Source organism: Maridesulfovibrio ferrireducens, assembly GCF_900101105.1.
Classification (GTDB): domain Bacteria; phylum Desulfobacterota; class Desulfovibrionia; order Desulfovibrionales; family Desulfovibrionaceae; genus Maridesulfovibrio; species Maridesulfovibrio ferrireducens.
Genome location: NZ_FNGA01000002.1, coordinates 558,150 through 615,820, shown reverse-complemented (window position 1 = coordinate 615,820; position 57,671 = coordinate 558,150). Strand labels below are relative to the sequence as shown.

53 protein-coding genes and 1 tRNA gene (1 of these 54 only partly in view) are annotated in these 57,671 nt (G+C 42.9%); 29 read left to right on the top strand and 25 right to left on the bottom strand.

Going from position 1 to position 57,671, the window contains the following annotated elements:
* Window positions 1-205: 205 nt before the first annotated feature.
* Entirely contained in the window at window positions 206-994 is a 789-nt protein-coding gene (fdhD, locus tag BLT41_RS07620) for a formate dehydrogenase accessory sulfurtransferase FdhD (protein WP_092159838.1), read from the bottom strand.
* A gap of 289 nt (window positions 995-1,283) precedes the next feature.
* Between fdhD and BLT41_RS07615 the strand changes: the two genes are divergently transcribed.
* From BLT41_RS07615 to BLT41_RS07590, 6 genes are all read left to right on the top strand, one after another.
* Window positions 1,284-2,111, top strand: a complete 828-nt coding sequence (locus tag BLT41_RS07615; protein ID WP_092159836.1) for an ABC transporter substrate-binding protein — start codon at window positions 1,284-1,286, stop codon at window positions 2,109-2,111.
* Window positions 2,112-2,184: 73 nt separating this feature from the next.
* Complete coding sequence (locus tag BLT41_RS07610) at window positions 2,185-2,880, top strand: ABC transporter permease (protein WP_092159834.1); 696 nt, start codon at window positions 2,185-2,187, stop codon at window positions 2,878-2,880.
* Window positions 2,877-3,527 carry an ABC transporter ATP-binding protein gene (locus BLT41_RS07605; RefSeq protein ID WP_092159832.1) on the top strand — a complete coding sequence of 217 codons (651 nt, stop codon included), beginning with the start codon at window positions 2,877-2,879 and terminating at the stop codon, window positions 3,525-3,527. The genes BLT41_RS07610 and BLT41_RS07605 overlap by 4 nt, the downstream gene beginning before the upstream one ends.
* 257 nt (window positions 3,528-3,784) lie before the next feature.
* Window positions 3,785-6,256, top strand: coding sequence for a glycogen/starch/alpha-glucan phosphorylase (locus BLT41_RS07600; protein WP_092159830.1), 2,472 nt, complete (start codon window positions 3,785-3,787; stop codon window positions 6,254-6,256).
* Window positions 6,257-6,334: 78 nt separating this feature from the next.
* Complete coding sequence (locus tag BLT41_RS07595; RefSeq protein ID WP_092159828.1) at window positions 6,335-6,628, top strand: MTH1187 family thiamine-binding protein; 294 nt, start codon at window positions 6,335-6,337, stop codon at window positions 6,626-6,628.
* Window positions 6,629-6,690: 62 nt separating this feature from the next.
* A complete protein-coding gene (locus BLT41_RS07590; RefSeq protein WP_092159826.1) occupies window positions 6,691-7,185 on the top strand; it encodes a hypothetical protein in 495 nt (164 codons plus the stop codon).
* 10 nt (window positions 7,186-7,195) lie between these two features.
* Here BLT41_RS07590 and BLT41_RS07585 read toward each other — a convergent pair whose 3' ends face one another.
* Both BLT41_RS07585 and BLT41_RS07580 read right to left on the bottom strand, forming a co-directional pair.
* Window positions 7,196-7,966 (bottom strand): UPF0280 family protein, encoded by a 771-nt coding sequence (locus BLT41_RS07585; RefSeq protein WP_092159824.1) that lies wholly within the window; start codon window positions 7,964-7,966, stop codon window positions 7,196-7,198.
* Between the two features lie 105 nt (window positions 7,967-8,071).
* Window positions 8,072-8,722 carry a lactate utilization protein gene (locus BLT41_RS07580; RefSeq protein ID WP_170830333.1) on the bottom strand — a complete coding sequence of 217 codons (651 nt, stop codon included), beginning with the start codon at window positions 8,720-8,722 and terminating at the stop codon, window positions 8,072-8,074.
* Between the two features lie 375 nt (window positions 8,723-9,097).
* On the opposite strand from BLT41_RS07580, the gene rpmH reads away from it, so the two are divergent.
* The 7 genes from rpmH to BLT41_RS07545 all read left to right on the top strand — a co-directional run bounded on the left by rpmH (window position 9,098) and on the right by BLT41_RS07545 (window position 14,916).
* Window positions 9,098-9,232, top strand: coding sequence for a 50S ribosomal protein L34 (gene rpmH, locus BLT41_RS07575; RefSeq protein ID WP_092159822.1), 135 nt, complete (start codon window positions 9,098-9,100; stop codon window positions 9,230-9,232).
* On the top strand, window positions 9,220-9,600 hold the full coding sequence (rnpA, locus tag BLT41_RS07570) for a ribonuclease P protein component (RefSeq protein ID WP_092159820.1): 381 nt from the start codon (window positions 9,220-9,222) through the stop codon (window positions 9,598-9,600). The genes rpmH and rnpA overlap by 13 nt, the downstream gene beginning before the upstream one ends.
* Complete coding sequence (gene yidD / locus BLT41_RS07565) at window positions 9,597-9,863, top strand: membrane protein insertion efficiency factor YidD (protein WP_092159818.1); 267 nt, start codon at window positions 9,597-9,599, stop codon at window positions 9,861-9,863. The genes rnpA and yidD overlap by 4 nt, the downstream gene beginning before the upstream one ends.
* Before the next feature lie 25 nt (window positions 9,864-9,888).
* Complete coding sequence (gene yidC, locus BLT41_RS07560) at window positions 9,889-11,493, top strand: membrane protein insertase YidC (RefSeq protein ID WP_092159816.1); 1,605 nt, start codon at window positions 9,889-9,891, stop codon at window positions 11,491-11,493.
* Between the two features lie 53 nt (window positions 11,494-11,546).
* A complete protein-coding gene (jag, locus tag BLT41_RS07555) occupies window positions 11,547-13,175 on the top strand; it encodes an RNA-binding cell elongation regulator Jag/EloR (RefSeq protein ID WP_092159814.1) in 1,629 nt (542 codons plus the stop codon).
* Window positions 13,176-13,274: 99 nt separating this feature from the next.
* The gene (mnmE, locus tag BLT41_RS07550; RefSeq protein ID WP_092159812.1) at window positions 13,275-14,660 is read left to right on the top strand and encodes a tRNA uridine-5-carboxymethylaminomethyl(34) synthesis GTPase MnmE; all 1,386 of its coding nucleotides are present in this window, start codon (window positions 13,275-13,277) and stop codon (window positions 14,658-14,660) included.
* A gap of 1 nt (window position 14,661) precedes the next feature.
* Window positions 14,662-14,916 carry a hypothetical protein gene (locus tag BLT41_RS07545; RefSeq protein ID WP_092159810.1) on the top strand — a complete coding sequence of 85 codons (255 nt, stop codon included), beginning with the start codon at window positions 14,662-14,664 and terminating at the stop codon, window positions 14,914-14,916.
* Here BLT41_RS07545 and BLT41_RS07540 read toward each other — a convergent pair.
* Window positions 14,913-15,575, bottom strand: a complete 663-nt coding sequence (locus tag BLT41_RS07540; protein ID WP_092159808.1) for a TIGR04282 family arsenosugar biosynthesis glycosyltransferase — start codon at window positions 15,573-15,575, stop codon at window positions 14,913-14,915. The genes BLT41_RS07545 and BLT41_RS07540 overlap by 4 nt on opposite strands.
* Window positions 15,572-16,279: a TIGR04283 family arsenosugar biosynthesis glycosyltransferase gene (locus BLT41_RS07535; protein ID WP_092159806.1), complete on the bottom strand. Its 708-nt coding sequence runs from the start codon at window positions 16,277-16,279 to the stop codon at window positions 15,572-15,574. The genes BLT41_RS07540 and BLT41_RS07535 overlap by 4 nt, the downstream gene beginning before the upstream one ends.
* Before the next feature lie 47 nt (window positions 16,280-16,326).
* Here BLT41_RS07535 and BLT41_RS07530 point away from each other — a divergent pair, with 47 nt between their 5' ends.
* Window positions 16,327-16,797 carry a pyridoxamine 5'-phosphate oxidase family protein gene (locus BLT41_RS07530; protein ID WP_170830332.1) on the top strand — a complete coding sequence of 157 codons (471 nt, stop codon included), beginning with the start codon at window positions 16,327-16,329 and terminating at the stop codon, window positions 16,795-16,797.
* Window positions 16,798-16,821: 24 nt separating this feature from the next.
* The gene (locus tag BLT41_RS07525) at window positions 16,822-17,466 is read left to right on the top strand and encodes a class I SAM-dependent methyltransferase (protein ID WP_092159802.1); all 645 of its coding nucleotides are present in this window, start codon (window positions 16,822-16,824) and stop codon (window positions 17,464-17,466) included.
* A 38-nt stretch (window positions 17,467-17,504) separates the two neighbouring features.
* On the opposite strand, the gene malQ is transcribed toward BLT41_RS07525, so the two are convergent.
* Both malQ and BLT41_RS07515 read right to left on the bottom strand, forming a co-directional pair.
* Window positions 17,505-19,052 carry a 4-alpha-glucanotransferase gene (malQ, locus tag BLT41_RS07520; RefSeq protein WP_092159800.1) on the bottom strand — a complete coding sequence of 516 codons (1,548 nt, stop codon included), beginning with the start codon at window positions 19,050-19,052 and terminating at the stop codon, window positions 17,505-17,507.
* A 66-nt stretch (window positions 19,053-19,118) separates the two neighbouring features.
* Window positions 19,119-20,963: an alpha-amylase family glycosyl hydrolase gene (locus BLT41_RS07515; RefSeq protein WP_092159798.1), complete on the bottom strand. Its 1,845-nt coding sequence runs from the start codon at window positions 20,961-20,963 to the stop codon at window positions 19,119-19,121.
* Window positions 20,964-21,090: 127 nt separating this feature from the next.
* Between BLT41_RS07515 and BLT41_RS07510 the strand changes: the two genes are divergently transcribed.
* Entirely contained in the window at window positions 21,091-21,444 is a 354-nt protein-coding gene (locus tag BLT41_RS07510; protein ID WP_092159796.1) for a hypothetical protein, read from the top strand.
* A gap of 242 nt (window positions 21,445-21,686) precedes the next feature.
* On the opposite strand, the gene BLT41_RS07505 is transcribed toward BLT41_RS07510, so the two are convergent.
* Complete coding sequence (locus BLT41_RS07505; protein WP_092159794.1) at window positions 21,687-22,706, bottom strand: threonine aldolase family protein; 1,020 nt, start codon at window positions 22,704-22,706, stop codon at window positions 21,687-21,689.
* 228 nt (window positions 22,707-22,934) lie between these two features.
* Here BLT41_RS07505 and BLT41_RS07500 point away from each other — a divergent pair, with 228 nt between their 5' ends.
* Both BLT41_RS07500 and BLT41_RS07495 read left to right on the top strand, forming a co-directional pair.
* Window positions 22,935-23,759 carry a metal ABC transporter ATP-binding protein gene (locus tag BLT41_RS07500; protein WP_092159792.1) on the top strand — a complete coding sequence of 275 codons (825 nt, stop codon included), beginning with the start codon at window positions 22,935-22,937 and terminating at the stop codon, window positions 23,757-23,759.
* Window positions 23,752-24,567 carry a metal ABC transporter permease gene (locus BLT41_RS07495; RefSeq protein WP_092159790.1) on the top strand — a complete coding sequence of 272 codons (816 nt, stop codon included), beginning with the start codon at window positions 23,752-23,754 and terminating at the stop codon, window positions 24,565-24,567. Before BLT41_RS07500 ends, BLT41_RS07495 begins: the two co-directional genes overlap by 8 nt.
* Before the next feature lie 63 nt (window positions 24,568-24,630).
* Here BLT41_RS07495 and BLT41_RS07490 read toward each other — a convergent pair whose 3' ends face one another.
* From BLT41_RS07490 to BLT41_RS07460, 7 genes are all read right to left on the bottom strand, one after another.
* Window positions 24,631-27,120, bottom strand: a complete 2,490-nt coding sequence (locus BLT41_RS07490; protein WP_092159788.1) for a plasma-membrane proton-efflux P-type ATPase — start codon at window positions 27,118-27,120, stop codon at window positions 24,631-24,633.
* A gap of 157 nt (window positions 27,121-27,277) precedes the next feature.
* Entirely contained in the window at window positions 27,278-29,542 is a 2,265-nt protein-coding gene (locus BLT41_RS07485) for a methyl-accepting chemotaxis protein (RefSeq protein WP_092159786.1), read from the bottom strand.
* 269 nt (window positions 29,543-29,811) lie between these two features.
* A complete protein-coding gene (locus tag BLT41_RS07480) occupies window positions 29,812-32,220 on the bottom strand; it encodes a Cache 3/Cache 2 fusion domain-containing protein (RefSeq protein WP_092159784.1) in 2,409 nt (802 codons plus the stop codon).
* A gap of 133 nt (window positions 32,221-32,353) precedes the next feature.
* Window positions 32,354-32,611, bottom strand: a complete 258-nt coding sequence (locus BLT41_RS17640) for a hypothetical protein (RefSeq protein WP_244512219.1) — start codon at window positions 32,609-32,611, stop codon at window positions 32,354-32,356.
* Between the two features lie 287 nt (window positions 32,612-32,898).
* Window positions 32,899-33,525 carry a LysE family translocator gene (locus tag BLT41_RS07470; protein WP_092159780.1) on the bottom strand — a complete coding sequence of 209 codons (627 nt, stop codon included), beginning with the start codon at window positions 33,523-33,525 and terminating at the stop codon, window positions 32,899-32,901.
* A 10-nt stretch (window positions 33,526-33,535) separates the two neighbouring features.
* The gene (locus BLT41_RS07465) at window positions 33,536-33,946 is read right to left on the bottom strand and encodes a response regulator (RefSeq protein WP_092159778.1); all 411 of its coding nucleotides are present in this window, start codon (window positions 33,944-33,946) and stop codon (window positions 33,536-33,538) included.
* 32 nt (window positions 33,947-33,978) lie between these two features.
* Entirely contained in the window at window positions 33,979-34,596 is a 618-nt protein-coding gene (locus tag BLT41_RS07460) for a D-sedoheptulose 7-phosphate isomerase (RefSeq protein ID WP_092159776.1), read from the bottom strand.
* A 170-nt stretch (window positions 34,597-34,766) separates the two neighbouring features.
* Here BLT41_RS07460 and BLT41_RS07455 point away from each other — a divergent pair, with 170 nt between their 5' ends.
* A complete protein-coding gene (locus tag BLT41_RS07455; RefSeq protein ID WP_244512218.1) occupies window positions 34,767-35,894 on the top strand; it encodes a glycoside hydrolase family 3 protein in 1,128 nt (375 codons plus the stop codon).
* Here BLT41_RS07455 and BLT41_RS07450 read toward each other — a convergent pair.
* Window positions 35,891-38,431 carry a PAS domain-containing sensor histidine kinase gene (locus BLT41_RS07450; RefSeq protein ID WP_092159774.1) on the bottom strand — a complete coding sequence of 847 codons (2,541 nt, stop codon included), beginning with the start codon at window positions 38,429-38,431 and terminating at the stop codon, window positions 35,891-35,893. The genes BLT41_RS07455 and BLT41_RS07450 overlap by 4 nt on opposite strands.
* 882 nt (window positions 38,432-39,313) lie before the next feature.
* Here BLT41_RS07450 and BLT41_RS07445 point away from each other — a divergent pair.
* Together BLT41_RS07445 and icd are read left to right on the top strand one after the other, a co-directional pair.
* Window positions 39,314-40,195 carry a flagellin N-terminal helical domain-containing protein gene (locus tag BLT41_RS07445; protein ID WP_092159772.1) on the top strand — a complete coding sequence of 294 codons (882 nt, stop codon included), beginning with the start codon at window positions 39,314-39,316 and terminating at the stop codon, window positions 40,193-40,195.
* 409 nt (window positions 40,196-40,604) lie between these two features.
* Window positions 40,605-41,750, top strand: a complete 1,146-nt coding sequence (gene icd / locus BLT41_RS07440) for an NADP-dependent isocitrate dehydrogenase (RefSeq protein ID WP_092159770.1) — start codon at window positions 40,605-40,607, stop codon at window positions 41,748-41,750.
* A gap of 80 nt (window positions 41,751-41,830) precedes the next feature.
* Here icd and BLT41_RS07435 read toward each other — a convergent pair whose 3' ends face one another.
* Window positions 41,831-42,163 (bottom strand): hypothetical protein, encoded by a 333-nt coding sequence (locus BLT41_RS07435; RefSeq protein ID WP_092159768.1) that lies wholly within the window; start codon window positions 42,161-42,163, stop codon window positions 41,831-41,833.
* A 230-nt stretch (window positions 42,164-42,393) separates the two neighbouring features.
* Between BLT41_RS07435 and BLT41_RS07430 the strand changes: the two genes are divergently transcribed.
* Both BLT41_RS07430 and BLT41_RS07425 read left to right on the top strand, forming a co-directional pair.
* Window positions 42,394-43,470, top strand: a complete 1,077-nt coding sequence (locus BLT41_RS07430; protein WP_092159767.1) for an efflux RND transporter periplasmic adaptor subunit — start codon at window positions 42,394-42,396, stop codon at window positions 43,468-43,470.
* 27 nt (window positions 43,471-43,497) lie between these two features.
* On the top strand, window positions 43,498-46,614 hold the full coding sequence (locus BLT41_RS07425; protein WP_092159766.1) for an efflux RND transporter permease subunit: 3,117 nt from the start codon (window positions 43,498-43,500) through the stop codon (window positions 46,612-46,614).
* 94 nt (window positions 46,615-46,708) lie between these two features.
* Here the strand turns inward: BLT41_RS07425 and BLT41_RS07420 are convergent, their stop codons facing one another.
* Window positions 46,709-47,869 carry a pyridoxal phosphate-dependent aminotransferase gene (locus tag BLT41_RS07420; RefSeq protein WP_092159765.1) on the bottom strand — a complete coding sequence of 387 codons (1,161 nt, stop codon included), beginning with the start codon at window positions 47,867-47,869 and terminating at the stop codon, window positions 46,709-46,711.
* A gap of 181 nt (window positions 47,870-48,050) precedes the next feature.
* Between BLT41_RS07420 and BLT41_RS07415 the strand changes: the two genes are divergently transcribed.
* Genes BLT41_RS07415 through BLT41_RS07405 form a run of 3 tightly spaced genes read left to right on the top strand, consistent with a single transcriptional unit; the run spans window position 48,051 to window position 50,625 of the window.
* The gene (locus BLT41_RS07415) at window positions 48,051-48,596 is read left to right on the top strand and encodes an aminodeoxychorismate/anthranilate synthase component II (RefSeq protein ID WP_092159764.1); all 546 of its coding nucleotides are present in this window, start codon (window positions 48,051-48,053) and stop codon (window positions 48,594-48,596) included.
* Window positions 48,556-49,845 carry an anthranilate synthase component I family protein gene (locus BLT41_RS07410; protein WP_092159763.1) on the top strand — a complete coding sequence of 430 codons (1,290 nt, stop codon included), beginning with the start codon at window positions 48,556-48,558 and terminating at the stop codon, window positions 49,843-49,845. Before BLT41_RS07415 ends, BLT41_RS07410 begins: the two co-directional genes overlap by 41 nt.
* A 12-nt stretch (window positions 49,846-49,857) precedes the next feature.
* Entirely contained in the window at window positions 49,858-50,625 is a 768-nt protein-coding gene (locus BLT41_RS07405) for an aminotransferase class IV (RefSeq protein ID WP_092159762.1), read from the top strand.
* 69 nt (window positions 50,626-50,694) lie between these two features.
* On the opposite strand, the gene trpS is transcribed toward BLT41_RS07405, so the two are convergent.
* The 4 genes from trpS to BLT41_RS07385 form a co-directional block, all read right to left on the bottom strand.
* Complete coding sequence (trpS, locus tag BLT41_RS07400) at window positions 50,695-51,690, bottom strand: tryptophan--tRNA ligase (RefSeq protein ID WP_092159761.1); 996 nt, start codon at window positions 51,688-51,690, stop codon at window positions 50,695-50,697.
* Between the two features lie 23 nt (window positions 51,691-51,713).
* A complete protein-coding gene (locus BLT41_RS07395) occupies window positions 51,714-52,352 on the bottom strand; it encodes a site-2 protease family protein (RefSeq protein ID WP_092159751.1) in 639 nt (212 codons plus the stop codon).
* 35 nt (window positions 52,353-52,387) lie between these two features.
* Window positions 52,388-52,464, bottom strand: a tRNA-Trp gene (locus BLT41_RS07390).
* A gap of 145 nt (window positions 52,465-52,609) precedes the next feature.
* On the bottom strand, window positions 52,610-52,975 hold the full coding sequence (locus tag BLT41_RS07385; protein WP_092159749.1) for a response regulator: 366 nt from the start codon (window positions 52,973-52,975) through the stop codon (window positions 52,610-52,612).
* 457 nt (window positions 52,976-53,432) lie between these two features.
* Here BLT41_RS07385 and BLT41_RS07380 point away from each other — a divergent pair, with 457 nt between their 5' ends.
* From BLT41_RS07380 to BLT41_RS07370, 3 genes are read left to right on the top strand one after another with little or no spacing between them, the layout of a single operon-like run.
* Window positions 53,433-53,630, top strand: coding sequence for a hypothetical protein (locus BLT41_RS07380; protein WP_092159747.1), 198 nt, complete (start codon window positions 53,433-53,435; stop codon window positions 53,628-53,630).
* Between the two features lie 5 nt (window positions 53,631-53,635).
* Window positions 53,636-54,559, top strand: a complete 924-nt coding sequence (locus BLT41_RS07375; protein WP_092159745.1) for a PP-loop family protein — start codon at window positions 53,636-53,638, stop codon at window positions 54,557-54,559.
* Window positions 54,556-55,572 (top strand): glycosyltransferase family 2 protein, encoded by a 1,017-nt coding sequence (locus tag BLT41_RS07370; protein WP_092159743.1) that lies wholly within the window; start codon window positions 54,556-54,558, stop codon window positions 55,570-55,572. The genes BLT41_RS07375 and BLT41_RS07370 overlap by 4 nt, the downstream gene beginning before the upstream one ends.
* Window positions 55,573-55,593: 21 nt before the next feature.
* Here BLT41_RS07370 and BLT41_RS07365 read toward each other — a convergent pair whose 3' ends face one another.
* The 3 genes from BLT41_RS07365 to BLT41_RS07355 all read right to left on the bottom strand — a co-directional run.
* Entirely contained in the window at window positions 55,594-56,136 is a 543-nt protein-coding gene (locus BLT41_RS07365; protein ID WP_092159741.1) for a hypothetical protein, read from the bottom strand.
* Window positions 56,137-56,304: 168 nt separating this feature from the next.
* Complete coding sequence (locus BLT41_RS07360) at window positions 56,305-56,490, bottom strand: hypothetical protein (RefSeq protein WP_092159740.1); 186 nt, start codon at window positions 56,488-56,490, stop codon at window positions 56,305-56,307.
* A 49-nt stretch (window positions 56,491-56,539) separates the two neighbouring features.
* Window positions 56,540-57,671: the 3' portion of an SO_0444 family Cu/Zn efflux transporter gene (locus tag BLT41_RS07355; protein WP_425283312.1), read on the bottom strand. It continues 20 nt past the right edge of the window; the window shows 1,132 of its 1,152 coding nt (coding positions 21-1,152); its start codon lies off the right edge, out of view; it ends in the stop codon at window positions 56,540-56,542.

Genomic DNA, 57,671 nt, shown 5'->3' with positions numbered 1-57,671 from the left:
AAATTAACCCTTTTGGCTATGTCGTCAACATCTATTTTAAAAATAAAATGAGCAATGACACTCATAACGAAGCCCTTGCCTCTTTAGTTTGTTCTGAAAGAGGTTAGGGCTTTATTTTTTTGATTTTGTAAGTTCTATATAGAAAATTTATTATGCCAAATTGGGCATAATGGAAAAAGCAGGGTTAAGTTGTTCTATGTGGTTTTCAAAGCCCTTCAATTCTGCCTTGATCATTGTAAACCCAGAATCCGGTATCACTGATGTTTCCTATTAAAGTGATGCCGATTTTTCTTGCCAGTTCAACGGAAAAACTTGTGGCGACTGCTGTAGAAGCCAAAATTGGAACACCGATGCGGACAGCCTTAAGCAGGATCTCAGAAGCAACTCTTCCTGTAGAAACAATGATTTTACCGTTGGTAGGAACTTCTTCAAAAAAACACTGACCGACAATCATATCAATTGCATTGTGTCTGCCGATATCTTCTCTGAAATAAAGCATATCAGTCGGCGTACAAAGGGAGGAGTTATGGCATCCTCGGGTCTTTCCGTAGAGTGTAGATCTTTCATGCAGTGTGCGGGCATGATGCAGGATTTGCTCAGGTGTAACCTTCAGGTCGGAATGTATAGTCTTTTTAGAAATGGTGGAAACGTTTCGTCCGAAGTTTGTCCCTTTTCCGCAGCCGGAAGTTATTGAATATTCGAGAACGCGCCCTTCCCATGGATCATTATTTGTTGTTACGTCCGCAATTATTCTGTCATTGCGTTCTGTAATTTTAATGTCTGTAACTTGATCCCGCGTGGAAATGTATGCGTCGGACTTCAAGAATCCTATTGCTAGGTATTTTGGGTACTTAGCCGTGGTGAGCAGCGTAACTACTTCTCGACCATTAAGATTAATGGTTAACGGAATTTCAAGAATACTTTTAATTTCTTTATCTCGAAAAGAGTTATTGGAATATTCTTTAACCGTAAAATTATGACTGTCTTTGACCATGTTTTCACCTGCGTTTGTTTCGAATAGGATAAGTAAAAACTTGTGTGGTGGGCAAGTTTATCTTTTCTCCTTCAAGTTCAGCACAGAAATTGAATTTAAGGAATCGTATAATGTTAAATTTCGAATATTTGGGGTCAAACTAGTAGTATAATTATGCTTGAGTTGACATATTGTCTGGATTTTGTTTTAGCACGTACTGATAGTGCTGGGTTGATCTGAACGGCACTAGCTGTGGCGGATTTATTTTTAATTGTATACAACGATCCAATTTTTTCAATTCGGAGGGAAGATGAAAAAAATTAATGTGATGCTGTTAACGTTTGCGCTTGTTGCACTGCTTGTTTCACCTGGACTGGTTAAAGCAGAAGAAGTTTTAATGATGGCTACAACTACCAGTACTGATAATACAGGTTTGCTTGATGAGCTTGCTCCTAAATTTCAGAAAGACACCGGAATTGAATTACGCTGGACCGCTGTCGGTACAGGCAAGGCTCTCAAAATGGGCGAAAATTGTGATGTTGACGTTCTTTTGGTTCACGCTCCTGCTGCGGAACAAAAGTATGTTGATTCCGGCGCACTCAAAGATCGTAAAGAAGTTATGTATAATGACTTTGTTATCATCGGGCCGGCTTCCGATCCTGCAGGAGTTAAAGGTCTTTCAGTTGTCGATGCTATGAAGACAATTGCTTCCAAGAAAGCTGCATTCGTAAGCCGCGGTGACAACTCCGGAACCAACAAAAAAGAAATCTCTCTTTGGAAAACAGCTGGAATGGCTGTTCCTGATAAAGACGCATGGTATGTTCAGACCGGACAGGGCATGATCAAAAGTATCAACATTGCCGAAGAACGCGATGGATATATTATGACTGACCGTGGAACCTATATTAAATATGAAGCCAACAAGAACGGTAATCCTGAGCTTAAAGTCCTGGTTGAAGGTGATAAGACTCTGTTTAACCAGTACAGCGTTCTTGCTGTAAATCCTGAAAAGTGCAAAAATGCTAAGTATGCACTCGCAACTAAATTCTCCAACTGGCTTACTTCTTCTAAAGCTCAGAAGGATATTGCCGATTTCAAACTTCTCGGTAAAAAACTGTTCATTCCTAACGCAAAATAGTTTTAAGTCGTCACTATAATGTTGAAAAAAAGGGGATGCATTTGCGTCCCCTTTTTTTATATAAGGGCACTATATGGATTTTATTGTAAATGGTTTTTTTCAGGCATTTTTATTGCTTTTCGGCGGAGATCCTGAAACTTATTCTGCCATATTCACTACCCTTTCGGTTTCGACTATTTCGATTTCCGCAAGTCTGATAATCGGCGCCCCGCTGGGGTTCATGCTTGGTTATCATGATTTTTACGGAAAGAAATTCTTGCGAACTGTGGTGGATTCTCTGCTTTCTTTCCCAACCGTTGTTATTGGACTTCTGGTTTATGCGCTTCTTTCTCACAGAGGGCCGCTGGGAGATATGGAACTTCTTTTCACTATTCCCGGTATTGCCTTTGGTCAGGCGTTATTAGGGCTCCCTATTGTGATTGCAATGATGGCTACAGCCGTTGAGAATCTTGATCAGCGATTAAAAAACACATTGCTGACTCTTGGAGCCGGGCGCAGTCATATATTGCGCACAACTCTCTGGGAAGCTCGCTACAGCCTTGTACTTGCGGCAGCGGCGGCATATGGCCGAATCGTATCTGAGATAGGTATTTCCATGATGGTTGGTGGAAATATAAAATGGCACACAAGAACCATAACCACTGCAATTGCTCTGGAAACAGGTAAGGGTGAGTTTGCGATGGGGATTGCTCTAGGTATTGTTTTGATGATTGTTGCCTTTGCCGTGAATTTTTCCATGTCCGGTATTAAAAAGAGGGCGGGGAAATGAGTAATATTCTGTACAAACTCTCCGGTGTAACTCAGTGTTATAGTGATAAGACCGTCCTTAATCTTGATGACTTTACTGTTTCGAAAGGGGCAATCATTGGTCTTGCCGGGCATAACGGCAGCGGCAAAAGTACCCTTATGCGTATTTTAGCTTTTCTTGAGAGCCCAGTCTCGGGTGAAATTATATTTGACGGCAAAAAGATTGAAACTGCGGACATTCAGCTTCGCCGGAAAGTAACTTTGCTGACTCAGGAACCTTATCTGTTAAAAAGAACTGTTGCCGGAAATGTTGCTTATGGGCTTGAACTTAGAGGCGCAACCCATATTGAAAGTAAGGTCCGTGAATCTTTAAGCCTTGTGGGACTTGAGCCGGATATTTTTATGTCTCGTCAATGGTATGAACTTTCGGGCGGTGAAGCGCAAAGAGTTGCCTTGGCAGCGAGGCTTGCAATCAATCCTATGGTTCTGCTTCTTGATGAACCCACAGCCAGTCTAGATAGAGAAAGCACGCTTTTGATACACGAAGCCGCTGTGAAGGTTCGCGAAAAATACGGAACAACGCTTGTTATTGTCAGTCATGATTATCTTTGGCTTGAAGATGTCGCCGATAAAATTATTACTTTCTCTCAGGGTAAAATTAAAAATTAGCGCAATCTTGATCTTTTTGCTTATTAATCTCTTCGTATTTTATAGACTTAAATTTTCTAAATTTTACAAAATATAATTAAGCAAGTGCTAATACTTAAGCAGCAAAATAATGGAAAGAATATTCCATTATTTTGCTGCTTTTTGTATTTAGATCTCTGCAAATTAAGCTTTTTTATGAAATGTTATTTCAAGTGGATTTAGAATATTGAAACTGTTAATGTGGTTATATTATCCCTCATGAATAAGTAGGAGTACTTATGACAAAACGCAGATTTACTTTGAAAAAGAAAAATGATCGCAAAAGTCTTGCCGCTGATATCTGTGACCACGTTGTTTTTTCGCTCAGCAAGGAAGTGGATAATGCCACAGAGCATGATATCGGTAAGGCTTTGGCATTATCAATGCGGGATCGTCTTGTTGAAAGAATGATGATGACTCGTGACAGGTTCCGCGAGGCTAAAGCCAAGCGTATGTACTATTTTTCTATAGAATATCTGCTTGGTCGTTGCCTTGGTAACACCTTGTGCAACATGGAGCTTCTTTCAGAGTGTGAGGAGATGTTTAAGGATATCGGGTATGATCTTGACGAAGTCCGCGAGAGCGAGCGCGATCCGGCGCTTGGAAACGGTGGTCTGGGAAGATTAGCAGCCTGTTTTTTAGATTCATTGGCAACTCTTGATATGCCCGGATGCGGTTACGGTATTCATTATGAGTATGGTCTTTTCAGGCAGTCCATTCAGGACGGTTGCCAGAAAGAATTGGCTGACTACTGGATGGCAGACGGTATGCCGATGGAGATAGCCCGCCCTGATCAGGCTGTGATGATTCCTTTATACGGTAGGGTTGAAAACAGTATTTTGCCTAATGGTGAGTATCTGCCCATGTGGATGGACTGGGAAGATATTATAGGTGTCCCATATGATATTCCAATCGTAGGTTATGGCGGAAAAACAGTAAATTATCTCAGACTGTTCGCCGCACGAGCTTCTCAAAGCTTTGATATGGAAATTTTTAATCACGGGGATTACATCCGGGCTGTTCAGCGAAAAATTGAATCTGAGATGGTTACGAAAGTTTTGTATCCCAGCGAATCAGTCTCTTTCGGTAAAGAATTGCGCCTTGTTCAGGAATATTTTCTAGTGGCTTGCGGTTTGAGGGACATCACACGCAGGTTCTCAGCTCAAAACAAAAATTTTGAAGAATTTGCTGACTACGTAGTCATCCAGCTTAACGATACTCACCCGGCGTTAACCGTTGTCGAGTTGATGCGGTATCTTGTGGATGAAAAAAGAATCAAATGGGGAACAGCCTGGGAGATTACACAGGCGACCTGTGCGTATACGAATCATACTTTATTGCCGGAAGCTCTTGAGTGCTGGTCGGTTGATCTGCTTGAAAAGGTTCTTCCGCGTCATTTGCAGCTCATATATGAAATTAACAGCCGTTTTCTGGACGGTGTTAAGAAGAAGTATGCGGATGATGTTGAGAAAATCAGGCGCATGTCACTCTTTGAAGAAGACGGTAAGAAAGAAGTCCGTATGGCCAATCTTGCTGTTATCGGCTCGCATTCAGTTAACGGGGTTTCTGAACTACATTCAGATTTAGTAAAGCGCAGGCTTTTCCCTGATTTTTATGAAATGAACCCTGAGAAATTCAATAATAAAACAAACGGGGTAACTCCTCGACGCTGGCTGCTTAAATCCAATCCACCCCTTGCTCAGTTATTAACTGATTCTGTAGGTAAAAAGTGGATTACTGATCTAAGTGAACTTAAGAAAATTGAAAAATACGCTACGGATACAGAATTCCGGAAAAAATTTATTGCCGCCAAGCGTAAAAATAAAATAGTCCTCTCGGACTTTATAAGAAGTACTTTGGATATTAAGGTTTCGCCTGATTCTATTTTTGATATTCACGCCAAGCGCATACATGAATATAAGCGGCAGTTACTGAATGTTCTGCATATTATTCATATGTATCTGGAAATGATTGATCATGGCCGGGAGCCTTTTTGTGCCAGAACATTTATTTTTGCCGGTAAGGCTGCTCCCGGATATTGGGAAGCCAAGCAGATAATTAAGCTTATCCACAGTGTCGGAGAGGTAATCAACAAAGATAAGCGGACTAAAGGGTTGATCAAGGTTGCTTTTACTCCTGATTATCGTGTCTCGCTTGCGGAAAAGATTATTCCGGCCTGTGACCTCAGTGAACAGATTTCAACCGCAGGTACCGAGGCTTCGGGAACCGGTAATATGAAGTTTGCCATGAATGGTGCTTTGACTATTGGAACTCTGGACGGAGCCAATGTTGAAATGCGTGAGGAAGTCGGGGCTGAGAATTTTTACCTCTTTGGATTGAGGCAGGAGGAAGTTGAAAATCTTTTGGTGACAGGTTCTTATCATCCACGCGGAATTTACGAAAAATCTCCTGAAGTACGACAGGTTTTGGATGCTTTGCGGTCAAATAGATTTTCTCCTAAAGATCCGGGAATGTTCAGTTGGATCGTAGATAAATTGCTGATGGATAATGAGCAGTATCTGCACCTTGCTGATTTTGTAGAGTACATTGAAACTCAGAAAATTGTGGATCGTGAATATGCCGACCCCGCTCTTTGGAATAAGAAGGCAATTCTGAACACCGCCCGTATGGGAAAATTCTCAACAGATAGAACGATGAGAGAATATGCCCGTGATATTTGGAATATTAAAGCTCTTAAGGATTTAGAGTAATCACATATTCATGATGCTTGCTTTCTCATGTCCGGTACATGTAGTATTAATTTATCAATGCTAACCGGAGAATATAACATGAGTGTTTTAGTAGAATTGACAATCTTTCCAACCGATAAGGGCGTAAGTGTCAGCCCTTATGTTGCGCGGGTTGTTGAAATTATTCGTGCAAGCGGTTTATCCTGCCAGCTTGGTCCGATGGGGACCAGTATCGAAGGAGAGTGGGATGACATTATGGCCGCTATTACAAAGTGTTACCGCGAACTGGCAACAGATTGTGACCGCATCTATATAGTTATGACGGCTGATTGCCGCAGAGGGGCTGTCAATAGATTGCAAGGCAAGGTTGAATCTGTCGAGTCTAAGTTGTAGCCGTTGTTCCAAATTAGAATATTAAAAGGTTTGAAATAAATCCTTGGGAATTGGAGAGACGGATGCGTTTAGATATGAAAAAAGTAAGCGGAATTTTGCTGGCTTTGGTTGTCTTGATGTCCGCAGGCTGCGCTCATCTTGACGTTTCTCATTTGAGTAGAAAAGCGTGGCAGCTTGAGAGTCCAAGTTCTGTGTCGATGGAGTTTATGAAATTTGATTATCAGGTAATTCCGCGCAAGGACAGTTTCGGAGTGCGTGGTACAGCCTTTATCAAAAAAGCAAATGTTCCTTCATGGGCGCAGTGGATTGGCGAGCTTTGGATTCAGGGCTACTTAAGTGATGAGGACGGAACTGTTCTGGCACAGGGAATTCAGGTCTTTTCGCCTGAAAAGCTTGAAGAAGGGCTTGGCGTGCCGTTTGATTTTGAACTGAAGCCGGAGCAACTGGATTCAGGTCAGTTGTTTATTTCCTTTGGTTACAGACTTGTGCTCCTCAAGGAGAAGCAGGACGAGACCAGTCCTCCGTTTATGGCGATAGAGCGGGCTGTCAGTCATTAATGATATAGCCTTACAGGGCAATTAGTTCTATATTCCCCCATGCTCCTATTTTAGAATCGTATTGCACGAAAACTCCATCCAGACCGAACTCAGCCCCGGATTTTGTCAAACTTTCTGACAAGGTCCGGGCTTTTTCTATGACGAGAGCAACGTCAGCAGGGGATTTGAGTAGATTGGCAAGGGCTGTGGCTGCTGCGTCTGCAAACCGGCCGTCCTGAGATCGGACTGTGACAAGATCACCGCTGCCAAGGCTTAAAGAGTGGCCTATTGTTCCGGACGACGAGCAGATTGATACTGGAAATTCATCTGACTTGATAATTAAGCCTATTTTAGAACCGGATTCAGGATCGGAAAGCAGAGCAACTCTGCGGGGAACTGTTGAGTTCATGAATATGTCCCCTCCGTTCTCTACAATAATATTTTCACTTATCGGTTGCAGCCGTGTTGCTACTTCCTGAGCAACAGCCCCGGCAACAGCTGCCATTGGTCCGACTCCGCAAAGAGCTGTAGCATGTGCCATGGCTGTTATTATCGGGTCCGCGTCCTTCGGGACAGCCACAGGAGTCAGGCTTGTTCCGAACTGTGGATTCAGGAAGATGTGAGCCTTAATCACGGAACGAACTTCATGGATAATCGCAGCGACTTCAGAACTGAGATTTTTTTGAGCAATGACAAAAAGGTCTGTCTGTTCAACTACTACTTGAAACGATGTTTCCTCAGTAGAAGGAGTTACATTTTTTCTGTAATCTCTAGCATGGCCGATGTGCTTTTTTCTGGTCAAATTAATCCTGTGGTCATGGCAAAAACAGGTTGTCGTACGTTAATAAAAAATCAGGCTGAGTTGCATTAATGACAACTCAGCCTGATTTTTTTAGATTAGAGCTGGTTAGAATCCAAGATCTTCATTGATTAGAATGATGTGGATACGTCCTTTAGGGGAGGATTTTTCAGTGATACCCCAGACTGAACAGATTCGTTCTGGAGAACTGCAATCCGCACATGTGCCTGTCACTGCACAGGGAGTTTTTCTTTTAAGTCGCATGGCATTCACGGGAGCTACGTATTCTTTGATGCGGCGTGTTGCAGCTTCAAGATCTCCACAAATTTTATTTCTGCCTACGAGAACGACAACACTCTTCGGTCCGAAAGCCATTGCTGCGACTCTGTTGCCTGTTCCGTCGAGGTTTACGATTTCTCCGTCATTGGTGACAGCATTCGCGCTTGTGATGAACAGGTCGCTTAAAAGAGACTGTCTGCGGCGCTCGATTTTTTCATCAGCGGAAGGTTTAGTGTCGTATGTATCGATTACTTTGACCTTTTTGAGCTGTTTGATCTGATCATAGAGACCTGAGTCGACAACAGTCATGGACCCGCCGAAGCTGATAGATGCCGGAGACAGTTGAGGAATAATTTTTTCGAGAACAAGCATGGCTGCAGCTTTGGAATTATTAGCAATATGAGTGGTGAAGCCGTTGTCATCAAGAACTTCTTTTAGCTCACCAAGACGTATGTTCCAGAAATTTTGTATAGGGTGCATTAATTTTCTCCTTTGATTATAAGATATTCATGGATTGAACAGTTGATTGTATGTTAATTAATTTTTTCAAAAACATTATGAAGTGTTCTGCCATACATCTCAATATATTTTTATTCAAAAAATTGATAAAAATAAAATCATGGTGTATCTAAGTGCTAATAGACTTTGACAGAAGGGCGAACATCAGGGTATGCGGTCTTGTTTTCACTTAAAAGGAATATATATTATTCGGAGTGAGATTAAAAGGAATTAGCGTCGGCCCGGTTTTAAAAACATTTCTTGACGATGTCCCCCGTTGGGGATATATGTTCCCGTTCCTCGTGTCCGGAAAAAATCCGGCTTAATCAAGAAAATAATTTTTGGAGAAATAGAACAATGAAAAGAACTTATCAGCCTAGTAAAATCAGAAGAAAAAGAACCCATGGTTTCCTCGTTCGTTCACGCACTAAAAATGGTCGTGCAATAATTGCAAGACGTCGTGCTAAGGGACGCAAAAGATTATCTGTTTAAATTGGACTAAGGAGCATCGTCTCCTTAGGAAGCCTGATTTCGATCACTGCTATGAGCAGGGAAAGAAACACTACACGAAGAGTTTTATATTGTTCGTGTTATGCCATGGTAGCGGCCCCGGCGGGGTTCGTTTGGGCCTTACCGTGAGCAGAAAAGCGGGGCCTGCTGTTGTTAGGAATCGCATTAAAAGAGTAATGCGGGAATTCTTCAGGCTCTATCAAAATCAATTCCAGTTTCGCGCGGACATAATTTTTGTGCCCAAACGAGCTCTGGACGGCAAGAAGATCACTCTTGGTCTTGTCGAAAAAGAACTGATTCCGATAATAGGTAGGCTTAACAAGCTTGTCGTAAGTCCGGATCAGGAATGAGAAATCAGGGAATGCGGACTCTGTTTCTTTATCCTATACGCTTTTATCAGAAGTTTATTTCCCCGTTGTTTCCGGGGTGTTGCCGCTTTCATCCTACCTGTTCGCAATATGCCATAGAGGCGATATCCCTTCATGGAGTGATCAGAGGAGGGATTTACGCTTTGTGGCGTCTGATGCGTTGTCATCCGTTATGCAAGGGCGGACATGATCCTGTTCCCGTCCCAAAAAAATCTACCACCGCGCAGTCTCGGCCTGAATTTTAAGGTCAAATGAGTGAGAAATTAAAAAATGGAAAATAAACGCGTTATCTTGGCTGTTGCCTTATCTTTTGTCGTACTTCTCGGCTGGCAATTTCTTTTTCCTCCTCAGCCGCAACAACCTGCACCTGTCGAACAACAACAAGTTGTTAAACAGAATGAGGCCGTTAAGGGCCCTGTTTCTAATCAATTCCCTGATCCTATCACCACCAGTTCAATAGTTTCTGCTAAAGGAACTAAACTGAAAGTGGAAACACCTCTTTACTCTGCCGTGATTAATTCACAGGGCGGACTGCTTGAGAATTTTAAGCTTAAAATTTACCAAGAGACAATAGAACCGAACTCTCCTGATGTGGATATGGTCGGAACTGATGCTTTGAATAAAGCTCCTATGGGACTTATTCTTAATGGAATACCCACTTGGACCCGTGGAGTATGGGGATACGAAGGAAATGATTTGTCTCTTGACGGAGATAAAATCGGAACTCTTATTTTTCGCGGAGATGTGGAAGGGTTCAGAATTGAACGCAGACTCACATTTCATGCAGACAACTATTTAATTGATGAAGATGTTCGTGTTCTTAATGTTTCGAATCCCAGCGGTCAGGGCAGATTGGCTTTTACCACTGCGACAAAAAGCCTCAGTGCCGAGGACGACCGTTACAATCCTACCCGTATTTCATGGTTCGGACCTGAAGGGTTAAATCAGGAAGACGATCGCGAAGACCTCGCAAAGACCGGAGTTGAAGTTACTGGAGACATGAGCTGGGGAGCTATTGATTCTAACTTCTTTATTCTGGCTCTTTTGCCTGATTCTAATGATGTTACCATCAAGGGTAAAGTTCAGGACAACATTTTCAGAATAGCAGCGGAACAGACAGTTTCTTTTGATAAAGGGATTGAGCGTAAACTGAACTGTTCTTATTTCTTCGGTCCTATGGACCCGACTGTTATGAACAAGGTTCCGGGCGACCTTTCTGCAGCAATTGATTTCGGTTGGTTTGATATTATTGCAAAACCGCTGACAATAGCTCTGGAATGGTTTAACCAGTATGTACATAACTATGGTATTTCTATTATCCTGTTGACGATTGCCATTAAGATCCTTTTTTGGCCCCTGTCTCAGAAAAGTTACAAATCCATGGAACAGATGAAGCGTTTACAGCCTATGGTTGCAAAGCTTCGCGAAAAATATGGTGATGACAAAGAAAGACTCAACAAAGAGTCTATGCAGCTCTATAAGACGTATAATGTTAATCCGGCTGGTGGGTGTTTACCCATGGTGCTGCAAATTCCGGTTTTCTTTGGTCTGTATAAGGCCCTGTTGGGAACGGTTGCTCTTAGGCATGCCGATTTCATTACTTATCTACCTTTTACTGATATCATTTGGCTTGCCGACCTTTCGGCTAAAGACCCGCTTTACATCACTCCGATCGTGATGGGTGCTACCATGTTCCTTCAGCAGAAAATGACACCTTCAGCAGGTGATCCGACTCAGCAGAAAATCATGATGTTCTTGCCCCTGGTGTTCACCTTTATGTTCCTCAACTTCCCCGCAGGGCTTGTTGTGTACTGGTTAGTGAACAACGTACTATCAATAGCCCAGCAGTGGATTATTACTCGCAAAGTAAAATAAAGGGCGTACGATTAGTCGGATTAATTGAGTGATGAACACTACTAGGAGATAGAATGAGCGAATTCAAAGAATTCCAAGGGAAGAATCTGGACGAGGCAATTAATAATGCCTGTGATTACTTCAATCTGAATCGCGATAAGCTTGAAATTGAAATACTCAGCGGTGGTTCTACCGGGGTCTTCGGACTCGTTGGAAAAAAGAACGCCAAAGTAAAAGCCCGTCCTAGAGGCGGAGAGAGTAGATCTTTATTAAATAACGAGACTAAGCCTGAAAGGACTCAGTCTGCCAGATATGAAAAACCGGTTGAACGGCCTGTAGAAAGAAAACCTGAACCGGTAGAAAAGAAAGTTGAGCGTGAAGCTCCTGTTGTAAGAGAAGAAACAGCCATTGCTCCTCGCGCAGAAGTTGAAACTCCTGCTGTTAAAAGAGAATCTGTCGTTGCTGTCAGAGAAGAATCCGTTGTACCTGCTGTTTCTGAATCCAAAAGCGAAGCAGTTGATGCCGATACGGATACTGATTCCAGTGTAAATGAAGGCTTCAGAGAACGTCGCAGCATAATGGAAGCTGATCCTGAAGATATCGCAGCAGCAGTTCGCGAAGCTCTTGAAAGGATGATTGAACCTATCGTTCAGCAGCCTCCTAAACTTGAAATTGAAGTGGGCGAAGACAGAGTCAACGTACTTGTTGATGATGAAGAAAATTCCGGTCTTATTATCGGACGTGAAGGACAGACTCTTTCCTCCTTGCAGTATCTCTGCAACAGGATGGTTTCTAAGAAACTTCAGACTTCTGTCCGTGTTCAGATTGATACAGGTGATTATCGCGAACGTCAGGATGAAAAACTCCGTCAGCTCGCGTGGCATCTTGCAGATAAAGCAATGCACACCGGAAGGGTGCAGAGTACTAAACCTCTCAGTTCTTATCACCGCAGAGTTGTTCACATGGCTTTGCAGGAAGATAAACACGTTAATACTCGCAGTAAGGGCGATGGCCCTATGAAGCGTGTGCTGATTCTTCCACGTCGTAGCCGTACAGCCGGCGGACGCGGTGGCGAACGCACTGAACGCCCAGAACGCAGCGAAGGATATACTTCTCAGCCTACTGATCGTTATAACAGTCGTGGATCTGAACGCAGCTCTGAACGCGGTCCAGCTCGTGGCCCGGAACGTGGAGCACCACGTGGCCCAGAACGCGGAGACGCTCGCGGCCCAGCTCGTGGTCCAGAACGTGGCAGTGCCCGTGGCCCGGAACGTGGTCCAGCTCGTGGTCCTGAACGTGGTAGTGCTCGCGGCCCAGAACGCGGCCCAGAACGCGGTAGTGCACGCGGCCCAGAGCGTGGAGCACCACGCGGTCCTGTTCGTAATGATTCACGCGGAGACGCACGCGGCCCAGAACGCAGCAGACCTCGTACAGGTGAGCGTAATGATAATTACGGACGTGGTCGTACTGAAAATACAGCTCCTCGCGGACGCGGTGAAAACTACGGTAATCGTCCTCCCCAGGATGAAAACTTCGGTAATCGCGCACCACGTGACGAGAACTTCGGTAACCGTGCACCACGGGATGAAAACTTCGGTAATCGCGCACCAAAGACTGGCGAAACCCGTAGCTCTGAACGTACTGGAAACAGCAGTTCAGGAAATACCGGTGGCTACAACGATGATCGTTACAACCGCTATTAGACTTTAGTTCACGAGCGGTGAATACAGACTTTTAAGTTAACCCCGTGGACAATGTCCGCGGGGTTAACTTTTTTTTAATCTGTTAATGGAGATTTTAATATGTCAGTCAGTTCTTCCGGGACCATTGCAGCCATTGCCACGCCTCCCGGTGAAGGGGGAGTCGGAATTATCCGTGTAAGCGGAGAAAAGGCTTTACCTATTGCAGAAGCAATATTTAAATCCGCAAAAGATTCTTTTTCAGGATTTAAGCCATACACCATGCATTATGGGTACGTGCTTGATGAAAACTCTACAGAACTGGATGATGTCCTTGCTGTTTTCATGCCCGGCCCTAATTCATACACAGGCGAAGATACAGTTGAATTTAACTGTCATGGGGGCCGAGCCATTCTTGCTTCTGTTCTCGGAGAAATTTTATCACGCGGGGCTGTTCTTGCGCGTGCGGGTGAGTTCACTCTGAGAGCTTTTTTGAATGGTAAAATGGATCTTACGCAGGCAGAAGCTGTTGCAGAAATGATTCATGCTCCGTCTAAAGGTGCGGCTCAGCTTGCAAGGGTGAAGCTTTCAGGGGTGCTTGGTCATCGCATAGAAGAACTGCGGGGAAGGCTTGAAGTATTGCGCGCTCATCTGTGTGTTGCCGTAGATTTTCCGGAGGATGAACTTGAGTGTTTGCCGCTTGATAAAATGATGACGGAAGTCACTGATGCTGTAAAAAATATTTCTGAAATTCTCGCAGGTGTAGAGCGTACCCGTGCATGGCGTGAAGGGGGTCTTGCTGTACTTTCAGGTAAAGTAAATGCTGGAAAGTCCAGCCTTTTAAACGCCTTACTTGGACGTAATCGCGCTATTGTTACGGATATTCCGGGTACAACCAGAGATTTTATTGAAGAAACTCTTAATTTAGACGGCCTTCAGGTACGGGTGGTTGATACTGCCGGACTGCGTGAAACTACTGATAAGGTTGAACAAGCCGGTCTGGATATGGGAAAAGAGCTGGCGCAACAAGCTGATTTAGTTCTTTTAATAGTTGATGGTTCCGGTCCATTTGATTTATCGGATATTGATCCTGAATTTTCAGCGCAAAGTGGTAAATGTATTGCTGTAATCAATAAGATTGATCTGGATCAGTCCACACCATCTGCCTCAGAAGTTATGGCAGAAGCAGGTTATGAAGTTGTTGAAATTTCAGCTAAAAGGGGCCAAGGTATCGATGAACTTGCTTCAAGTATTCGTGAACATATTTTAGCTGGAGCGGGTGAGCCTGACCCTGACGAGCTTGTGCCGAATTCGCGACAGGCGGCGACATTAAGAAAGGCTCTGTCTGAGCTTGATGGTCTTGTTCAGGATATTGAAATGACAATTCCTTATGATTTGCTTGGTGTCCGGTTGGAAACTGCTTGCTCTGCTTTATCTGAAATCACAGGTGAAATTACACCGCAGGAAGTGCTTGATTCAATTTTCAGTAAATTTTGTGTGGGAAAATAAAATGAAAAGTAAGATTTTTGATATGCGTTCCGTCACATGCGGTTTGGTTCCTGCTATAGTTTCACAACTTGGAGAGGTTTCCGAACCGGTTGTTGATTTTCATATAAGACCGGGAATCCGTGAAGAAATTATGAGCGGTTTCGGCTCAGGCGGAGAATGGGATATCGAGATAATTTCCGCTATTGGTTTTGATGTTTTAAGGTTTACCCCTAAGAAAAAATGTATTGTTTCAGATCTTAATATTGTCGAGTATTAGACGGTTTTTATATACTTGCGATATGCTTTGAAAGTATGCGGGCATCTTGTCTTAAAGTCTTTGCTTTGTACCAGAGTCTCGAGGTCTTGAAGTGTGTCTACATCTGCTTGTTCCGGTAAAATATACGGAGCAAGGTTGATAGATTTAAATTTTTGTATTGTTTGTTTAAAGACTCTCGGGGTACTCCAATTAATGTCGGAGAAAGGAATATCAGTCAGTTTTTTGTTTTGAAATCCGATGAGATAATAGCCTCCGTCTTTTGCCGGACCAATACATACAGGATGTTTTTTCAGACTGGATAGACCTTCCTCAATTGTTTGAGGAGACAGGTCCGGCAAGTCACTTCCCGTTAAGACACCTCTTGTATAATCAAGGGCAAAACTGTCCTCAAAAGCGTTAAACATGCGCGCGCCTAAATCTCTTCCCCGTTGCGGAAACAGTTTTCGATCTCCAAGCCATTCAATGTATTTTGTGACAGGCTCTTCCTGATCAAAAAAGATCAGAGTTTCAACTCCATGATTATCGATTCTTGTAAGTAAATCCCGAACAAAAGCTGTATAAAACAGAGCCGCCTGTGCATCTCCGACACTTGCTCCAAGGCGGGTTTTGACTTTGCCAGCTATCGGTAACTTTACGAATAAAAGCAGAGCCTGCTTCAATTTTTGTCTCCATTATCAGAGTACAATTTTTTAAGAGTAAATGGACTGACTCCGCATAAATGCAATATTCTCAATAGCCAGTTTCTTAAAAATCCTCGAATCATACCCATCTGTTTATATCTGCGGGCTGAAGTTATTACAGATTCTTTCAGGATAACTATTTCGAACCTTTTTCTTTTAATATTTCTGAAAAATTCAACATCTTCCATAATGGGTATCAGCGGGAAACATCCCAGTTCAAGAAAAGTTTCCTTTTTTATGAACGGGGCTTGATCTCCGTATGGAACTCGTTCTATTCGTGTGCGAAGATTTCCTACGAAGGAAATCAGGCGCATGATGGCTGAGTTGTCATCAAAGCTGAGGCTGAACGCACCTGCCGCTGCTCCCGGAGCATCCAATGTTTCACGGATAAGGGGGGCGGAATTCGGAGGCAGTATCGTATCAGCATGAAGAAATAAAAGTATTTCTCCAGTAGCCATTTTTGCTCCCGCGTTCATTTGAGCAGCACGGCCCGCTTGTCCGCAAATTTTAATTATGTTTTTATCTTCGATGCAAATATTTGTTGATCCGTTTATAGATCCGTCCACCACAATAATTTTACAGTCATTGCCGAGGCTGGCTTTGACATTATTGAGACAACTATTAATAGTTGCCTGCTCATTGAATACAGGGATAATGATGGATATTCGTGTATGAATCGGCATGGAATATGTTTATACTCTTTAACTGACAGAATAAAGAGGAGATGAGTATGTCTAAAGATATTAAGCTCAGGAAAGGCGTTACCAGTGATGAATCTGTTATCGCTGAGGTTTTACGTGAAGGGGAAGTTCTTCATCTGGCATTAAAAGACAGTGAAGGGATTTATTCTGTTCCTGTTAATTACGGTTTTAAACCCGGTGCAATATATATTCATTCATCTAAAACAGGCCGCAAAATATCTGCGTTGGCTTTAGGAGAGGAAGTTGGTTTCAGTGTGGTTGCCTCGCATAAACTGCAACCCTCTGAAAAACCCTGCAATTGGGGATGTGCATTCCGTTCAGTTGTCGGATGCGGAGTTCCTCGTCTTCTTGAAGATCATGAAAAAGTCGTTGCTTTGAATTTGATTATGGAGCAGTACAGCGGTAAAAAAGGGGACATTGATAGTTCTGCTGCGCGAGCTGTAGAAGTTGTTGAAATAATGATCACAACAGCTACCGCAAGGCTCGTGGACAGGGAATAAACTCAATATAAACAGAGAGTATTTATGACTTTAGATTCGAGTAACTATTCCGAATATTGGGAAGAGAAAGGTTCTTTGAAAAACTTTTCCACTCCGGTACAATTCGATGAATTTAAGAAATATGTTTCCAGTGACGCTGATATTCTGGATGTAGGATGCGGATATGGGCGCGTAATGAGAGGGCTGATTGGCGAGGGTTTTACCCGTGTGAAGGGAGTGGAACCTTCCGCAGCCTTACGACAGAGGCTTATGGATGATAGTCGTGAGCTTGATGTACAGCCTTTAGAAAACGGAATTATTCCTTTCAAAGATCAATCCGTTGATGCGGCATTTCTTGTCGCAGTGCTCACCTGTATACCGGATAATAAAGATCAGGATCAGGTTATGAATGAGGTCTACCGCGTTTTGAAACCGGGTGGAGTTCTTTATATTAATGATTTTATGCTGAACACTGATGAGCGTAATCTTGAAAGATATGACCACTTTCAAAAGCTGCACGGAACTTATGGAATATTTGAAATTGAGGGCGGCGGAATTCTACGTCATTTTTCAGATGAACGTATCAAAGAATTGTTAAGTCTATTTACGGTTCTTGAGCATAAAAAGGTGGTTTACACCACAATGAATGGAAACCGCGCTAACGGTTTCTATTACATCGGGCGGAAATAGTTTCTGTAAAAGTCTATTAATATTGATTAATCTTTGACTTAATCTATTCGGCTGGTGCGTCCGAAAATCTCCGTCATTTCACCGAGACGCTCGCGTATCAGCGGCGTAAGTTGTCCCGGCACGAGCTTCCATCCCCAGTTTCCATCGGCTTCCCCGGGAACGTTCATGCGAGCTTCCCCGCCAAGGTTCAGTAAATCCTGAGCCTGAAAAATACACAGACAGCCGACGCTGGACATCAAAAGTCTGATCAGCTCCCATGAGATTTTGGATTCATCTATCCAGTCATGACCTAGATATGACAGCATATTTTTGCGGCTTATTTCATCTGCATCCTGATTGAACCAGCCTCGGTTGGTGTTATTGTCATGAGTGCCTGTATATACGACAGAATTTCGTCTGTGATTGTGGAGAGCGTCTCCGCAGATGCCGATATCACTGCCGAAAGAGAATTGCAGAATATTCATGCCGGGCAGTTGAAAGCGGTCTTTAAGATAAGCTACATCCGGTGTTATATGGCCCAGATCTTCTGCAATAATACGCAAACATCCTTCTTCGCAGGAAAGTCTTTCAAACAGCTTATGTCCGGGGGCTGGAACCCAATACCCGTCTATCGCTGACTGTGCCTCGGCGGGAATTTCCCAGTAGGCGGAAAATCCTCTGAAATGGTCAAGTCTGGCCCAGTTATAAAGACCTAGATTGTGTTTTAACCGACTGATCCACCATCCGAATCCCTCCTGTTCAAGAACGGCCCAGTCATAAACCGGATTTCCCCATAGCTGTCCTTTTTTGCTGAAGTAATCCGGTGGAACCCCTGCGACACACCATGATTCACCGTTTTCATCAAGCTTGAAAATTTTGCGGTTAGCCCACACATCCGAACTGTCGTGGGTAACATAAATCGGGATATCTCCGATAAGCTCGACACCGATCTCGGCAAGGTGATCTCTAAGTTGTCCCCATTGACGGAAAAATATCCACTGGCAGAATTTAACAAACAATATTTCGCGTGCTAACAACTCGCCCCAGTAGCGCATACCTTCTTCAGTTCTTTCGCGGATATCCTCGGGCCATTTGGTCCAGCTGTCACCGTTGAAGTCCTGTTTGAGAGCCGTGAACAGCGCAAAATCATTAACCCAGTGCATGTTGTCCCATATAAACTGGGAAAATACGGGGTCATTCAGCAAGTCGTTTGCAACTCGTGAGAAGGCCATGCGGAGCAGAGTCTCTTTAGCATGGGCCGCCGCATCAAAGTCCGCTTTATCGGAGTCCGGGATGACAAATTCTTTAATTTCTTCTTCACTCAGCAGACCGTAATCAACCATAAGTTCGGGGCTTATCAGTAGCGGGCTTGCGGCAAAAGCTGAAAAGCCGGAGTAGGGAGAATTGCAAAGTTTACTGGATGTAGGAGTTATCGGCAGAACCTGCCAAAACCGTTGCCCGGCTTCGGCGAGGAAATCTGCAAATTCATATGCCGCAGGCCCAATATCACCGACTCCGAATCTTGAAGGCAGTGATGTAAAGTGGAGAAGTATTCCACTGGAACGTTTCATATTGAACTCCTTTTGCTGACGAAAGACGATACCCATACAATATCTCAGAGCATGGGAAGTCTGTCCAGCTACTTTATATTCAGCTATGAAACAAAATCGTAATTAATATATATTCAGCGGCGTGTGAAAATATAATGCGAACGATTGCGGAGCCAGTTTCAAAGGGGTGCTGTCGGATAATATTTTGTCCAGAGGTGACTGATCCCCTCCGAAAGCTTTTGCCGCACTGTAAAGTTCAAGTGTCCATGGTCCTTTCGGCAGGTACGCTTCAAGTTTTTCGGATATTGCGGTTTTGTTGAAATTAAAAATTATTGAGGCGTATCTTCCATCAGATGCCGAGGGGTTTCTGATCATCATGATAAGCCCTGGCTGGAGCTCTTGAACTTGGCATCTGCTGTGGCATGGTTCTTTTAGAACGGGGTGTTCCCGCCTTAAAGTAAGTAACTTTTTATAGAACTCAAACATGGACTTGCCTTGTTCGGATTCTTTTTTATTCCAGTCGAGATGACTGCTGGTGAATGTCGAATCTTCATAAGGATCTGGTGCTTCAAAGGAGAGAGAATCCAGTTCTTGTTCATTGAATGCACTCGGCAGCGGGGCTTCAACGCTGTCAGAAAAATAATGGAACGGTGCTGTTTCTCCATACTCTTCCCCCATGAAAAGTAGTGGGGTATATGGAGAGAGCAGTGTTGCTCCGGCACTAAGTTTTGCTGCCTCAAATCCTGCTTTTTTGATTGTCCTGCATTCGTCTCCGGAACAAATGGTTTGATCATGGTTCTGAGAGTATACGATCAATTTAGAACCTGAAAGTTCCTGCTGGTTGCATCCGTGAATCCTTTTGCGATGTTCAGAGAATTGTCCTCTGTATGCGAAGCCGTGCTGCATGGCTGAGACCATTTTTTCTGGTGAACTATAGTCGCGGAAGACCCCGTTTACATCGCCTGTAATTCTGTGATGAAGTGCATGGTGAAAATCATCACTCCATAACGCATCAAGCCCGAATCCTCCTTTATCAGCTGGCATAATAGGGCGTGGAGAGTTGTGTTTGTCATCGATTATCAAAACACATTTTCTTTTATTTTTATTTTCAAAAGATCTGATTCTAACAGACAGTTCTTCCAGAAAATGGACCGGACTTTGATCGAGAATTGAGTGTGTGTTATTTATGCGCAGTCCGTCGATATGAAAATCGCGAAGCCATGAAAGAGCACACTGGATATAAAATTCGCGAACACCGAAACTGTATTCCTCATCGAAATTTATGGTTTTTCCCCATGCCATGGTGCGACTATCACTGAAAAAGGGGGTGTAAGCTGCGTTGAAATCTTTCATGAAGCAGTGCTGGCAGAATTCTACATCTAAAACTACCGCAATGCCTAGCTTGTGAGACGCTTTAACTAGAGCTTTTAATTCATCCGGTGTTCCGTAGCTATTGTGGACTGCATATGGAAAAATAGTTTCATTTCCCCATCCTCTGCTGCCTGCAAATTGTGCGACAGGCATAAGTTCCAGTGTGTTGATTCCAAGTTCAGACAGATGGTCGAGTTTAGACATAAGCCCGTGGATAGTGCCTTCCTTGCTGAAAGTTCCTATATGGGCTTCGTAGATGATCATTTCATGGATAGGCAGACCGGAAAAATTGTCTCCTTTCCAGTCAAATTTATGATGATCAAAGATAGTTGAATAGGAATTTAAGCCTTCCGGCTGCCATAATGATGCTGGGTCCGGGAATTTTTTTGATCCATCCAGCAGAAACGAATAAGAGGAGTCAGGTGCAATATCGTTTATGGTCAGTTCATGAAACCCATGTTCGGCGGGGGACAGCATGAAAGTGTGATCCGGTTTGGTATTTAAAGTCATTCCGACATCTTGGATGTGGGGAGCAAATAATCTGAATGTGCAGTTTCCGTTATTATCAACCTGTGCGCCGAAGTGTGCTTTTTTCATTCTTGCTCTCGTAATGCTTTTTGGTTTTTAATTTTGTTTTGAGTTATAATAAAGACACGCTTCATTCGGACCGTCTTTTGCATGTGAATGAGTACTTGCATCTCGTAACACAATGAGGAGGCAGACCATGAACAACTCTATTAAGTCCGACGTTGCAGAAGAACGGGTAAAGATCGCTGAAGTAATGGCTGGCGAAAGCGCAGTTCTACATGAACTTGATTTTCAGGATGTAGCCATTTCTACAGTTGCCGTTAATACTCTTAAAAAGGCCGCATCAGCCGTAATGCAAAGATTTCTTCCGGGCAGCCAACCTGAAAAACTGACTGATTCTCAGGCTATAGCCTTTTTTATAGATAGAGTTTTCTGGGATCAGGATTCAAAAGGGTTGATCCTCTGTGCCGACGTTGCTACCCGCAGTTTCTGTATTCCTATACCGAGAGAACATTGGCATATGAAAACTGATCTTGGGACTATTCAGTAGTTATTTTTATAGTTTTTTGCAAGTATAAATAGATTAACAGGGGGTTTTACTCCCTGTTTTTTTGTGTTTGTAATATAGATGGTTATATTTTAAAATCATTGAAGTATAATAAAGAGGGGCAAATTGTAAGAGGAATGTCGCTTTGAAGTTATACTTCAAATGGTAAATGAAAAAGCCTCCCACTTTTTGAGTGAGAGGCTTTCTTTTTAAATCCTGATTGTGGCGAGTCTGAATTTATAAGATTAAATCAATTCTTTCAGCGCGCTGACAAAGTTCTCAATATCTTCTTCCGTTGTTGACCATGAAGCCATCCAGCGAACTTCTCCGGTGGCTTCATTCCATACGTAGAAAGGAAATTTTTCTTGCAACTGCGGGATGCAGTGCGCAGGAATGATGGCAAAAACAGCATTGGCTTCCACTGGACGGGTAATCTGTACTTCACTGATTCCCTGAACCTTTTGCGCGAGAAGAGCCGCTAGTTCGTTGGATCTGCGTGCATTTTTAAGCCACAGTTCATCAGTCAGCAGAGCTTTAAATTGTGCGCCTATATAGCGCATTTTAGAAACAAGCTGCATGCCCTGCTTACGGACAAATTCAAAATCCTTACCGATTTCAGGATTAATGAAGACCGCAGCTTCAGCGCACATGCACCCGTTTTTAGTGCCGCCGAAGGAAAGAACATCAACTCCGCAATCAATGGTCATTTCTTTAAAAGTGGCACCAAGCGTTGCGGCTGCGTTAGCAAGTCTGGCTCCGTCCATATGGACCAGCAGACCTTTTTCATGTGCGTAGTCGCAAATGGCTTTGGTTTCAGCAAGTGTGTAAACTGTTCCCAGTTCCGTATTCTGAGTTATTGAAATAACAGCAGGCTGGCTTCGGTGAACATCTTTTTCATCAAACAGGAGGGGTTTGATTGATTCTACACTGATCTTGCCGTTGACGGCTTCGGCATGAATAATTTTAACTCCGGCGACAGCTTCGACTGATCCGCATTCGTCAACATTGATATGTGCCGTGTCGGCGCAAATTACACTGTTCCAACTTGTTGTTATATGCTTAAGAATTAGTGTATTGGTCGCTGTTCCGGTTCCCATGAAGAAAACTTTGGCGTCTTTTCCGAAATGTTCTAAAAATAGATTTTTCGCTGCTTCTGAAATTGGATCGTTACCGTAGGAACTCATATCATCACTATTGGCGTTGATAATTGCTTCCATTATGTCGGGATGAACTCCCGCGTAGTTATCACTTGCAAATGCGCGCATTTTATTTGTCTCCGAATAATTGATTAATTAAGTCTTGTTAGCTGCCAATACGTACCGATTTGTCGATCAAGGCGCAAGCGTGCTAATGTGTTTTTAGTTATAAAAAAGAAGTTACCTCGTTGTTTTTGTTGTAAAAAGTATTATTTTGACATTATATTGGATGTGTATGTTTCAATTTTGGTTTAATTATATGCTCTTTATCGAGTTTGCCGGAGGTTTTTTACAGCAATGAGCTCCGAAAAAGTTATAAGTTTTTCGAATGTTAGCTTCGGATATGGCCCTCATGACGTCATAGATGACGTGAGTTTTGATATTTTAAAAGGGGATTATCTTGCTGTGCTCGGCCCGAACGGAGGAGGCAAGACAACATTGCTTAAGCTCTTGCTGGGTCTGCTTAAGCCTAAGAAAGGTTGTGTTGAGATTCTTGGAAAGGCGCCCGGGAAGCATGGCGGACAGATAGGATATATGCCTCAGTATACATCTGTTTCGGAAAGTTTTCCGATTACAGTGCGCGATGCGGTTCTTATGGGGAAAGTTTCTCCCAGTATTAAAGGTGTTTTCGGCATAAGGTTTGCCGGAAATGCTTCTGCTGATGTGGAAAAGGCTCTTGATCGTGTGGGAATGCTCTCGCTCATCAATCGGAGAATTTCAGATCTTTCAGGTGGTCAGAAACAGCGTGTGTTTATTGCTCGCGCTATTGTTGATGAACCTCAAATCATCTTACTTGATGAACCGACGGCGAGCGTTGATCAGGCTGGAAAAAACAGTTTGTACTGCCTGCTTCGGGAATTGAATCAGGATATGACGGTAATTATGGTCAGCCATGATATTTCTGTTCTTGGGCAGGGTGTTAAGTCGGTGGCATGTGTTAATAGAAAAGTTCATATGCATGACCAGCCTAAAATAACCCGCGAATTATTAAGTGAAGCTTACGGAGAAAACGAGCGCGGATCATGTCCCATTGAGCTTGTTACGCATGGAGAGCTTCCGCATAGAGTGCTTGAATTTCATGCTGAATCTGAGGATAAGCCGGAAGGAGATTGGCATGATTGAGTCACTTAGTTACGAATTTATGCAGAATGCCTTGATCGCCGGAGTGCTGGCTTCCATCATCTGCGGAATTATCGGGGCGCTTGTTGTGGTTAACAGAGTCGTGCTCCTTGCCGGTGGAATCGCTCATGCTTCATATGGTGGAGTAGGGTTGGCGTTTTTTCTAGGTCTTCCTATGCTTCCGGTCACTGCGGCATTTGCCGTGTGTGCGGCGTTGCTTATGGCGCTTGTGACCATGCGGGTGAAAGATAGAGCAGATACTTTCATAGGAGTTATGTGGGCGGGTGGTATGGCTCTGGGTATTATTTTGCTCGATATTACCCCCGGTTATAATGTTGATTTGATGAGTTATCTTTTCGGGGGGATACTTGCCACTCCAAATTCTGATTTAGTGCTGATGGCAGTACTGGCAGGAATTGTGCTGTCGGTTGTTTTTGTTTGTTATAAAGGGTTCTGGGCTATGTCTTTTGATGAAGATTTTGCCCGTGCCAGAGGTGTGCCTGTTACGTTACTTTATTTTTTGATGCTTGCTCTGATTGCCTTAAGCGTCGTTATGGTAATCCGCGTTGTCGGGCTTATTCTGGTCATTGCGCTTTTGACGATCCCTCCGCAGATAGCGGAGAGCAGAACTTCGTCACTTCATACAATGATGGTTCTTTCAATCTTGCTCAGCATGGTTTTTTGCGTGACTGGATTGTTGTTATCTTATGAATTTGATGTGTCTTCAGGGGCAACAATTATAGCAGTAAGTGTCGTGGGTTTTGCTATTTCTCTTTTACTTAATAAGATCAAAGGTCGTTCGACTGTATAAAAATGTGATTATAAATTAAAAAAAAGCCGCGCTTCCAGTTTGATGGAAACGCGGCTTTTCAGTTTATTTTCTATGGTGGGAGAACCTGCTGAAGATAGGTTCATTTGCTATTTTGATGAACCCCTGATTATGTTCAGCTTTATTGTCCATCATCCGGTAAGCCGCCAGTTTGAATATGTCCTGCACAACCATCCATACTAGATTATAGACCCAGACCCATAAAATGTGAATCCATGGTATGGCGGGTACGAGCCAGCCCATGCCGCAGATGAATGCCGCGAAAAGCTGTGTTCCGATAATGGCCCAGAATAATTTCGGAGCTGGATATGGAGATTTCCAGAACGCTTTTTTGGTGCGGGTTACGAACAGCATAAGATGTCCGCCTGCAACCAGTTGCAGGAAGAGCATGGTTTGGAGCTGTTCAACCGGATAATGAAATATATCCCGTCCGAGCCAGAGCATTCCGAATGTTTCAATAACGGCAAGGAAACCCAGCATGCTTGAAATTCCGAGGACTCGGCCCATCTGCCAACGCACAGGCTTTGGATCAAGCCATGTGTTGTCGTAGGCAATGGTCATAATCGGAATGTCGTCGAGCAGTGCCAGCATGATGATCATGACGGCTGTGAGTGGATAGAAATCAAAGACCAGCATAGCCAGAACCACGAATGCCATAATATCGATAGTCATGGCGATGCGGTAGATAGTGTAGCTCATCATGCGCTCGAAAATTCTTCGCGCTTCTTCCACAGCCTTAATAATGACCGATAAACCCGGTTCGGTGAGAATTAAATCCGCTGCGGCTCTGGCTGCATCGGTCGCACCAGAAACCGCAATCCCTGCATCTGCCTGTTTGAGTGCGGGAGCGTCATTAACGCCGTCTCCGGTCATGGCTACAATGTGTCCGCGTTCCTGCAATGCTTTTACTATGGCATATTTATGCTCTGGGAATACTCGCGCAAATCCGTCGGCTTTTTCAATCATTTCGGACTGAGTTGAAGTCAGGTGCGCGGGGTCTGCGTTTTCGCCGATCAATTCTGAAACGGGGTGCATATTGGTTCCCATTCCGAGTTGTCCGGCTGTTTCTCTGCCGATGGCAGTATCATCCCCTGTAACCATTTTGACTTGAATTCCGTGTTTTACAGCCTGTGCGATGGTTTCTTTTGAATCATCACGAGGTGGATCGAACAGAGATAAAATACCTAAAAAATCCCATCCTCCGGTCTCATTGCTTTTGGCTACTCCCAGCGAGCGGAAACCTTTTGCCGCAAAATCGTTAATTGCTGAATCAGCTCTTTCGCGATCTGGTCCGGTTACATTTGCGAGGTCGAGAACTACTTGCGGTGCACCTTTTGTCACTTTGAACTGAGAGTCTTCTGTGGTGATGGAACCTTCTGTTCTTTTGCGTATCGGATCAAACGGGGAGAAGGAGGTTTGTTTGTATCCTGTGAAAATAGATTTATCGGTAATACCTTTTAAAACCGCAAGGTCGATGGCATCGCCGTTTTCCTCTTTTGAGGCAAGGGCGGCCATAAATATTAAATTGTCTTTATCCGGAGCAGAGAAAATGACAGGCTCACCGAGGTCCAACTGATTTTTAGTCAGAGTTCCGGTTTTATCCGAGCATAGAATATCAATTCCGGCCATCTCTTCAATGGCCTGCAACTTGGATACGATTGCTTTTTTCTTAGAAAGGGAAAGTGCGCCGAGTGCCATGGTGACAGACAGAACCGCCGGCATTGCTACCGGAATTGAGGCGACAACCAGAATTAGTACGAATTGAATGAGTTTGATCAGCGGTTCGCCGCGTAGAAGCTCGGTAACAACAAGAATCATTGCCAGACCTATGGCAACGAATATCAGAAAATCTCCGACTTTCATGACTGCTTTTTGGAAATGAGAGGCTGTTCCGGCACTTTCTACCAGTTTTGCAGTGCGTCCGAAAAATGTTTCTGCGCCTGTTGCTGTAACGACAGCTTCCATTTCTCCTTGCTTGGCGACCGATCCAGAGAAAGCTTCATTACCTGATTTCTTGTTGACCGGTAATGATTCACCTGTAAGTGCGGATTGGTCTACGCTGAGATATTCCCCTTCGGTCAAAACGACATCTGCCGGAATTACATCCCCTAATCTGATGCGGACAATGTCACCGGGAACAAGGTTTGTCGCGTCAATTTCATTCCATATGCCATCGCGTAGAACTCTTGCTTTCAATGCCATCTGATTTTTCAGAGCATCAAGGGCGTTTGATGCTTTGGCTTCTTCCCAGAATCCGATTGCAGCATTGAAAATGAGCAGTACCATTATGATTGAAAAGTCTACCCAGTCCTGCACTATTAATGAGAGCAAGGCCGCCGCTTCAATCATCCATGGAATCGGTCCCCAGAAATAGCTTAGAAGCTTTTTTAACGGGCTGACGCTTTCCGTTTTTAAAGCATTTTGACCGTATTTATCGAGGCGGGTACGAGCTTCGGGAGAGGTTAAACCTTTTGAACTCGAGTTTAAGTCTTTGAATATTTTATTAATGTCCTGCGTAGATTCGTGCTTACCCATTGTTCTCCCCTTGAGTTAGGATGCAGTATAGAACGAGTATGAATTCTATTTATTCTATACATAACACGGAGCGGAGGGTGATACAATCGCAGATAAAAAAACTCCCGGCCTTAATATAAAGGCCGGGAGTTTAAATTGCTAATCCGGGTGGACGATATTAATCATTTTCTCTGAGTTTATCTATAAGATGTTTAAGATCCGAAGCCAGCCTTGCCAGATCTCCTATAGCCTGATTGGCTTGGAGCATACCTTCGGATGTTTCGGATGAAACAACTTTGATATCTTCAATTGCTCGGTTGATGTCTTCACTTGCATTGGATTGTTCCTCGGAAGCCGTTGCAATGGAGCGAACCTGATCAGAAGTGGATTGAACCAGTTCAAGTATTTGTGAAAGAGACTGCTTTGACTCATTAGCAAAACCAGTTGCCTTTTCAACCGCGACGGCTGCACTCTCAACACTTTCAATGTTCTTATTTGCTCCAGCTTGAATATTGTTGATAGCCTCTCCAACTTCTTTAGTGGCTACCATTGTTTTTTCTGCCAGCTTGCGAACTTCATCTGCAACAACCGCAAATCCTCGTCCTGCATCACCTGCGCGGGCTGCTTCAATTGCGGCGTTAAGTGCGAGCAGATTAGTCTGGTCCGCAATGTCGGTAATTACATTCATTACAGTTCCGATGGCTTCGGCTTGTTTGCCTAGTTCATCCATATTTGTTTTCAGTGTTTCCGAGTGCGAGTTAACGGCAAGAATAGAGTTTACAGAATTATCGACGATGGCAGAACCTGACTCTGCATTCTGTCTGGTCTGATCAGCGCTCTCTGCCGCTTCTGAAGCATTGCGGGCGACTTCAAGAACAGTTGCGTTCATCTCTTCCATTGCGACAGCTGTTTCAGATATGCGTTGCTGCTGCGTGTCGGTACCGTGTGTGACTTCCTCAACCTGCGCTGACAGTTCTTCTGATGCCGATGAAAGATCGTTTACCAATCCTTCAAGCATATCTGCCGCCTCGAGCATTCCTTCTGCTTTTGCGCTTTCTGCGGCAACTTTGGCAGCTTCAGCTTCAGCTTTTGCTTCATGTGCTTTGAATGTTTCTTCTTTACTCTGTTCGCTGAGCAGGTTTGCTTCGCCTATTTTGGTTTTGAGGCTGGTAATCATCTGCTCTAGAGAATCCTTAAGAATTTCCATTTCTCCTGAGAATTGACCTTTGAGTGAAGAGTCTAAATCACCACCGGCAACTTTACTGGAAAAATCAACAAGGCGGTTCAGAGGTTTGTTCAGCCCTTTGCGTATAAGGTAGATACAAACCACAGTGGCAATAATTATAAATAATAGTGCGGATAACGCTGAATTTTGTTCAATTGAGTGAATTGTGTCATCAAATTGACCTTTCTGTTTCAGTACGGAGGCATCAATGTTGTCGACATATACGCCCATTCCGATAATCCAGCCCCACGGTTCAAAGAGTTTTACATATGACAATTTAGGAGCATTCTTACCTGTGCCGGGCTTGCTCCACCAATATGAAACGTAGCCTGCTCCGTTGTTTTGCTGAACAGTTTTGACCATTTCTACGAATAGCTTTTTACCCTTGGCATCTGCTATTCCTGAAAGGTCTTTGCCGTTCAAGGCTGGTTTCATCGGATGCATGATCATTTTCGGTCCAGAATCATTGATCCAGAAATACTTCTCTGTTCCGAGTCTCATTTTTGCTACTTGGGCGAGAGCTTCTTTTTTCATTTCAGCGGTGATATCTTCAACCCATGCTCCTGTACCGATAATCCAACCCAACTTAGGCAGTATTTTTACATATGAAATTTTAAGCTTGGGTTCGGTTTCTCCCGGGCGGACCCAGTGATATGCAAGAGTTCCTTCTCCTTTGGTTTCGGCAATGCTGGTCATATCTCTGATAAGGTAAACACCTTTAGAATCTTTCAAGTCAGATAAATCTTTTCCGAGTAGAGATTTATTGGGGTGGACTACCATCCGGTTTTCTAAATCGTTAATCCAGACATAGTTGTCTGTGTCGTATCTTGCAGCATCAACGATGCTTTTAATCCGTTCTTCGAGTACTTCTTTTGGCAGGATACCATCAAATTTATCATATAGTGCTTCAACTTGTGTAACAACGGTGTCCACAACCTGTTTAAGAGATTCCATTTCTTGTTTTTTTAATGTCTCAATATCTTGTGAGCGCTCATAATAGGAGTTTACTACGCTGTATGCCAGATCAACGGAGTCCTTTAGTTTTCCTTTTTCTTCAGTTTCTATTTCGAGTCGATATTCACTTGAGCGTTTATCGATAAATCCTTCTAAATTAAAATTAAAGAATGAAGAAATAAATATTCCTTCAATCAGCAAGGCTCCCACAATGAGAATTGTAATTCTGACAGCCACGGATTGTAGTGGGGATACTTTTTTCATAATTTCTCCTAATTCTCCTCTGTGACAGGGATTCGTGATCAATATTGATTGTTTTTGATATAAAATTTTAGGGCTAACTTAGAGAGAGAATAACAAAAGTTTCTATCATTTTCATATTATATTTAAAAAAAGAAGTCACTATCAAATCGTTTTTTAAGTGTAGGTAAAGATATTATTAAGGTGTTTGCCTGCTTACTTTTTAACTGATTACAAAAAAAGGGCGAACTTCGTGAAAAGTTCGCCCTTGATTTTTTATATGTAGTAATAAATTAAGACTGCATATTTCTGATGAGTGTCTTAATCTGAGAAGCTAGTCTGGCTACCTCTGTGATGGCCTCGGCAGACTGTTCCGTAGCTTGAGCTGATTCAGCTGAGATTTGATTGATTTCCTCAGTTGCTCTGTTGATTTCTTCACTGGTTGCAGACTGTTGCTCAGCGGCTGTTGCTATGCCGTGAATCTGGTCTGCTGAAGTTTCAACCATATGAACGATTTCATCGAGAGCTTTACCTGATTTGGCAACAAGGTCAGTCGATTCAACAAGTGACCCCACTGCGGTGTCAGTTGCTGTGATGTTTTTACGTGTGCTGGTTTGAATGGATGAGATTGCCTGCCCGACTTGTTTTGTCGCATCCATAGTCTTTTCGGCAAGCTTGCGAACTTCATCTGCAACGACTGCGAATCCTCGTCCTGCATCACCAGCTCTGGCTGCTTCAATAGCGGCGTTGAGTGCGAGTAAGTTAGTCTGATCTGCAATGTCGGTAATGACGCCCATTACAGCTCCGATAGATTCTGTCTGTCCTCCGAGTTGTTCCATGCTGGTTCTTAACTCTTCAGAGTTGGTCTCAAGAGCTTTGATGGAAATAACAACCTGACCGACTAAATTCTGCCCTTCCAATGCCTTATCTTTTGTTGCCTTCGCATTCTCGGAAGCTTCGCCTGCATTGCGCGCCACTTCGAGAACTGTGGAGTTCATTTCTTCCATGGCGGTTGCAGTTTCGCCTGCCCTTTCCTGCTGAGTTTCCGCTCCTCTGCGAGACTCTTCTACCTGTGCGGACAGTTCGTCTGCTGCAGATGAAAGCTGATCGGAAATGTCATCAGCTTCACGTACTGTTTCTGCAACCTTTTCACTTTGAGCTTTCATGCTCTGTTCATTTTCTTTGATGGTAGTCACATCATTCATAATCATGAACGCGCCGATGAGTTTATGATCAAGATCATGCAGCGGAGCAGTGTCGATTATTGCGAAGAACGGTTTACCCTTTTCAGTTGTCGCGGAGATTTCAATATCTGCAAGGCTTTGATCTTTGCTGATACAATTTGTGATTGAATCGGTGATGTCTTTGTTTGTCAGCAGGTTGCGTACAGGTTTGCCGAGGTATTCCTCACATGTTCCAGAATATCCGAATTGATCAAGTATGTGCTGATTAATGAAAGTTATTTTTTCATCAAGGTCTACGACGACACAAGGTAGTGTCAAACCGTTTAGGAGTCCCCCTGAAAAGCCAAGCTTGTTTTTGAGTTCAAGCACCATGCTTTTAACAGAAGTAATAGTTTGACCGACTACATCGTCAACGTCATATTCAAGTTCTGAATCGTAATCACCTGTGGATACCTTGGCGGTAAAAGTTGAAAGGTTTTGCAATGGTTTGGTAGTATATTTAATGAGAAGCATGAGAATAATAATTGAGATAGCAAGGGCCACTACAGCAATTATTACGTTTGTCATGAAGATGGCTTTATCTACACCGTGAGTCATTTCAGCTTTATCCATTGTGAATGCAAATGACCACTTCCAAGGTTTGAACAGGGATATGAATGCAACTTTTTCAGTCCCGTCTATCGTGTAGCTGACAAGGCCGGTAGTTGTTTGTTTAAAATCGTTCCAGAAAGGCTGATCAGATAGAGTTTTACCTGTCATTGTGGGGTGGAGAAGTATTTTCCCTTTTTGATTGAAAAGGGTTGCATAACCTTTACCTCCGACATTGGCAGCGTTTACTGACTTTTCGAATGCCGGAGTTATTATTTTACGTCCAACGAATATTACACTGACAATGTTTCCTCTTAGATCTTCTAAAGGTTTGTAAGCTGTAATATACCAAGCGTTTACAACGTAAGCCATTCCAAAATATGTTTTGCCGGACATTACGGATTGATAAACTGGACTGCTGGAAGGAATGTATGTTCCGGTTGCACGATTTCCGTTAGTTTTGAGCACATTGGTGGAAACTCTTAGCAGTTTTTCCGGTAAAACCTGAAAGACTGTGGCGGTCCCTCCGATAGTTTTTTGCAAATCATCAACTAGATCAAAGTTGTCGTTGATGCCTAGCCCGCCGAATTCCAGTGTGGGGATGCTGACGCTTTCGCTTTGCTTCGTAACTTGGTTTGTAATGGTTACGTTCAGCGGCGCGCGTTTGTTGAGTTTAGGAAAACCTAACGAGAAAATCTTTTTATCCATGATGTCGATGTCAGATTTAACTTTGTCTAAGACAATCTCATTTTGCATTTCCATGATAGAATGAACACTTTCCGCGATGGAGGCCATGGATGTTTCACCTAATGTGTTCAAAGCCGTTTGAACTTTGTACAAATTAATAGTCGTCATGGAGATGATGGTTGCCATAATAATTGCTACGGCTCCCAGCATCAGCTTTGCTTGAAATGATAACTTCTTAAACATGTATTACTCCTGAACAAAAATTAAAGGACTTTATGTTTATTCTGTAAAAATAACTTGCGTGCGAATAACATTTTTAACTAACGGTTGATATCAAGATTTTATTCTATTATTTGTAAAAATAATTATAAAATTGTTAGTTCAAGGAATGTGATCTTCTTGATATTTTTGATAAAATTTTAACAATAGCGCTTTCTTTTTCATTTTTCACCCGTGAAATCCTTGGTGCTGCTTTTGCGTAATATACAACGATGTTATCTCCGGGAGATAGTTTTTCCCAGTTTTTGTCACTAATGCTTGCAACACGCTCTTGAGCCTGTCCCAAAGGATCAATAAAACGATAACGAATAAGTTGTTCAACTTTTCGGTCGATTTTCTCAATAACTATACCCACTGCTTTATTTTCTCCGAATGCCCTAATTCTTTCAATCCTTATTTCCTGGTACGGAATAAGGAATAGTGCGCATAAAAAAATAAGCGCTCCGGTAAATAAAAGTTTATTTTTAACGGAAGAGAAATGTGTAGTATAGAAACTGTTCATAGTGAAAAGCTATCACCAGAGACCGAAGGAGGCAAGTAACAGTCATGGATCTATCGTTAACTTGGGAGGACTATTTATGTATAATTCAAATCAGGATGGAGAGTGGTGGGGGGACGGAAAAAGTGTAGTAGCCTTTTCCCTTAATTTTTGGATAGAGCCATTTTGAGTCCAAGCGCGATGAACACCACACCCGAGATAGCTTCAAGTCGTTTCTTGAACTTATTGCCGGAAATGAAGGGGCGCATTTTACCTAGAGCAAGAGTGATAAAACTAAACCATAATATTCCCATACAGAGGTGAATGATCATCAACTGGAAAGATTTTTCAATGAGGTTGTCCGCAGGGGATATAAACTGCGGTAACAGGGCCAGATAGAAAACTGCAACCTTGGGATTCAGGACATTAGTAAGGAAGCCTTCTCTAATTGAAGCGGAAATGCTTCTTTTCTGACTGTGCACTATTGTGGATTGCTCTTCTTCGGAGGAACGGCTGCGTCTGAGAGACTGTACTCCCAGATATATTATATAGAGTGCTCCTGCCAGTTTTACGAATTCAAAAGCTGTTGCCGAGTTCATGAGAATCATGGATAGACCGAAAGCTGAAGCCATGGCATGCACAATCAGTCCCGCATTTATTCCTGCCACAGTACAAAGCCCGTCAGAAGTTGAGCGGGTGAGTGTATTGTTTACCACCAGCATTGTGTCAGAGCCGGGGGTGACAGTCAGGAGTGCCGCAATGGGAATAAAAGCTAAAGTAAGTCCATCCATTTTGTATGCCTTAGAGGAAACCGAATTTTGAGAGTTCTTCGTGAATTTTTTCAGGAGTGGTCGGTTTCGTCATGTACGAAATGGCTTCACCTTGAAAAAAAGCCCTTGAAGCTTTGGTGCTGTCATCGAGGGCCGTCGTAATTATCGCCTTTACTTTTTGATCATCTGTGAGTTCCAGTTCGTTTTCAACCGCTCTGATTTTTTCTAAAGCCTGAAGACCATCCATGCCGGGGAGGATAATATCCATAAACATGAGTTTGTATGGACGGTCTGAGGAACAGGCATCTGTAAACATTTGCAGAGCTTCTTCACCGGTAGTTGCGCAGTCAATTTCAACATTGTTCACTCCCTTAATCTCAGTGAGGATGTTGTGAAGAAAAAGCATGCAGGCACTGTTGTCTTCTACTACCAGAGTTCGCATATCTTTGACTCGCTTATCTTTTCAAAATCTATTTAGTCGGAAAGAAGATACGGTTCAAGCTCTGAAACTGCTTCAAAGAGAAAATGGTCGATAAGTTCACAGAACAGATGCCCCACAGCAATATGAACTTCCTGCACGATGGCAGTATCTTTGCTGGGAACACTTATTATGTGATCGCATATGGGAAGCATTTCACCTGAACTTAAACCGGTCATACCTATTGTCACCATTTGTTTCCGTTTAGCTTCTTTTAATGCTTTTATCACGTTTGGACTTGTGCCGGAAGTACTGATTCCAACAAGAACGTCTCCTGGTGCACCTAGAGCTGCAACCTGTTTTTCAAATATCATATCAAAGGAGTAGTCGTTTCCTATTGATGTGAGTATTGAGGAGTCGGTTGTAAGCGCAAGGCCGGGCAGTGGCGGGCGTTCAAGTTTAAATCTGTTTACCAGTTCAGCTGCAAGGTGCTGACAGTCTGCGGCACTGCCGCCGTTGCCGCAAAATAGAATTTTTGACCCTTGAGCAAGGCGGACAGCCATTGCTCTGGATATTTCAACAACTAACTGAGAGTCCTGCTCAAAAAAAGCTTCCCTTACTTCAAGGCCGGAGCGGGCGTGATCAAGTACTTTTTGTAAAGCTGTATGAGACATATATTATCCTTCTGGGAGTTTTACTTAAATCCGTATGGTGAATTCCGTTTATAGGAAATCAATCCATGTGGCAATATGCCGGGTTCCTCCTTGATAAAATCATTAATCCTAAATAAGGTAATTATTTTAAAGCATTTAGTGGCTGAAAATAATTCTTGTGGAGTATATAAGTGAATAAAATTTATAGTATTGTCTTTTTGTTACTTGCCACCAGTATAATTGGTTGCGGATCAAAAAATTTATCTGTTGATTCTTCCGAGATGGATATTATGGTCGGCCAGATGGTAATGGTCGGATTTAGAGGGATGGATGCTGCGCCGGACAGTTTTATTGTTAAAGATATACGTGATGCTAAAATAGGCGGAGTGATTCTTTTCAGTAAAGACTGTGCGTTAAACAGTACTGAGCGTAATATTTCAGATTACAAGCAAGTGGAAGATCTTACCGCCTCGCTTCAGAAGCAAGCTCGTATTCCTCTTTTTGTTGCAGCGGATCAGGAAGGGGGACTTATTTGTAGATTTGCTGTGGATAGAGGGTTTCCTTCGAGTCTTTCCGCTGCAGAATTGGGTAACAGCGGTGATTTGAAAGCCGCATTCAGAGCTGGGAAAGCTGCGGGTAAAACTTTAAGTTCTGTTGGTGTAAATGTTGATTTTGCGCCAGTGGTTGATGTTAACCGTAATGCTGTAAATCCTGTTATTGCGGCATTACAAAGAAGTTTTTCCGATGATCCGGTCATTGTTGCTGATTTTGCAAAAGCCTTTATAGACGGCCTGCATTCGGAAAAAGTAATATCTTGTCTTAAGCATTTTCCGGGGCACGGCAGTTCGGCGGGGGACAGTCATAAAGGGTTCACCGATGTTACTGATTCATGGTCCGAAGATGAGCTTATTCCATATCGCAAGCTGATTAATGATCATAAAGTCGATATGGTTATGACAGCCCATATCTATAACAATAAGCTTGATAAAAAATACCCTGCAACTCTTTCACGTTCTGTAATAACGGGACTTTTGCGCAATGAACTCGGGTTTAAGGGGGTTGTTGTAACTGATGACATGCAGATGCAGGCTGTAAGCGGTGAATTCGGTTTTAAAGACAGCGTATTCAGGGCTGTGGATGCCGGAGCGGATATTCTGCTGTTTGGAAACAATCTTATTTATGAACCGGGATTAGGTATCAAGGCTGTAGGAGCTATTAAGGAACTTGTCCGTGAAGGCAGAATTTCAGAACGCAGGATAAGGCAGTCCTATGAAAGGATTATGCTTTTGAAGAATCAGTCGACTTTGCGTATAAATTAGTTCTGTATTGCGGGAAGCAGAATTGTAAATGTTGTTCCTTTTCCCTGGGTAGACTCTACATTAAGACTGCCTTTGTGGTTCTGTGTAATTATGAAATATGAAACAGAAAGACCAAGTCCTGTTCCGTAACCGGGATCTTTTGTTGTATAAAAAGGTTCAAAAATTCTCTTGCGGGTGTCTTTATTTATACCGGGGCCGTTGTCCGATATGGTACATTTTACCATGTCACCCAAATTGGAGATTTTGACACTGATTTCCGGCTGAGCTTCCATTTCTTTCCAGTCGTCCATTGCTTGCGCGGAATTCCTCAGTAAATTTAGGAAAACCTGTTCAATCTCTGTTCCTGCACAAAGAGCCGAGTTTAGACTCTCTGCGTAGTCTCTGGTTATTTTAATCTGTTTAAAATCATATTTTTTGTTGGGATTATAATCCTGTGTTGCCAGAGATATTGATTTATCGAGCAGTATTCTAATGTCACAGGACGTTTTGCTTGAATCGCTTTTACGGCTGAATTCAAGCATACGGGAAACTATTTCTGCAGCACGAACGCCTGACTCTGTGATACCTTCAAGCGTTTTTATTATTTTACGATCTTCCATATAAGCGAGTACAGAATCCATGTTGCACCCTGCTTTTTCAGCAGCTTTTATATTGGGAGCAAGTTCCGGTGAAAATCTTCGAATTATATTCTGAATACCCTGCAGGATGCCGCCAAGGGGATTGTTAATTTCATGGGCCATTCCTGCCGCAAGCCCGCCAATGGACATCATCTTTTCAGTCTGGATCATTATTTCTTCGATTTTGGCACGTTCTGTTGCGTCATCAATTCTTATTACCGCACCTTTAATGTCCCCGCTTAAAGGGTAAATCATGATGTCCTGATATTTTTGGTTTTGAGAAGCCTGCGGTGTGCGAATTTCTGTTTCAGGTACTCCTGTCTCTATGGCCTTTTCAATACGGGATGTATATTGCGCAAGTGAAGGAAAAGCTTCTTCTACTTTTTTTCCGAGAAGTTGGTTGGCAGCTATGGTGGCGTTTTTTTCCGCATTGGAGTTAAAGTGGACAATTTCTCCTGTGCTGTTAACTCCGATTATTATCGAAGGCATGGAGTCGATGATATTCTTTATGTAGTTTCTGGTCCGGTGCAGTTCAAGTTCAACCCGTTTGCGCTCAGTTATATCTGTACCCACTGAAAGGATTTCAATAGTATTCCCGTCATCATCATAAACGGGACTGTTTGACCAGTAAATCCATACACTACTTCCGTCTTTGCGGACATTTTGATTGTTGCTGATTGGGGTAAGCTCAGGATTTGTGGTCATTCCGTGAATAAGTTTTTCAAGGTCTGAGTCATTGTTCTTAGTTCTAGGGATAATGGTTCCGATAATGCTTTTACCCAGCATTTCTTCTTGACTGAATCCAAAAAAAGATTCTGCATATTCATTAAAAAAAGTGCAGTTACCATTAAGATCCATTCTGACAATTATACTGTGCACTCGTTGAACAAGGTCTTTGTATTCCTGTCTTGATATGGCTATTTCTTTGGAATGTGCTGTGATTTCATCAAGTAAGCGCAAGATGTTTCCAGCAAAAAAAGATGTGGTTAGAATATATTTCTGGTTCTCGATAAAGGACATCTTTTCAGCTTCTGCTTCCCAATTTACTTTTCTGATTTTTTCTGCAGCATACTCGATTGCCGGTAAATGGTTTAGCTTTTCTCCGGGCAGCATTGATACATTTGCCAGCAAATTTTTTATGCGGACAAAGTCTTCTTCCGTTTCTTCAAGATCCCATGTCAGAAAAGTAGATCTTTTGAGAATTATGATAACTGTGGCGAGGGCCAGAATCATAAACAGGGTTGCGCCGTAAAATTCTGCGGAAATATCTTTAACTACTACAACTGTAATTGAGCCTGCTTTTTCAATTTTTATTTTAGCCGATGCAAATATGCGGAATGAAGAGAACATTATCTTGTGTATTTTATCTTCGTGAAGATTGTATTTGTCGGAAGTGTAAAAAATACATTCATTTTCTTTATCGAATATAAAAATATCAGTATCTTTAGGAGATACCGGGAGTAATGTTTCCGATTTGAACTCCGCAATTACGAAAGAGTTGTCCAGCCTTTTGGTTAAAAAGAGTGTCGGTTCATCTCGATTATTATTTTTAGCCTTCTGGATCAAACAAATTTGTCCGGGCTTAAAATCTTTAATTTTATTAAATAGAGAAGATCTTGAAATGTCGTCATTTTTTACGGGATGAGGCCTGCTGTTGAAAATTTCTCCCTGCTGAGAAACTCTGAGGATAGAGGTTAGTCCGTAATCAAGAGAGCTTTTCGATTGCATGATGTTTTCAATGAAATCGATTCGGTTGGAAAAGTATGTACCCCATGTGTCAACTCTTTCGTTTACTTCGCTATTAATCATCCAAAAAAAGAGCAGGAGTGAAAACGACGAGCATGCGATAAAAATCGTAAGAAAAAAGCAAAGGTAGTTGCGAATTCTTTCGTTTAGTGTGTGTATGCTTTTTATTTTCATCAGGTTGTAACTGCTAAAGTCATTCTAAAAGATTATGTGGTGTAGTAGTAAAAGTTTGCCGTTTAACCGCATTATTACAGAGTTCGGTTATTAATACAGTTAGATCATTAAGTTAATCTTTGTAAAGAACTTAGGTTTGCTAATCTTTATAACATGTTAGATTAATTGTTTTTAAATTAATCATCGCATCCGTCCAGCTCATTCCTCCATTTAAATTTATTGATTGTCTAAACCGGGAATCTTTTTCCGTCTTTAAACGGGCAGAAGTTTCCTTATTCGTGTTTTGTCGATCCTTTCTTGAGTATTGTTCATTTTTGTTTATATCTAAAAATATAATCTTAACGGATAGTTAAGGGTTTATAAAGGTGAGCGTGAAAGCTTGATCTTTCATTAGGCATGAGCATTGCAATGTCATTTGCAGAGAAAAGTTTCAACCAATTAACGGAGGAAATAGTTCGGAAAAAAGTACGGCGTTGATGTGGGCAGAATACGGCAATTGGCCGGATGGTAATTCTCGGAGGTTGGTAATGTGTGGATTCGTTCGCATAGACAAATTTCCCATATGGGACATGTGAGAATTGCCGCCGTTAAAGGCTGTACCTGCGAAGAGTCGCGGATTCATAAAGGATCTCCGCGCATTTGTGGAAAGATTAGGCGGACACCTGCGTGAGTCCGATTGCAGGTAGTGCTGAATGATGTCCTCTAAACGACGTTGATTTTTACCGGATTATGTGGCCGATGGCCACAAGTCTAATTGTTCCGGAGGGTATTTTATGAAGTAAAGGGGAGAAAATTTTATGATGTTTAATCAACTAGTTAAATGGTCGAAGTGGAAGGAACCACTTAGGCGTACTTTCTTAAATAATTCAAGGAGGAATTATTATGTCGCTCGTAATTAATCACAATTTGATGGCAATGAATGCTAACCGTAACCTTGGTTCAGCGTACAACGATCTGGGTGTTTCAACTCGTAGACTGTCTTCCGGTCTTCGTGTCGGCTCAGCCGCTGATGATGCTGCAGGTCTTGCAATTCGCGAGCTTATGCGCGCTGATGTTAAGACTCTTAATCAGGGTATTCGTAATGCAAATGATGCTATCTCTATGATTCAGACCGCTGATGGCGCCCTCGGTGTCATCGATGAAAAGTTGATTCGTATGAAGGAACTTGCAACTCAGGCATCCACCGGTACCTATAACTCTGACCAGCGCCTTATCATCGACTCTGAATATCAGGCTATGGCTTCAGAAATTACCCGTATTGCCAACGCAACTGACTTTAACGGAATTCACCTTCTCAACGGTAACCTGTCTGGTGAAAACTCTGCTCATAATGGTGCAGGACTTACCTCTACCGGCCCTGTTAAGGTCCATTTCGGTTCCGGTAATGACAGTTCAGAAGATTATTACTACGTATCTATCAATACCTCTACCGCATCAGCTCTCGGTGTTGGACTTGCCGCTGGTAACTCCATCTCCACACAGGCTCTTGCTCAGGCGTCCCTTGATAAGTTGAATGATGCGATCATATCCAAGGATAAGATTCGTGCTAACCTCGGTGCTCTCCAGAACAGACTGGAAAACACTATTACCAACCTCTCAATCCAGGCAGAAAACGTTCAGGCTTCGGAATCACGCATTTCCGATGTCGACGTAGCAACTGAAATGACTGAGTTCACTAAGAACCAGATCCTTACTCAGGCTGCCGTCGCAATGCTCGGACAGGCGAATAATATGCCTAGAATGGCAATGCAGCTCATTGGCTAATTCCAATGGGTGACTAACTCAGAAAGGGAGGTCCATTAATTTGGACTTCCCTTTTCGTGTTTGAAGATATTTTTATGGAAATATTGCGGATTGTTATATTTATGTGCTTGCATTTTCATAATCTATGAAAAGTTTACTTTTTTGCAATTTTATCCTATAAACATCCCCTGAATCCGAGATTTTCGGGTTAAGGATGTCCGTTTAATACAACTATTCATATTCAGAATAATGTTTTTTTTTACACTTCTATGCGTACAAAAAAACGGCATCATGCGCGAATGGCGTATTTGGTGTAACTTTTTTGAAACTGACTTGATTTTCTTGCCGGGAACCCCCGATAAATCTTATTTTTCAAGCAGCCCTTCATTCTGTCGCGCCGTAGCATATCCACCTACACAAGGAGATCGTTTTGTCTACAAGAACCGTATATTATATCGAAGGTGATGGAATCGGACCCGAAGTATGGGCTGCCGCTCGTCCTGTACTTAACGCTGCGCTTGAAAAAGCATACGCAGGGGCTAATAAACTGGACTGGAAAGAGCTCCTCGCCGGAGGAAAAGCTTTCAAAGAAACCGGAGAATATCTGCCGCAGGTTACTCTTGATACTTTGAGCAATGCTGATCTGGCTATGAAAGGACCTCTTCAGACTCCTGTCGGAAAAGGATTCCGTTCTTTGAACGTTACCATGCGTCAAACTTTTGATCTTTATGCCTGTATTCGTCCTATCAAGTATTTTAAGGGAATTGAATCTCCTGTTAAAAGACCCGATCTCGTCGATATCGTTGTATTCCGCGAAAACACAGAAGATGTTTATGCAGGAATAGAATGGAGTTCAAATTCTCCTGAAGCAAAAAGAGTTATTGAATTTTTGGTTGACGAAATGGGCGCTAAAATAGACAGCTCTGCCGGTATAGGAATTAAGCCTATCACTCCCGCAGGTTCAAAACGCCTTGTTCGCAGAGCTCTTGATTTTGCTCTTGAGCAGAACCGTGAGTCTGTAACTTTGGTTCATAAAGGTAATATCATGAAGTACACTGAGGGAGGATTCCTTAAGTGGGGTTATGAGCTTGCTGCTGAAGATTATGCCGGAAAAGTTGTAAGAGATGGCGAAGAGGGCGAAGGCAAGGTTATAATTAATGACCGTATTGCTGACGCTATGTTCCAGGAACTCTTAATGCGTCCTGAAAAATACAGCGTGCTGGCAACTACCAACCTTAACGGAGATTATCTCTCCGATGCTCTTGCAGCACAGGTCGGTGGACTTGGACTTGCTCCCGGAGTAAATATGGGTGACAAGCTTGCGATCTATGAGCCTACTCATGGAACAGCTCCTACCATCGCGGGAAAAGACATGGCTAACCCCGGAAGTCTGATTCTTTCCGGCGCAATGCTTCTTGAACACATCGGTTGGAACGAAGCAGCTGATTTAATTAAGAACTCTGTTGAAAAATCTTTGGCAGCCAAAAAAGTTACTGTTGATCTGTCAAGCCAGATCAGTGGTGCTGCAACTGTAGGCTGTAAAGAGTTCGGTGAGATTATTCTCGCGAACCTGTAGTCTCTGCTGCATATAAATATAAAGCCCTCCTGATGTTTGCATCGGGAGGGCTTTTTTTGTTTTATTGCTATATTAAAATATTAATCGATGCTGGTCTCTATTCCATTATTTGTGTGCTTTAATTCGATATAACAGTCCGAAGAATCCAGCGTTGTGGTTGTAATCGGGGCTGCTTTTTCAATTCCTGCATCAGGGATGGTACGAAGGATTAGTTTGTTGTCGGAAATACCTTTTCCAAGATGAATTTTTTGTCCGGGTATCAGTCTGAACTGTGCAAAAATCACTTTGGTTTCTTGGTAACGGAGCGAACCGGCAACTGGAAAGTCACAGGTGTTTTTTATGGTGACAGCCGCAGCTGGACCCGCTGTAAGTATCGATAGAATAAAAAAGGTTGTAACGATCAGTTTTTTCATGCTTTTCCTATTTTGCAGACTTGATAATGAGATTTCATATGAAGGTAGGAGTGTAAAGTCAAGTTTGCATGATTATAAGTGAGATAAAGGCCACCGCAATAGTGGTGTGAAAAGAATCGCTGAGAGCCCAGTTTTTCTACTATTTTTTATTTAGTGAACAGTGTTGACTAAAAAATAATCTTGCGTAAAGTGACCCTCACAAAACAGTTATAAATTAGTGGAGAGATAGCATGCGGAAGATTCAATTTTTATTTCTATGCGTTTTATTAATGATATCAGTTTCGGCCTTTGCTGCTGAAGAAAAGAAAGCCAAGCAAAGTGCTCCTCAAATGCCTCCGGCTCATGTGGTGACCGCAAAATCTTACTCCGGGCAAGTTGCTCCTGAATCAGCTTATATAGGTACGGTTTATTTTTCTGAGGTTTCAGACGTAGCCTCGGAAGTTGCCGGAAAGGTTGTCAAAGTTGAAGTTGAAGAAGGGGATACTGTTAAAAAGGGTGCTGTTCTTCTTGTGCTCAGTTCTGATCTGCTGGCTACGGAAATCCGGGCCGCCAATGCAGCTTACAAAGAAGCCAAAGCCAACTATCAGGGCGCTCAGCGCGATAATGAGCGTATCACACAACTTTTCAAAGGCGGCTCTGTTCACGAAGGTGAGTATGATTCCAAAAGATTTAGAGCTATGGCTCTGGAAAGTGAAATGGCTTCTTCAATGGCGAAATTAAGAAGGCTTCAGATTGAACTTTCAAAGAAAGTAATTCGTGCACCTTTTGACGGTGTAGTGATTAAAAGAAATGTATATCTCGGTGAATGGATTTCTCGCGGTGGCGAAGTTGCCAAGATTGGTATGAACACCAGTTATGATGTCGTAGTTAATGTCCCGCAGGACGTGTCGCAGGTCGTTAAACCGGGGCTTGATGTCGGCTTGGATATAGGCGGAAAGGAACTTACAGGGCAGGTTTTCGCCGTTATCCCGCGCGGAGATGTTGCCAGTCGTACTTTCCCTATTAAAATAAGAATTCATGGTGAAAAAGGTCTTGCTCAGGGTATGGAAGCCCGGGTTTCTCTGCCCTCAGATATTGCTAGCGAAACGGTGGTTGTTCCCCGCGATGCAGTTCTTTCGATACGCGGAACTACAATGGTCATTGCGATTGTCGAAGGCAAAGCTGCTCCGATTCCCGTAAAGGTTATCGGGTACAAAGGAATGAATGCCGGAGTACGTGGTAAGGGGCTTGCTGCTGATATGGATATAGTTGTTAAAGGTAATGAAAGGCTCAGGCCCGGACAGGCTGTAGTCATAGACAATAAGTAGTTATCATCTGTCTGGAGTTTAAACGTTATGGATTTTATAAAATTTTCAATTGAGAAGCCTGTATCTATACTTGTAGGGGTCATCCTGCTGGTACTTTTCGGTGCGCTTGCTCTTACAGGTTTACCGTATCAGCTTTCCCCTACAGTTACTGAACCTGAAATAACCGTTGAAACGCAGTGGAACGGTGCAACTCCTTATGAGATTGAGCGAGACATCATTGAAGAACAGGAAAAAGTTCTCAAAGGTGTGACTGGTTTGATTGAGATGGAATCCGAGTGTTTTAACAGCGTCGGGCGTATTTCTCTGCGTTTTAAAATTGGAACAAATGTTGATGATGCTCTGCTTAGAGTCTCCAATAAGCTGAATGAAGTTAAGAGATATCCTGCGGATTCAGATCGTCCGATCATAACCGCTACAGGATCTGCAACGTCTCCTATCATTTGGATGATTTTGAAGAATCTTGAGGGGAATGATCGACCTATTGATGAATATTTAACCTTCTTTGAAAATGATGTGCGCCAGTATCTGGAACGCGTTGACGGCGTTGCGGACCTGTTTATGGGCGGTGGCACTGAAAAGGAAATGCACGTTATCATCGCACCTGAAAAGCTTGCAGCATATAATCTGACTATTGCTAAAGTTATTGAGGTTCTTAAAAGCGAAAATACTAACGTTTCCGCCGGTAATATGGGCGTAGGTAGAAGAGATTACCGTATCCGTACTACCTCGGAATTTCGTACACCGGAAGATATTGAGGATGTTGTTATCACTTCCTCCGGTCAGCAGCGGGTAACTCTCGGTGACGTTGGTAAGGTCGTTTCCGGTTTTAAAAAGTCCGAAGTTGCAATGCTTAGCGACGGTTTTCCGGGGATTGCCGTAGGTATAAAGCCTGAACCGGGCGCTAACGTTCTTGATGTTACCCGCGATGTTCGCGCTGTTGTCGAAAGTCTAAACAAAGGAATGCTTGCGAAAGAAGGTGTTTATCTGGACTGGACTTACGATCAGGCTCCTTACATTACCGGTGCGATAGATTTGGTTAAGCAGAATATTATTATCGGTGGTGTTCTGGCTATTATTGTTCTGTTGATTTTTCTTCAGTCATTGTCCTCTACAATTATTGTTGCCATTGCGATTCCAATTTCAGTGGTAGGCTCATTCATTGTTTTTGGCGGACTTGGAAGATCTTTAAATATTGTTAGTATGTCCGGTATCTCCTTTGCCGTGGGGATGCTGGTTGATAATGCTATTGTTATTCTTGAGAATATTGACCGGCATCGAAGTATGGGGAAACCCCCCTATAAAGCTGCTTACGATGGAGCCAGTGAAGTATGGGGCGCTGTTCTTGCTTCAACTTTGACAACTGTTGCTGTATTTCTCCCCGTTGTATTTATTGAGGAAGAAGCGGGGCAGTTGTTTAAAGATATTGCCATTGCAGTTACTTGTGCCATTTCATTGTCGTTATTCGTATCAATCTCAGTTATCCCCATGCTGGCAAAGCAGTTTTATACGCTTTCCGGCAAGGAGAAAAAAATCAGGAATAACATCCTGACCAGATTTGGTGGAAAATGTTCAAACGGCATTATGTCGCTGCTTGAGCTTTCGATTCGAAACTGGATGACGAGAATTTCGACTGTTGTGATTCTGGTAGTCGCTTCTGCTTTGCTCGTGATTTCTTTCTTCCCGAAGATGGAATATCTGCCGCAGGGTAATAGAAACCTTATTCTCTCAATTCTGATTCCTCCGCCGGGGCTGTCGTATGAAGAGCGTGATTCCATCGGTGAGTTTATCGCTTCACAGGTAGATCCGCATATGCATAAAGATAAAGATGGTTTTCCGGCTATCGATCATCTTTTTTACGTGTCTGCTCCTTCCATTAATCTCTTTGGAGCGATGTCGGAAGACGAGGAACGTCCTGCTGAGTTAATACCTCTTTTTAACGGGATAATGAATTCTATTCCTGGTATGTTCGGGGTCAGTATTCAGGCTTCGATTTTTGAGTCTGGTCTCGGTAAAGGACGAATGGTCGCAGTCGATTTCAGTGGCTCGGATCTTAACCGGCTCATTGCCGCAGCTGGGACTATGTTCGGAATGGCGCGGCAGGCTGTGCCGGGTGGACAGGTTCGCCCGATTCCGTCACTTGAAATGCTTTATCCGGAAGTAAAGATTGTTCCGGACCGTGACCGTGTCCGTTCGGCTGGAATGTCCAGTCAGGAGGTCGGGGAAGCCCTTGATGTTCTGATGGATGGTCGCAAAATCGGTGATTTTAAAGAAGAAGGTAAAAAGAAAATTGATTTGAAATTAAAAGCTTCCGAGTCCGGGGTAAGCACTCCGGAAGAACTTTACAGTTCTCTCATTGCCACCCCGCAAGGCTGGGCTGTTCCGATTTCATCTCTTTCAAATATAGAAAGAACTTACGGGATTACTCAGATTCGTCATCTGGAACGACAGAGAACCGTAACTCTGCAGATAACGCCTCCTAAATCCATGCCGCTTGAACAGGCTATGGATATTATTCAGAATGAATTGATTCCCAAGGTCAGAGGAATGGGGCTTCTTGAAGGCGTGAACGTTAGAATGAGTGGGGCTGCTGATAAACTTACTCAGACCCGTGACGCAATGCAGTGGAATTTCCTGCTGGCAATTGTCATAACTTATTTGCTTATGGCGGCGCTTTTCGCGAACTTCATTTATCCGTTTATCATTCTGCTTACTGTTCCGCTTGCAGGAGCCGGAGGTTTCCTCGGGTTGCAGCTTGAGAATATATTCATTGCTCCGCAACCGCTGGACGTACTGACTATGCTCGGCTTTGTTATTCTGATCGGGGTAGTTGTAAATAACGCTATCCTCATCGTGCATCAGTCTCTAAATAATGTGCGGCAGGGCGGGATGGATCATAAGGAAGCTGTTCTTGATGCAACGCGCACAAGGCTGAGGCCTATTTATATGTCAGCTACAACATCCGTTTTCGGAATGCTGCCGCTGGCAATAGCTCCCGGTCCCGGTTCAGAATTATATCGAGGACTTGGTTCGGTTGTACTCGGCGGGCTTGCACTGTCCACTGTCTTCACAGTGTTCATGATTCCAGCATTGCTTATGTTCTTCATCAAGATGGAGAAGATCGGCGGGAAAAAGGCTGAGGAGTAGATCTTAGTTTAGCGTACAAATAGATAAAACAAAAAACAGCCCTGTTAACCAAGTTAGCAGGGCTGTTTTTTTGTTAATAAATTTATTTTCTGTTTTATTTAAATTCTTTCACATACTTCTCAAGTCGATTCATGCCCTCAGCAATATTTTCAATTGAGTTCGCATAAGAAAATCTGATGTATCCTTCTGCGCCTTCTCCGAAATCAATTCCGGGTGTTACGCCTATTTCAGCTTTTTCCAGAATGTCAAAGGCGAGCTTGTATGAACTGCCTTCGAATTTTTCAGCGAAGGGTTTCATATTGACCAGAATATAAAATGCTCCGGTCGGTTCGACTTTAATATCAAATCCTATTTCACGAAGTCTTTTGATCATAAACTTACGGCGTTCGTCGTAAATATCTTTGATGCGGTTAACATCATCCCAAGCCTCGGTGAGGGCGGCTACTCCGGCCCATTGTGCCATTGAATTGGCGGAGATGAAAAAGTTTTGACAAAGCTTCTGTAAGGGGCGGACGTATTTTTCAGGGGAGATTATATAGCCGAGTCTCCAGCCGGTCATGGCGAACAGCTTTGAAAATCCATTCAGTACAAAGGCGTGATCTGTGTATTCTAGGATAGAATGTTCTTGCTCGCCGTAGACTAATCCGTGGTATATTTCATCGGAAACAATCCAAGGGCCGAGGTCCGCAATCTGTTTCATTCTTTTTGGAGAAAGTACGATGCCGGTCGGATTGGACGGGGAGTTGATCAGAATAGCTTTTGTTTTATCGTTTATGACTTTAGCTATTTCTTCCGGGCGGAATTGAAAACCGTCGTCTTCGCTGGTGGGAACTTTTATTAAATCAGCTCCGGCGAATTTAATGAAGTTGTCATAGCAGGCATAACACGGGTCGGAGGTAATGACATTGTCGCCTTGATCCAGAAGAAAAGTGAACAGCAAAAGCATGGCAGGGGATGTGCCCTGAGTTACAATTACGCGGCCCGGATCAACATCAACATCATATCTGTCTTTGTGATATTTGCTGATAGCCTGACGCAGTTCTGGAATCCCGAGGCTATGCGTATAGTGGGTTTCACCTCTTTCAAGGGCCTCGCAACAAGCTTTTTTGATACATTCAGGTGTATCGAAATCAGGCTCACCAATTTCCATATGGATTATATTTCTGCCGTCGCGTTCCATTTTCTGCGCCGCTTCCAGAACGTCCATGACTAGAAAAGGTGTGATCTCACAAGCTCGTTTGGAAATACATTCCATGATAGACTCCTTATTAAACAGCGGTTAGCCGCGTATGTATTTGAAATGTTGTATACATATTCATAACGTGAAGCGCAATAAGACAACCAACTTCATGAGTACTTGCTCATGCGTGGATGCTGGAGTAACTATGCCGCCATATGTTGCAGAGATTAAATATTCCTAATGGCGCGGTTAAAAAATGAAAATTCTTTTGATTGATAATAATGACAGTTTTACTAACAATCTCGAACATCTGCTGATTAAAGAAATTAAAGGTGCTGAGGTGACTGTGGTCGCTTATTCGAATGAAAAGTCCGTTGAGCTGAATAGTTATGATCTTCTTGTTATCTCACCCGGTCCCGGAAAACCTCAGGATTATCCCGGCTATGAGGCTGTGATTGATTCAGGAAAGCCCGTCCTCGGAATATGTTTAGGGATGCAGATTATAAATGAGCATTTTGGAGGGCAGACCTCTCGCTTGAGCGGTTGCTTTCACGGTCGAACCGAGAATATTGATTTTAACGGGCAGGATTTAGCCGTCGCCAGATATCATTCCCTTTATTGCAATGTCATAGCAGAGGGGCTGGAAATAGTAGCTGCAAACAGTCAAGGCGTTCCCATGGCTATAGCGCATAATCAGCTACCGTTGCTGGGATATCAGTTTCATCCTGAATCATTTTTAACCGAACAAGCCGGAGTTTTTATTGATTACGCCCTCGATTTTCTCGGAATCAGTCAGTTATGACAGGTTTCGTGAAATTGCACTGCATTTTGTAAATGAATACAATGCGGACATTCTTTTGACTTCGCCGGGATTTGGAAATTGCGGACGAAGTTTTATCGGTATTTTGTCTGACGGTGAGCTTGTTCTTACAGTTGATTCGTTGGCGGATACTATTGCGCCTGCGGTTAAGTCTTTTGCTTTTTCTGATAGCAGGCCGACTATCGGGTTTGTCAGTTACGAATGCGGGCAGGTTTTACGGTCCGTTATGACTGAAAAGACAACGCAGTATCCGTTTGTTCATCTTAAAAAATACAAGGCTGTACTTGTTTATGATGAAGCTGACGGGTGTGTGAAATGTTTGTGTGATGACGAGAGCCTTACTCTTTCCATCACTAAACAAGTAGGAGAAGCAGGCCCGATTCCTGATTTTGAATTACCGGATTTTCCTGACGATGCAGTAAGTATGTCGCTTGATAAAAACGAGTATCAGGATGGAGTTCGCAAAACTCTTGAGTATATTCGGGATGGCCTTACATATCAGCTTAATTTAACGACAATGTTCAGTTTTAATGGCGCAGAGGTTGATCCGGTCTTATGGTTTTTCGCTCTCAATAAAAAATTTCCTGCGCCATATTATGCAATGTTTCAAAGCTGCGAAAAATTGATAATTTCCACATCTCCTGAACTCTTTCTACGGGTTGATAACGGACATGTACTGTCTGAACCCATTAAGGGGACTCTCCATTTTGATGAGTATTCACCTGACCTTGAAAATGAGTTAACTTCTTCACCGAAAGAAGATGCAGAACTTTCCATGATTGTCGATTTGGTGCGAAATGATATTTCTTCTGATTGCAGGTACGGCTCCGTAATTGTTGAAGATCATAAGTCTGTTTTTGCGGTTGATAACTTGCTCCAGATGTTTAGCCGTGTGCGCGGGGAGCTTGCGGAAGATAAGGATTGCCTTGATCTGTTTTTCAACGCTTTTCCCGGCGGTTCCATAACAGGATGCCCTAAGAAAAGCTCAATGGAGTTGATCGATATTCTTGAACCTCATGGGCGTGGTCCTTATTGTGGAAGCATCGTCTTGATTGAAGGACCACAGGATATGGTTTCCTCAATTTCGATCAGAACAGCGGTTTACAATTTGAAAGATAAGGGACTTACCTATTGGGCCGGAAGTGGAATTGTCATCGATTCAGATCCCGAAGCCGAATATTTTGAAACCCTTGCCAAAGCCGGCAAAATTTTACATCCGCCAAGATCATAACTCGGAGGGTTCGTGATTTATTATAGAAACGGGAAGCTTGCTGAAGATTCTGTGCAAATGGATTTGTCCCAGCCGGGATTTAGAACTGGGTACGGATTTTTCGAAACACTGGCGTGGAATGGTCGTAAAGCGTGCCATCTGGATCTGCATCTTAAACGTGCAAGAGCAAGCCTTTGTGAGTTTAATATTATTGAGGAAGCCATTGATTACGAAAAAATTATTACCGAGGTTATTGAAGCTAACGCGCTTAAAGACAACTTCGCGCGTGTAAATATATTTTTCCCGGTAGAAGATGGTAAAACAGCTCCGATTGTTACAGCTGTTTCATTTGAACATGTTTCGGATAGAGTTTGGACACTTATGCCCGCAAAAGATGTTTTTTTGACTGGATTGATGCGTCATAAGAGCATGAACAGGATGGATTATCTCAATGCGTGGCAGATGGCTCAAGATTTCGGTTTTGATGACGCGTTGCTGCTCGATTTTGAAGGCAGGGTGCTTGAGTCTTCATTTGCCTCGCTCCTTTTCAAGAAAGGAGACAGATACATCGAACCGCAGACTGAATATAAACTTGCTGGAACATCACAAACAATCACGGATCAGCATCTAAAAATTGAATCTGAACCCGTGCTGTTAAAGTCTGTGCATGAGTTTGATCATGTGTTTGTTTTAAATTCGCTTGGCGGAATGAGTCCGGTTTCAGCCATAGGAGATGTTGTTTTTGAGACTGAGCATAAAATTTGTCAGAAGATTACAAAGCTGATTTTAGAATTGAATTAATAAGAAAAGCCCTTTCACATGAAGTGAAAGGGCTTTTTATGTTTTTATAATTAGAAAACTGAATGAGAATTAGAAATCGAACCCGATTCTTTGGCGTACTATTTCCATATTCTGTTGCGCTCTTATGCGGGCTTTTGCTGTACCTTCCGCAAGAACCTGCCAGACGATGTCTGGATTTTCATCAAGTTTTCTGCGGCGTTCGTGCATAGGCTCAAGGAACTTAGCCATGTTCTCTGCTAAGAGCTTTTTACAGTCTACACAACCCAAAGAAGCATTGCGGCAGCCTTCTTCTATTTCCGCGCATTTCTCTGCGTCTGTGAACAGCTTATGATAAGGGAACAGGTTACAAACTTCAGGATCGCCCGGATCGGCCTTACGCAGTCTGTTTGAATCTGTGAGCATGCTCATAACTTTGGGGCGCATTTCTTCGACTGATTCACCGAGGAAAATTCCGTTGTTGTAGCTTTTGCTCATCTTGCGACCATCAAGGCCCGGAAGTTTGGCATCTTCTGTCAGCATTGCTTCCGGTTCAGGGAAAAATTCGCCGTTGAGATGGTTGAATCTACGGGCAATCTCTCTGGTAAGCTCAAGGTGTGGCAACTGATCATGTCCTACAGGTACAAGTGTTGGCCTATACATAAGAATGTCGGAAGCCATAAGCACGGGGTAGCCAAGGAAACCGTAAGTTGCCAAGTCTTTTTGAGAAAGTTCCTGACGGAGTTCTTTGTATGTCGGATTTCTTTCAAGCCAGCCGACCGGGGTCAGCATGGAAAGAATCAGATGCAATTCAGCGTGCTCTTTTACTTGAGACTGGTGGAAAATTGTGCACTTTTCGGGATCAAGTCCCGCGGCAATCCAGTCTTTAACGAGTTCCGGAACAAATCCTTTGATTCTTCTGGGGTCAGCGTATTCACTGGTCATAGCGTGCCAGTCAGCAACGAAGAAGAAACATTCGTTGTCTTCCTGAATCTTAATCCAGTTTACGAGAACTCCGAAATAATGTCCTAGATGAAGACGGCCTGTAGGTCTCATTCCTGAAACGATGCAATTTTTTGTATTACTCATGTTCCGATAGTAAGGTTAATGATTTAACTGAGCAGTAGTTTATAAAAAAAGAATATAACCGGGCTGATGATTTTACCGAGAAGCCCTAAGACTGCCAGAAGGATGACGATAACAAAACCATATTTGAAAGAGAGATATTTGTAAGCTGCTTCCCGTGGTAAAAAACCGGCAAGAATTTTACTTCCGTCCAGCGGAGGCAGAGGAAGGAGATTGAAAAAGCAAAGCGCCAGATTAATGATAACGCCCGTTTTCGCAATCAATGCTGTGGGTTCGAGAACGCGCAGCATGTTTGGAGAAATATTTTGCAAATCTAGAGCGAAAATACCTTTCAGTATCATTGCAAACATAATTGCCAGAATCATATTGGCGGCGGGTCCGGCCAGTGAAACAAGCATCATATCACGCTGAGGGTTCTTAAAGTATGACGGATTGACCGGAACAGGTTTGGCCCAGCCTATCATGCGGGTGAGAACCAGAGCTAATGTTCCCATAGGATCAAGATGGCGCAAAGGATTAAGCGTCAGCCTTCCTGCATTTTTTGCAGTCGGGTCGCCAAGTAGCCATGCTACATAACCGTGAGCAGCCTCGTGACATGTGATTGCTAGAAGAAAAGGGAGAGCAAGTATGCTTAGTTCTTTGATTGTATTGGCGATGTCGAACATTGAGGTCCTTTGTTCGCAATTTGAAGAAAAATAAATGGCAGGCCAAGAGGGATTCGAACCCCCAACATCCGGTTTTGGAGACCGGCGTTCTAGCCGTTGGAACTACTGGCCTGCATTTATGGATCTCTTCACTGACGAAGAATCCATGTGGGTGCTATCATGAACTTTGTACATGGGCAAGAAAAAAAAGGAGTCTGATTTTCACAGACTCCTTAAAAAAAAGAGTAAAAGTGTTTTTTTTGCTCTGATTCTCGAGCTTATGAACTGCTGAGAGCTTGGACCACTTTCATTTTTAATTCACTTAAGTCGACTGACTTTACAACATAGTGATCAGCGGCAATTGATTTCAAATCATGTTTGAAGCTGTCGTAAGCGGTGCTTAAAATCACAGGAAGACTTTGGTCCTGTCTCCTAATTTCCTGAAGCAGATCCAGTCCGGAACGATTAATTCCAAGCTTGATGTCAAGAATTACGAGGTCTGGAGACTCTCTTTGGATGACAGTAAGAATGTCTTCGGTGCCATCAGAAGTTGCAACCAGATATCCTTCGGCAACAAGTTCTTCTTTATAAAGCATCCGTATATGTTTTTCATCGTCAACGACTAAAATAGTAGGCTGAGTCATACTAAACTCCTTCTAGGTCATGTTTCACTTAACTACTTTAGTTCAACATTCGAGTTCGGGTCAACAGTAATAAATATTTTTTTAGCTGCATTTTTGTAAAAGTGTATAAAAAAATAAGAGGCCATTACAAAATTCAACAAAACTAGAGTGTTATTAATTTCCATGATTCTTTGGTCTCCTATAAGGACGAACTATTGCTATGTTTAAAAAAAATCGATTATTGTCCGTCATTTTTGCGATGTTATGATTTTTAATTGTTACTTGTAGAATAGCATAAAAGATAAGCTTTGCCTGTTAAATTTTTAAGAAAGTTTATTTTTTTAACCATTGTCTAGAAAAGCAAGTTTATTTTTTTATTTTAAAGAGCGAAAAGCTTGATGAAATCTGGGTTAAGAGCTAAATCCCTTGTTCCCGGTAACGAATATAATTTGAACTTAATAAACCAAGGAGGCGACCTATGGTTAAAGTTTTACTTCAGCCTGAGGGCGAAACTGTCACCTTTACGAAAATCAATACAGCGCTGCAGTTGCTCAATAAGTATAATCTTCATTACACGGATGCTCTGGTAATAAGAGATGGTGAGCTTTTAACTCAGGATCGCAAAATTAATAAAGATGATGAAATTATTTTGAGAAAAGTAGTTTCGGTCGGGTAATTGATATGAAATGTAAAGTTTGCAAAGCTGAGGCAGTTGTAGCTCTGCCCAGTCATAATACGGCTTTTTGTCCAGTTTGTTACGATCGTTTTTTCATGAAACAGGTTTCGGAAGGAATCAGAAAACGTAAGCTGCTTGAAAAGGACGACAAAGTTCTGGTAGCTCTTTCAGGCGGTAAAGATTCTCTGGGGCTTATGTATGCCCTTGCTGAACTGGGGTATAATGTTACCGGTCTTCACATTGATTTGGGGATTTTTGATTCATCTAAAAAAGCCAGATCGGTTGTCGAAGATTTTTGTGCAGACAAGGGATATGCTTTGAAGGTTGTGGAGCTTGAGAAAGAAGGCGTTCCTATGCCTTTGATCAAGAAACATATCAGGCGTCCTATCTGCTCCGTGTGCGGGAAATTCAAGCGGCATTACTTCAATAAAGTAGCCATTGAAGACGGATATACAGCTCTGGCGACAGGTCATAATCTTGACGATGAAGTTGCAAGACTTTTTGCCAATACTTTACGCTGGGATCAGGCGTATCTGGCTGATCAGGGACCTCTTCTTCCTGCTGAAGATGGATTCGCCAAAAAAGTTAAGCCTCTTTACAGGGTTACCGAATTTGAGTCGGCTAATTTTTCATTCCTTAAAGGGATTCCATATCATCATCTTCCATGTCCTTACAGTTCGGGCGCCAGTTTTACCGGGCATAAGATGATCTGGAGAAATCAGGAACTTCGCAGTCCCGGTTCGAAGCGTGCTTTTTATGGTGGATTTCTTGATCGCGGTCAGCCTGCTTTTGCTGCTATCCATGAGAAAAAGAAAGATTACGAAGTTGAGCCTTGTTCTAAATGCGGCTGTCCTACTTCCGTCGGTCTATGCGGCGTGTGCAGAATCCGTGAACAACTCGATGAAGCTTTGGTGGCGGCTGCAAAATGATCGGCCCGAAAGTCTCAGTGACAATGCCCTGCTACAATTGCGAAGCAACGGTAGGGCAAGCCATTGAGAGTATTCTCGGGCAGACTTTTGAAAATTTAGAATTAGTGGTGGTCGATGACGGTTCAAGTGATCAGACCGCTGCTGTTCTTAAAAAATATACTTCTCGTGATTCTCGCGTTAAGCCGCTTTTTTTAGATCATCAGGGGGTTGTCGGCGCGGCAAACGCCGCAATTGAAGCGTCACAGGGTGAATATTTGGCCCGGATGGATGCGGATGATCTGGCTTTACCTTACCGTATTGAAAAACAGGCGGAGCTTTTAGATAATAATCCGGATGTCGGTCTTGCAGGGTGTCGCGTTACTTTTGGCGGCGACCGGGAAAAGTGTGGCGGATATGCCTATTATGTTGACTGGATAAATACTCTGGTTGCATCGGATGAGATCTCATTGAATCGTTTTGTGGAGTTCCCCTTTGCCAATCCTTCGATAATGATGCGAAGCAATTTAGTTGAGGAGCATGGATCGTTCCGTGATGGTGATTTTCCCGAAGATTATGAATTGGTTCTTCGCTGGCTTGAAGCAGGCGTGCAGATGCAGAAGGTGGATGAAGAACTTTTAGTCTGGAATGATCCGCCACAGCGCCTTTCTAGAAATCATCCTAAGTATACAGTGGATGCTTTTTACCGCATTAAAAGTGAATATCTTTATCGCTGGCTGCAAAAAAGAAATCCTAATCATCCGAAGGTTGGAGTCATAGGTTCAGCCAGAACAGCTCGCAAGCGGTATAGCATGTTGGAAAGTCTTGGCGTTGAAACAGATTTTTTTGTGGATGTTGATCCGCGTAAAGTCGGAAAAAAGATTCAAAATCGACTGGTTATTCATCGTAATGATCTGCCACCGCCGGGTGAAGTTTTTCTTCTTTCATATGTGGCCAGCCGCGGCGCAAGGAGCGAGGTTTCTCAATTTCTTGAAGCGCGTGGATATGTAATGGGTAAAGATTACTTATTGGCCTGATTCTGGTTTTGACGCTGTAGATTAAAATTTGCTTTTAATAAAATCCGTGATCGATTTGATCGCGGATTTTTTTTGCGGGAGATTCTTTTCATCCGATGAAGATTCCCACCATTCAAGATCACTGAATTCAACGGGCAAACGCAGCGTCAGGAAAGGAATGAAAAATTTAACAACGTTTTCTTTCGAGGCTGCTCCGGCGGAATCGAAATGGAAGAAAACTTCCCCGATAAACCATGCTTTATCTTTTTGGGTGGCCGGTTCCGGCGGGCGGATGTACATGAAATTAGGGTCCATTTCAGAATCAGCACTTGTATCCTGAAAGGCTGCAAAAAGGTCGAGCACCTGTTTTCGAATTAATTTGTCACCGTAAACGTCTACAATAAAGGTGAATTTCAAAAATCCGGTTTTAGCAGTGTGGTTGTGACGGGATATTTTAAGAACACCGTCCTTTCTTCTGCTTTCATCGTCATCAAGAAAAAGATCAAAAGCACAGAATCCGATAAAATTTTCTGAGCCACGGAGTTCATTCAATTGTTTTTCGATTTCTGTTGTGCTGTTGTCCATTAAGTATCCTGAAAGCTAAAAGTTTTCTCAATTTCGATCAGCGATAACATTTTACTTTGAGAGCAACAAGAGGGCGGAAGGGGAGGGGTAGTGGGAATTTATCAAGTAAAAAAGCCCTCCTGAAATAATTTCAAGAGGGCTTCGGTTTCAGGTAAGTTATAAAATAAGTTAATCTTTGTCCTTATCCTTATCCTTATCCTTATCCTTATCTTTAGCTTCAGCATTTTTAACCGACTCGTCCTGCTGTGCGGTCATGTCTTTTAAAGCTTGACGGGAACTTTTTTTAACCATGTAAAAAATAGCAAAAACAATGACCAGCATTATAATGATGCCTTCGACGAATTCTCCTGTCATAGCTTTCTCCTTTTTATCATTAATCTTCGGCCGTACTTTCAGTTCATAATTAGTGAGAATGACCTGATTCCGATTTTCCGTTGATCATTGTTGTTATTCTGGGGACAGCGATTAATGCAATTAAAACAATCGCGCTGACTGTGTAGAAAATACCATGAACGTCTTCAGCTCCGCCTTGAACCCAGTCGGTTATACTGAGTCCGAAGGAATAGTACAGCCAGTTTGTCAGCATGCCAAGCACTAGTGAGCAGACAATTATAGTTCCTAGATAAATGAAGGCAGACCGTTTGCCTAGAAGTTTGGCAATAACAGTGAATGATGCAGCGTTTGTTGCCGGTCCGGCAAGCAGAAAGACCAGAGCCGCACCGGGGGAGAGTCCTTTAAGAGCAAGTGCCGCTGCAATCGGAGTTGATGCTGTCGCGCATACGTAGAGAGGAACTGCGGCTACAAGCATAATCAGTAACGGCAGAAACCCGTCCCCGAGATTCTTTTCAATGAAACCGTCAGGAATAAGGGCACCGAACATACCCGCCAGAATTACTCCGAAGATGAACCATAAGCCTATGTCCTGTAGCAGATTACCGAATGAGTATTGCATTCCACTTGAAACTTTTCCCATAAAAGTCGAAGGCGCTTCTGATTTATCACAGCCGCACCCGGAACAACCCGTCTGATCTGAACAGCTTTGTTCTTTGCCGTGGGTATGATCATGGCCGTGGTCGTGATCGAGTTCATGAGTATGTTGAAAGAGAATTGCATCAGGTATTAATTGGGGGGTGGTTCCGTTTTTTTTCTCGTTTCTGTCGACCATAATCCCTGCGATAACAGCAGTAATAAATGCCGCCACAGGTCTTAGTATTGTCATTATTGGATCAAGCAAAGCATATGTTACAGCGATTGAGTCCACACCTGTTTCAGGGGTTGAAATTAAAAAGGATGTTGTTGCTCCTTTACTCGCGCCCTGTTGTCTTAATTGAGCCGCTGCCGGAATTACTCCGCAACTGCAAAGCGGAATAGGAACTCCGAAAAGGGAGGCTTTGAATATGTCTGATATTTTGCCGGAACCTAGATTTTTAGATATGAATTCCGGTCCTACAAATGCTTTCAAAAGTCCTGCAACGAAAAATCCGAAGAGCATGAAAGGTGCGGATTGAAGTAGCACTTCCCATGATTCAAATATG

Coding starts and splice junctions, on each gene's coding strand:
- fdhD (WP_092159838.1), bottom strand. CDS start 994: ATGGTCAAAGACAGTCATAATTTTACGGTTAAAGAATATTCCAATAAC.
- BLT41_RS07615 (WP_092159836.1), top strand. CDS start 1,284: ATGAAAAAAATTAATGTGATGCTGTTAACGTTTGCGCTTGTTGCACTG.
- BLT41_RS07610 (WP_092159834.1), top strand. CDS start 2,185: ATGGATTTTATTGTAAATGGTTTTTTTCAGGCATTTTTATTGCTTTTC.
- BLT41_RS07605 (WP_092159832.1), top strand. CDS start 2,877: ATGAGTAATATTCTGTACAAACTCTCCGGTGTAACTCAGTGTTATAGT.
- BLT41_RS07600 (WP_092159830.1), top strand. CDS start 3,785: ATGACAAAACGCAGATTTACTTTGAAAAAGAAAAATGATCGCAAAAGT.
- BLT41_RS07595 (WP_092159828.1), top strand. CDS start 6,335: ATGAGTGTTTTAGTAGAATTGACAATCTTTCCAACCGATAAGGGCGTA.
- BLT41_RS07590 (WP_092159826.1), top strand. CDS start 6,691: ATGCGTTTAGATATGAAAAAAGTAAGCGGAATTTTGCTGGCTTTGGTT.
- BLT41_RS07580 (WP_170830333.1), bottom strand. CDS start 8,722: ATGCACCCTATACAAAATTTCTGGAACATACGTCTTGGTGAGCTAAAA.
- rpmH (WP_092159822.1), top strand. CDS start 9,098: ATGAAAAGAACTTATCAGCCTAGTAAAATCAGAAGAAAAAGAACCCAT.
- yidD (WP_092159818.1), top strand. CDS start 9,597: ATGAGAAATCAGGGAATGCGGACTCTGTTTCTTTATCCTATACGCTTT.
- yidC (WP_092159816.1), top strand. CDS start 9,889: ATGGAAAATAAACGCGTTATCTTGGCTGTTGCCTTATCTTTTGTCGTA.
- jag (WP_092159814.1), top strand. CDS start 11,547: ATGAGCGAATTCAAAGAATTCCAAGGGAAGAATCTGGACGAGGCAATT.
- mnmE (WP_092159812.1), top strand. CDS start 13,275: ATGTCAGTCAGTTCTTCCGGGACCATTGCAGCCATTGCCACGCCTCCC.
- BLT41_RS07545 (WP_092159810.1), top strand. CDS start 14,662: ATGAAAAGTAAGATTTTTGATATGCGTTCCGTCACATGCGGTTTGGTT.
- BLT41_RS07535 (WP_092159806.1), bottom strand. CDS start 16,279: ATGCCGATTCATACACGAATATCCATCATTATCCCTGTATTCAATGAG.
- BLT41_RS07530 (WP_170830332.1), top strand. CDS start 16,327: ATGTCTAAAGATATTAAGCTCAGGAAAGGCGTTACCAGTGATGAATCT.
- BLT41_RS07525 (WP_092159802.1), top strand. CDS start 16,822: ATGACTTTAGATTCGAGTAACTATTCCGAATATTGGGAAGAGAAAGGT.
- malQ (WP_092159800.1), bottom strand. CDS start 19,052: ATGGGTATCGTCTTTCGTCAGCAAAAGGAGTTCAATATGAAACGTTCC.
- BLT41_RS07515 (WP_092159798.1), bottom strand. CDS start 20,963: ATGAAAAAAGCACACTTCGGCGCACAGGTTGATAATAACGGAAACTGC.
- BLT41_RS07510 (WP_092159796.1), top strand. CDS start 21,091: ATGAACAACTCTATTAAGTCCGACGTTGCAGAAGAACGGGTAAAGATC.
- BLT41_RS07505 (WP_092159794.1), bottom strand. CDS start 22,706: ATGCGCGCATTTGCAAGTGATAACTACGCGGGAGTTCATCCCGACATA.
- BLT41_RS07500 (WP_092159792.1), top strand. CDS start 22,935: ATGAGCTCCGAAAAAGTTATAAGTTTTTCGAATGTTAGCTTCGGATAT.
- BLT41_RS07495 (WP_092159790.1), top strand. CDS start 23,752: ATGATTGAGTCACTTAGTTACGAATTTATGCAGAATGCCTTGATCGCC.
- BLT41_RS07490 (WP_092159788.1), bottom strand. CDS start 27,120: ATGGGTAAGCACGAATCTACGCAGGACATTAATAAAATATTCAAAGAC.
- BLT41_RS07485 (WP_092159786.1), bottom strand. CDS start 29,542: ATGAAAAAAGTATCCCCACTACAATCCGTGGCTGTCAGAATTACAATT.
- BLT41_RS07480 (WP_092159784.1), bottom strand. CDS start 32,220: ATGTTTAAGAAGTTATCATTTCAAGCAAAGCTGATGCTGGGAGCCGTA.
- BLT41_RS07470 (WP_092159780.1), bottom strand. CDS start 33,525: ATGGATGGACTTACTTTAGCTTTTATTCCCATTGCGGCACTCCTGACT.
- BLT41_RS07465 (WP_092159778.1), bottom strand. CDS start 33,946: ATGCGAACTCTGGTAGTAGAAGACAACAGTGCCTGCATGCTTTTTCTT.
- BLT41_RS07460 (WP_092159776.1), bottom strand. CDS start 34,596: ATGTCTCATACAGCTTTACAAAAAGTACTTGATCACGCCCGCTCCGGC.
- BLT41_RS07450 (WP_092159774.1), bottom strand. CDS start 38,431: ATGAAAATAAAAAGCATACACACACTAAACGAAAGAATTCGCAACTAC.
- BLT41_RS07445 (WP_092159772.1), top strand. CDS start 39,314: ATGTCGCTCGTAATTAATCACAATTTGATGGCAATGAATGCTAACCGT.
- BLT41_RS07435 (WP_092159768.1), bottom strand. CDS start 42,163: ATGAAAAAACTGATCGTTACAACCTTTTTTATTCTATCGATACTTACA.
- BLT41_RS07430 (WP_092159767.1), top strand. CDS start 42,394: ATGCGGAAGATTCAATTTTTATTTCTATGCGTTTTATTAATGATATCA.
- BLT41_RS07425 (WP_092159766.1), top strand. CDS start 43,498: ATGGATTTTATAAAATTTTCAATTGAGAAGCCTGTATCTATACTTGTA.
- BLT41_RS07420 (WP_092159765.1), bottom strand. CDS start 47,869: ATGGAATGTATTTCCAAACGAGCTTGTGAGATCACACCTTTTCTAGTC.
- BLT41_RS07415 (WP_092159764.1), top strand. CDS start 48,051: ATGAAAATTCTTTTGATTGATAATAATGACAGTTTTACTAACAATCTC.
- trpS (WP_092159761.1), bottom strand. CDS start 51,690: ATGAGTAATACAAAAAATTGCATCGTTTCAGGAATGAGACCTACAGGC.
- BLT41_RS07395 (WP_092159751.1), bottom strand. CDS start 52,352: ATGTTCGACATCGCCAATACAATCAAAGAACTAAGCATACTTGCTCTC.
- BLT41_RS07385 (WP_092159749.1), bottom strand. CDS start 52,975: ATGACTCAGCCTACTATTTTAGTCGTTGACGATGAAAAACATATACGG.
- BLT41_RS07380 (WP_092159747.1), top strand. CDS start 53,433: ATGGTTAAAGTTTTACTTCAGCCTGAGGGCGAAACTGTCACCTTTACG.
- BLT41_RS07375 (WP_092159745.1), top strand. CDS start 53,636: ATGAAATGTAAAGTTTGCAAAGCTGAGGCAGTTGTAGCTCTGCCCAGT.
- BLT41_RS07370 (WP_092159743.1), top strand. CDS start 54,556: ATGATCGGCCCGAAAGTCTCAGTGACAATGCCCTGCTACAATTGCGAA.
- BLT41_RS07365 (WP_092159741.1), bottom strand. CDS start 56,136: ATGGACAACAGCACAACAGAAATCGAAAAACAATTGAATGAACTCCGT.
- BLT41_RS07360 (WP_092159740.1), bottom strand. CDS start 56,490: ATGACAGGAGAATTCGTCGAAGGCATCATTATAATGCTGGTCATTGTT.